The organism is Scandinavium sp. (assembly GCF_051650185.1).
Taxonomy (GTDB): domain Bacteria; phylum Pseudomonadota; class Gammaproteobacteria; order Enterobacterales; family Enterobacteriaceae; genus Scandinavium.
Map to the genome: position 1 here is coordinate 1 of NZ_JBOFIN010000071.1, position 56707 is coordinate 56707.

55 protein-coding genes are annotated in these 56707 nt (G+C 54.0%); 26 read left to right on the forward strand and 29 right to left on the reverse strand.

All coding sequences use genetic code 11. The features are described from left to right. Nucleotides 1-181: 181 nt before the first annotated feature. Together cpxR and cpxA are read left to right on the forward strand one after the other, a co-directional pair. Complete coding sequence (cpxR, locus tag ACRCWW_RS08860) at nucleotides 182-880, forward strand: envelope stress response regulator transcription factor CpxR (RefSeq protein ID WP_404658226.1); 699 nt, start codon at nucleotides 182-184, stop codon at nucleotides 878-880. Then, nucleotides 877-2250 carry an envelope stress sensor histidine kinase CpxA gene (gene cpxA, locus ACRCWW_RS08865; protein WP_438682084.1) on the forward strand — a complete coding sequence of 458 codons (1374 nt, stop codon included), beginning with the start codon at nucleotides 877-879 and terminating at the stop codon, nucleotides 2248-2250. The genes cpxR and cpxA overlap by 4 nt, the downstream gene beginning before the upstream one ends. Nucleotides 2251-2352: 102 nt before the next feature. Here cpxA and yiiM read toward each other — a convergent pair whose 3' ends face one another. Continuing rightward, nucleotides 2353-3027 carry a 6-hydroxyaminopurine reductase gene (yiiM, locus tag ACRCWW_RS08870; protein WP_438682085.1) on the reverse strand — a complete coding sequence of 225 codons (675 nt, stop codon included), beginning with the start codon at nucleotides 3025-3027 and terminating at the stop codon, nucleotides 2353-2355. Nucleotides 3028-3171: 144 nt separating this feature from the next. Here yiiM and ACRCWW_RS08875 point away from each other — a divergent pair, with 144 nt between their 5' ends. Next, nucleotides 3172-4065, forward strand: coding sequence for a dihydrodipicolinate synthase family protein (locus ACRCWW_RS08875; RefSeq protein ID WP_438682086.1), 894 nt, complete (start codon nucleotides 3172-3174; stop codon nucleotides 4063-4065). A 43-nt stretch (nucleotides 4066-4108) separates the two neighbouring features. Here the strand turns inward: ACRCWW_RS08875 and kdgT are convergent, their stop codons facing one another. Both kdgT and sodA read right to left on the reverse strand, forming a co-directional pair. After that, nucleotides 4109-5092, reverse strand: coding sequence for a 2-keto-3-deoxygluconate transporter (gene kdgT, locus ACRCWW_RS08880; protein WP_438682087.1), 984 nt, complete (start codon nucleotides 5090-5092; stop codon nucleotides 4109-4111). A 278-nt stretch (nucleotides 5093-5370) separates the two neighbouring features. After that, nucleotides 5371-5991 (reverse strand): superoxide dismutase [Mn], encoded by a 621-nt coding sequence (sodA, locus tag ACRCWW_RS08885; RefSeq protein WP_438682088.1) that lies wholly within the window; start codon nucleotides 5989-5991, stop codon nucleotides 5371-5373. Between the two features lie 288 nt (nucleotides 5992-6279). Here sodA and rhaT point away from each other — a divergent pair, with 288 nt between their 5' ends. Beyond that, nucleotides 6280-7314: an L-rhamnose/proton symporter RhaT gene (rhaT, locus tag ACRCWW_RS08890; RefSeq protein WP_438682089.1), complete on the forward strand. Its 1035-nt coding sequence runs from the start codon at nucleotides 6280-6282 to the stop codon at nucleotides 7312-7314. Here the strand turns inward: rhaT and rhaR are convergent, their stop codons facing one another. Both rhaR and rhaS (ACRCWW_RS08900) read right to left on the reverse strand, forming a co-directional pair. Continuing rightward, nucleotides 7315-8163 carry an HTH-type transcriptional activator RhaR gene (gene rhaR / locus ACRCWW_RS08895; RefSeq protein ID WP_438682090.1) on the reverse strand — a complete coding sequence of 283 codons (849 nt, stop codon included), beginning with the start codon at nucleotides 8161-8163 and terminating at the stop codon, nucleotides 7315-7317. A 75-nt stretch (nucleotides 8164-8238) separates the two neighbouring features. Next, nucleotides 8239-9075: an HTH-type transcriptional activator RhaS gene (rhaS, locus tag ACRCWW_RS08900; RefSeq protein ID WP_438682091.1), complete on the reverse strand. Its 837-nt coding sequence runs from the start codon at nucleotides 9073-9075 to the stop codon at nucleotides 8239-8241. A gap of 301 nt (nucleotides 9076-9376) precedes the next feature. On the opposite strand from rhaS (ACRCWW_RS08900), the gene rhaB reads away from it, so the two are divergent. The 9 genes from rhaB to rhaM all read left to right on the forward strand — a co-directional run bounded on the left by rhaB (nucleotide 9377) and on the right by rhaM (nucleotide 19386). Then, nucleotides 9377-10843: a rhamnulokinase gene (rhaB, locus tag ACRCWW_RS08905; protein WP_438682092.1), complete on the forward strand. Its 1467-nt coding sequence runs from the start codon at nucleotides 9377-9379 to the stop codon at nucleotides 10841-10843. Further along, complete coding sequence (gene rhaA / locus ACRCWW_RS08910; RefSeq protein WP_438682093.1) at nucleotides 10840-12099, forward strand: L-rhamnose isomerase; 1260 nt, start codon at nucleotides 10840-10842, stop codon at nucleotides 12097-12099. The genes rhaB and rhaA overlap by 4 nt, the downstream gene beginning before the upstream one ends. A gap of 148 nt (nucleotides 12100-12247) precedes the next feature. Next, complete coding sequence (rhaD, locus tag ACRCWW_RS08915; RefSeq protein WP_438682094.1) at nucleotides 12248-13078, forward strand: rhamnulose-1-phosphate aldolase; 831 nt, start codon at nucleotides 12248-12250, stop codon at nucleotides 13076-13078. 80 nt (nucleotides 13079-13158) lie between these two features. Further along, on the forward strand, nucleotides 13159-14145 hold the full coding sequence (gene rhaS / locus ACRCWW_RS08920; protein WP_438682095.1) for a rhamnose ABC transporter substrate-binding protein: 987 nt from the start codon (nucleotides 13159-13161) through the stop codon (nucleotides 14143-14145). Nucleotides 14146-14276: 131 nt separating this feature from the next. Then, nucleotides 14277-15788, forward strand: coding sequence for a sugar ABC transporter ATP-binding protein (locus tag ACRCWW_RS08925; RefSeq protein ID WP_438682096.1), 1512 nt, complete (start codon nucleotides 14277-14279; stop codon nucleotides 15786-15788). Further along, nucleotides 15785-16789, forward strand: a complete 1005-nt coding sequence (locus tag ACRCWW_RS08930) for an ABC transporter permease (RefSeq protein WP_438682097.1) — start codon at nucleotides 15785-15787, stop codon at nucleotides 16787-16789. Before ACRCWW_RS08925 ends, ACRCWW_RS08930 begins: the two co-directional genes overlap by 4 nt. Then, nucleotides 16786-17790, forward strand: coding sequence for an ABC transporter permease (locus ACRCWW_RS08935; RefSeq protein WP_438682098.1), 1005 nt, complete (start codon nucleotides 16786-16788; stop codon nucleotides 17788-17790). The genes ACRCWW_RS08930 and ACRCWW_RS08935 overlap by 4 nt, the downstream gene beginning before the upstream one ends. A 136-nt stretch (nucleotides 17791-17926) precedes the next feature. Continuing rightward, nucleotides 17927-19075 (forward strand): lactaldehyde reductase, encoded by a 1149-nt coding sequence (gene fucO / locus ACRCWW_RS08940; protein ID WP_438682099.1) that lies wholly within the window; start codon nucleotides 17927-17929, stop codon nucleotides 19073-19075. After that, nucleotides 19072-19386 carry an L-rhamnose mutarotase gene (gene rhaM, locus ACRCWW_RS08945; RefSeq protein ID WP_438682100.1) on the forward strand — a complete coding sequence of 105 codons (315 nt, stop codon included), beginning with the start codon at nucleotides 19072-19074 and terminating at the stop codon, nucleotides 19384-19386. The genes fucO and rhaM overlap by 4 nt, the downstream gene beginning before the upstream one ends. A 53-nt stretch (nucleotides 19387-19439) precedes the next feature. Here rhaM and ACRCWW_RS08950 read toward each other — a convergent pair whose 3' ends face one another. Continuing rightward, nucleotides 19440-20807 (reverse strand): carbohydrate porin, encoded by a 1368-nt coding sequence (locus tag ACRCWW_RS08950; RefSeq protein ID WP_438682101.1) that lies wholly within the window; start codon nucleotides 20805-20807, stop codon nucleotides 19440-19442. Nucleotides 20808-21100: 293 nt separating this feature from the next. After that, on the reverse strand, nucleotides 21101-21649 hold the full coding sequence (locus ACRCWW_RS08955; protein ID WP_438682102.1) for a helix-turn-helix domain-containing protein: 549 nt from the start codon (nucleotides 21647-21649) through the stop codon (nucleotides 21101-21103). Between the two features lie 101 nt (nucleotides 21650-21750). Between ACRCWW_RS08955 and ACRCWW_RS08960 the strand changes: the two genes are divergently transcribed. Further along, nucleotides 21751-22413, forward strand: coding sequence for an AzlC family ABC transporter permease (locus ACRCWW_RS08960; protein ID WP_438682103.1), 663 nt, complete (start codon nucleotides 21751-21753; stop codon nucleotides 22411-22413). Continuing rightward, entirely contained in the window at nucleotides 22413-22736 is a 324-nt protein-coding gene (locus ACRCWW_RS08965; RefSeq protein ID WP_438682104.1) for an AzlD domain-containing protein, read from the forward strand. The genes ACRCWW_RS08960 and ACRCWW_RS08965 overlap by 1 nt, the downstream gene beginning before the upstream one ends. 38 nt (nucleotides 22737-22774) lie before the next feature. Here ACRCWW_RS08965 and ACRCWW_RS08970 read toward each other — a convergent pair whose 3' ends face one another. After that, entirely contained in the window at nucleotides 22775-22987 is a 213-nt protein-coding gene (locus ACRCWW_RS08970) for a DUF1471 domain-containing protein (RefSeq protein WP_404658255.1), read from the reverse strand. Nucleotides 22988-23115: 128 nt separating this feature from the next. Next, the gene (gene fdhD, locus ACRCWW_RS08975; RefSeq protein WP_438682138.1) at nucleotides 23116-23901 is read right to left on the reverse strand and encodes a formate dehydrogenase accessory sulfurtransferase FdhD; all 786 of its coding nucleotides are present in this window, start codon (nucleotides 23899-23901) and stop codon (nucleotides 23116-23118) included. A 241-nt stretch (nucleotides 23902-24142) separates the two neighbouring features. Between fdhD and fdnG the strand changes: the two genes are divergently transcribed. The 4 genes from fdnG to fdhE are packed head-to-tail and all read left to right on the forward strand — an operon-like array spanning nucleotide 24143 to nucleotide 29666. Then, nucleotides 24143-27193 carry a formate dehydrogenase-N subunit alpha gene (fdnG, locus tag ACRCWW_RS08980; RefSeq protein ID WP_438682105.1) on the forward strand — a complete coding sequence of 1017 codons (3051 nt, stop codon included), beginning with the start codon at nucleotides 24143-24145 and terminating at the stop codon, nucleotides 27191-27193. 12 nt (nucleotides 27194-27205) lie between these two features. Then, on the forward strand, nucleotides 27206-28108 hold the full coding sequence (fdxH, locus tag ACRCWW_RS08985; protein WP_330984197.1) for a formate dehydrogenase subunit beta: 903 nt from the start codon (nucleotides 27206-27208) through the stop codon (nucleotides 28106-28108). Next, nucleotides 28105-28740, forward strand: a complete 636-nt coding sequence (gene fdoI, locus ACRCWW_RS08990) for a formate dehydrogenase cytochrome b556 subunit (RefSeq protein ID WP_438682106.1) — start codon at nucleotides 28105-28107, stop codon at nucleotides 28738-28740. Before fdxH ends, fdoI begins: the two co-directional genes overlap by 4 nt. Beyond that, complete coding sequence (gene fdhE, locus ACRCWW_RS08995; protein ID WP_438682107.1) at nucleotides 28737-29666, forward strand: formate dehydrogenase accessory protein FdhE; 930 nt, start codon at nucleotides 28737-28739, stop codon at nucleotides 29664-29666. The genes fdoI and fdhE overlap by 4 nt, the downstream gene beginning before the upstream one ends. A 32-nt stretch (nucleotides 29667-29698) precedes the next feature. On the opposite strand, the gene nadS is transcribed toward fdhE, so the two are convergent. Continuing rightward, the gene (gene nadS / locus ACRCWW_RS09000) at nucleotides 29699-29989 is read right to left on the reverse strand and encodes a NadS family protein (protein ID WP_438682108.1); all 291 of its coding nucleotides are present in this window, start codon (nucleotides 29987-29989) and stop codon (nucleotides 29699-29701) included. Beyond that, on the reverse strand, nucleotides 29990-30301 hold the full coding sequence (locus tag ACRCWW_RS09005; protein ID WP_438682109.1) for a type II toxin-antitoxin system RelE/ParE family toxin: 312 nt from the start codon (nucleotides 30299-30301) through the stop codon (nucleotides 29990-29992). It lies immediately after the preceding gene. Nucleotides 30302-30540: 239 nt separating this feature from the next. On the opposite strand from ACRCWW_RS09005, the gene ACRCWW_RS09010 reads away from it, so the two are divergent. Further along, nucleotides 30541-31449, forward strand: coding sequence for an alpha/beta hydrolase (locus ACRCWW_RS09010; protein WP_438682110.1), 909 nt, complete (start codon nucleotides 30541-30543; stop codon nucleotides 31447-31449). A gap of 27 nt (nucleotides 31450-31476) precedes the next feature. Here the strand turns inward: ACRCWW_RS09010 and ACRCWW_RS09015 are convergent, their stop codons facing one another. From ACRCWW_RS09015 to ACRCWW_RS09050, 8 genes are all read right to left on the reverse strand, one after another. Then, nucleotides 31477-31842 carry a type II toxin-antitoxin system VapC family toxin gene (locus ACRCWW_RS09015; protein ID WP_438682111.1) on the reverse strand — a complete coding sequence of 122 codons (366 nt, stop codon included), beginning with the start codon at nucleotides 31840-31842 and terminating at the stop codon, nucleotides 31477-31479. A gap of 3 nt (nucleotides 31843-31845) precedes the next feature. Continuing rightward, the gene (locus tag ACRCWW_RS09020) at nucleotides 31846-32076 is read right to left on the reverse strand and encodes a ribbon-helix-helix protein, CopG family (protein ID WP_438682112.1); all 231 of its coding nucleotides are present in this window, start codon (nucleotides 32074-32076) and stop codon (nucleotides 31846-31848) included. A gap of 196 nt (nucleotides 32077-32272) precedes the next feature. Continuing rightward, nucleotides 32273-33214 carry a fatty acid biosynthesis protein FabY gene (gene fabY / locus ACRCWW_RS09025; RefSeq protein ID WP_330984191.1) on the reverse strand — a complete coding sequence of 314 codons (942 nt, stop codon included), beginning with the start codon at nucleotides 33212-33214 and terminating at the stop codon, nucleotides 32273-32275. Between the two features lie 44 nt (nucleotides 33215-33258). Further along, on the reverse strand, nucleotides 33259-33696 hold the full coding sequence (dtd, locus tag ACRCWW_RS09030; protein ID WP_438682113.1) for a D-aminoacyl-tRNA deacylase: 438 nt from the start codon (nucleotides 33694-33696) through the stop codon (nucleotides 33259-33261). Continuing rightward, a complete protein-coding gene (locus tag ACRCWW_RS09035) occupies nucleotides 33693-34565 on the reverse strand; it encodes a virulence factor BrkB family protein (RefSeq protein WP_438682114.1) in 873 nt (290 codons plus the stop codon). Before ACRCWW_RS09035 ends, dtd begins: the two co-directional genes overlap by 4 nt. Beyond that, entirely contained in the window at nucleotides 34559-35158 is a 600-nt protein-coding gene (gene yihX, locus ACRCWW_RS09040; protein ID WP_438682115.1) for a glucose-1-phosphatase, read from the reverse strand. Before yihX ends, ACRCWW_RS09035 begins: the two co-directional genes overlap by 7 nt. 82 nt (nucleotides 35159-35240) lie before the next feature. Next, nucleotides 35241-35711, reverse strand: a complete 471-nt coding sequence (locus ACRCWW_RS09045; RefSeq protein ID WP_438682116.1) for a hypothetical protein — start codon at nucleotides 35709-35711, stop codon at nucleotides 35241-35243. Then, nucleotides 35711-36451, reverse strand: a complete 741-nt coding sequence (locus ACRCWW_RS09050) for a winged helix-turn-helix domain-containing protein (protein WP_438682117.1) — start codon at nucleotides 36449-36451, stop codon at nucleotides 35711-35713. The genes ACRCWW_RS09045 and ACRCWW_RS09050 overlap by 1 nt, the downstream gene beginning before the upstream one ends. A gap of 545 nt (nucleotides 36452-36996) precedes the next feature. On the opposite strand from ACRCWW_RS09050, the gene ACRCWW_RS09055 reads away from it, so the two are divergent. After that, on the forward strand, nucleotides 36997-37614 hold the full coding sequence (locus ACRCWW_RS09055; RefSeq protein WP_438682118.1) for a helix-turn-helix transcriptional regulator: 618 nt from the start codon (nucleotides 36997-36999) through the stop codon (nucleotides 37612-37614). Between the two features lie 70 nt (nucleotides 37615-37684). Beyond that, nucleotides 37685-40576 (forward strand): autotransporter outer membrane beta-barrel domain-containing protein, encoded by a 2892-nt coding sequence (locus ACRCWW_RS09060; protein WP_438682119.1) that lies wholly within the window; start codon nucleotides 37685-37687, stop codon nucleotides 40574-40576. Nucleotides 40577-40604: 28 nt separating this feature from the next. On the opposite strand, the gene ACRCWW_RS09065 is transcribed toward ACRCWW_RS09060, so the two are convergent. From ACRCWW_RS09065 to typA, 7 genes are all read right to left on the reverse strand, one after another. Then, complete coding sequence (locus ACRCWW_RS09065; protein ID WP_438682120.1) at nucleotides 40605-42734, reverse strand: PRD domain-containing protein; 2130 nt, start codon at nucleotides 42732-42734, stop codon at nucleotides 40605-40607. Nucleotides 42735-42786: 52 nt separating this feature from the next. After that, nucleotides 42787-43854, reverse strand: coding sequence for an L-ascorbate 6-phosphate lactonase (gene ulaG, locus ACRCWW_RS09070; protein WP_438682121.1), 1068 nt, complete (start codon nucleotides 43852-43854; stop codon nucleotides 42787-42789). A 10-nt stretch (nucleotides 43855-43864) separates the two neighbouring features. Then, nucleotides 43865-44503: an orotidine 5'-phosphate decarboxylase / HUMPS family protein gene (locus tag ACRCWW_RS09075; RefSeq protein ID WP_438682122.1), complete on the reverse strand. Its 639-nt coding sequence runs from the start codon at nucleotides 44501-44503 to the stop codon at nucleotides 43865-43867. Nucleotides 44504-44520: 17 nt separating this feature from the next. Next, the gene (locus tag ACRCWW_RS09080) at nucleotides 44521-45822 is read right to left on the reverse strand and encodes a PTS ascorbate transporter subunit IIC (protein WP_438682123.1); all 1302 of its coding nucleotides are present in this window, start codon (nucleotides 45820-45822) and stop codon (nucleotides 44521-44523) included. Nucleotides 45823-45846: 24 nt separating this feature from the next. Beyond that, nucleotides 45847-46125 (reverse strand): PTS sugar transporter subunit IIB, encoded by a 279-nt coding sequence (locus ACRCWW_RS09085; RefSeq protein WP_438682124.1) that lies wholly within the window; start codon nucleotides 46123-46125, stop codon nucleotides 45847-45849. A 2-nt stretch (nucleotides 46126-46127) separates the two neighbouring features. Further along, on the reverse strand, nucleotides 46128-46583 hold the full coding sequence (locus ACRCWW_RS09090) for a PTS sugar transporter subunit IIA (RefSeq protein ID WP_438682125.1): 456 nt from the start codon (nucleotides 46581-46583) through the stop codon (nucleotides 46128-46130). A gap of 298 nt (nucleotides 46584-46881) precedes the next feature. Continuing rightward, nucleotides 46882-48705, reverse strand: a complete 1824-nt coding sequence (typA, locus tag ACRCWW_RS09095) for a ribosome-dependent GTPase TypA (protein ID WP_438682126.1) — start codon at nucleotides 48703-48705, stop codon at nucleotides 46882-46884. Between the two features lie 380 nt (nucleotides 48706-49085). Here typA and glnA point away from each other — a divergent pair, with 380 nt between their 5' ends. From glnA to glnG, 3 genes are all read left to right on the forward strand, one after another. Then, entirely contained in the window at nucleotides 49086-50495 is a 1410-nt protein-coding gene (gene glnA / locus ACRCWW_RS09100) for a glutamate--ammonia ligase (protein ID WP_404658284.1), read from the forward strand. Between the two features lie 185 nt (nucleotides 50496-50680). Further along, the gene (gene glnL, locus ACRCWW_RS09105; protein ID WP_438682127.1) at nucleotides 50681-51730 is read left to right on the forward strand and encodes a nitrogen regulation protein NR(II); all 1050 of its coding nucleotides are present in this window, start codon (nucleotides 50681-50683) and stop codon (nucleotides 51728-51730) included. Nucleotides 51731-51741: 11 nt separating this feature from the next. Then, on the forward strand, nucleotides 51742-53151 hold the full coding sequence (gene glnG / locus ACRCWW_RS09110) for a nitrogen regulation protein NR(I) (RefSeq protein WP_438682128.1): 1410 nt from the start codon (nucleotides 51742-51744) through the stop codon (nucleotides 53149-53151). An 82-nt stretch (nucleotides 53152-53233) separates the two neighbouring features. On the opposite strand, the gene hemN is transcribed toward glnG, so the two are convergent. Both hemN and yihI read right to left on the reverse strand, forming a co-directional pair. Next, a complete protein-coding gene (gene hemN, locus ACRCWW_RS09115; RefSeq protein ID WP_438682129.1) occupies nucleotides 53234-54607 on the reverse strand; it encodes an oxygen-independent coproporphyrinogen III oxidase in 1374 nt (457 codons plus the stop codon). Between the two features lie 185 nt (nucleotides 54608-54792). Continuing rightward, complete coding sequence (gene yihI, locus ACRCWW_RS09120) at nucleotides 54793-55308, reverse strand: Der GTPase-activating protein YihI (protein WP_438682130.1); 516 nt, start codon at nucleotides 55306-55308, stop codon at nucleotides 54793-54795. Between the two features lie 581 nt (nucleotides 55309-55889). Here yihI and yihA point away from each other — a divergent pair. Continuing rightward, nucleotides 55890-56522, forward strand: coding sequence for a ribosome biogenesis GTP-binding protein YihA/YsxC (gene yihA, locus ACRCWW_RS09125; RefSeq protein WP_438682131.1), 633 nt, complete (start codon nucleotides 55890-55892; stop codon nucleotides 56520-56522). 114 nt (nucleotides 56523-56636) lie between these two features. On the opposite strand, the gene ACRCWW_RS09130 is transcribed toward yihA, so the two are convergent. Next, nucleotides 56637-56684 carry a spot 42 RNA, inhibition of DNA synthesis gene (locus tag ACRCWW_RS09130; protein ID WP_071892919.1) on the reverse strand — a complete coding sequence of 16 codons (48 nt, stop codon included), beginning with the start codon at nucleotides 56682-56684 and terminating at the stop codon, nucleotides 56637-56639. Nucleotides 56685-56707: the final 23 nt, after the last annotated feature.

Below are 56707 nucleotides of genomic sequence, written 5' to 3' on the forward strand. Positions count from 1 at the left end.
AGGCCATGACGGCAGCGATAACATTGCGCATCACTTGCTCCCAAAAACTTTTGTTTCGCGATTCAACGAGAGACAGTCTACGATTCAGGCTGCAAACATGCGTCAGGGGGTGTAAAACAACGTAAAGTCATGGATTAGCAAGCCTTGATGACGTAATTTCTGCCTCGGAGGTATTTAATCAATGAATAAAATCCTGTTAGTTGATGATGACCGGGAGCTCACCTCCCTGTTAAAGGAGCTGCTCGACATGGAAGGCTTCAACGTTCTGGTTGCCCATGATGGGGAACAGGCGCTGGCGCTTTTGGATGACAGCATCGACCTGCTTTTGCTCGACGTAATGATGCCGAAGAAAAACGGTATCGATACCCTTAAAGAGCTTCGTCAGACACACCAGACACCGGTCATCATGTTGACCGCACGCGGCAGCGAATTGGATCGCGTACTCGGCCTTGAGCTTGGCGCAGACGACTATCTGCCAAAACCGTTTAACGACCGCGAGCTGGTCGCTCGTATCCGTGCAATTTTGCGCCGCTCCCATTGGAGTGAGCAGCAGCAGAGCACCGACAACAGCTCACCAACATTGGAAGTGGATTCCCTGAGCCTGAACCCAGGTCGTCAGGAAGCGAGCTTCGATGGTTCGACGCTCGAACTGACCGGTACCGAGTTCACCCTGCTTTACCTGCTGGCGCAGCATCTCGGCCAGGTGGTGTCGCGTGAACATCTGAGCCAGGAAGTTCTGGGGAAACGCTTAACGCCGTTCGACCGCGCTATCGACATGCATATTTCCAATCTGCGTCGTAAATTGCCGGAGCGTAAAGACGGCCATCCCTGGTTTAAAACCCTACGTGGACGCGGCTATTTGATGGTGTCCGCTTCATGATAGGAAGTTTGACCGCTCGCATCTTTGCCATTTTCTGGTTAACCCTGGCACTGGTGCTGATGCTGGTACTGATGTTGCCCAAGCTCGATTCGCGCCAGATGACCGAACTGCTGGACAGCGAACAACGCCAGGGCCTGATGATTGAACAGCATGTCGCAGCCGAACTGGCGAACGATCCGCCCAATGATTTGATGTGGTGGCGCCGCCTGTTTCGGGCTATCGACAAATGGGCGCCTCCGGGGCAGCGTCTGCTGTTAGTCACCAGCGAAGGCCGCGTGATCGGCGCTGAACGCAACGAAATGCAGATCATTCGTAACTTTATCGGCCAGTCCGATAACTCCGATCATCCGCAGAAAAAACGCTATGGCCGGCTGGAAATGGTCGGTCCTTTCTCCGTCAGAGACGGAGAGGACAACTACCAGCTCTATCTGCTGCGCCCGGCCAATACGTCACAATCCGATTTCATCAACCTGCTGTTTGACCGTCCGCTGCTGCTGCTGATTGTCACCATGCTGGTGAGCTCGCCGCTGTTGCTGTGGCTGGCATGGAGTCTGGCAAAACCCGCGCGTAAGTTGAAAAATGCCGCCGATGAAGTGGCTCAGGGTAACCTGCGTCAGCATCCTGAACTGGAATCCGGGCCACAAGAGTTTCTGGCGGCAGGCTCCAGTTTTAACCAGATGGTGACCGCGCTGGAAAGGATGATGACCGCCAACCAGCGCCTGCTGTCCGATATCTCCCACGAACTGCGCACGCCACTGACGCGCTTGCAGCTTGGCACAGCTCTGCTGCGCCGTCGCGCCGGGGAAAGCAAGGAACTGGAGCGAATTGAAACGGAAGCGCACCGTCTGGACAGCATGATCAACGACCTGCTGGTCATGTCGCGTAATCAGGCGAAAAACGCGCTGGTCAGTGAAACGCTGAAGGCAAATCAGCTGTGGGGCGAAGTGCTCGATAACGCGGCGTTTGAAGCGGAGCAAGTGGGGAAATCATTCACCGTCGAGTATCCGCCAGGCCCATGGCCGCTGTACGGTAACCCGAATGCGCTTGAGAGTGCGTTCGAGAATATCGTCCGCAACGCCCTGCGCTACTCGCACACGAAGATTTCCGTGAGTTTCTCGGTGGATAAAGACGGCATTACCATCAACGTGGATGATGACGGCCCAGGCGTAAGCCCGGAGGACAGAGAGCAAATTTTCCGTCCGTTCTACCGCACAGATGAAGCGCGCGATCGCGAGTCCGGCGGCACAGGCCTTGGTCTGGCAATTGTCGAAACCGCCATTCAGCAACATCGCGGTTGGGTGAAAGCAGACGACAGCCCGCTGGGTGGATTGCGTTTGACCATGTGGTTGCCGTTGTATAAGCGGGATTGATCGAAGCCCCCCTCTCCCAAAGGGAGAGGGAACTCAATTGGCACTGGTTTCTCCCTCTCCCCGTGGGAGAGGGTCGGGGAGAGGGCATCAGACCGCAGAGGATTACTTCCCCCACAACCGCCGTGAATTATCCTCAATCTGCCCCTTAATCCGCCGTTTCTGCATCGTGCGCGTCCAGCTTACCGACAACCCTGCTGCCGAAAGTAAACGATGATACTGCTCATCATCAAAAGGCAGATGCCACGCAATCGCCGCAGCGTCATACACAGAGACATCGCTCAGACGCGAAACCAGTTCCAGCGGTTGCTCGCTGGAAACCTTCCCTGCACCGATCACCCGATACAGCCAGCCGACTTTGCCGCTGTTCTGCATTTGGGCGGACATATCGCTGATGGCAAAATGGAAGTTGAGCTTGAAGCAGGGCGAACGCGGCTGCGTGATCTGAATCAACGCCTCGCCCCAACGAAAAATATCGCCGATACAGACGTTTTTCTCGGTCAGTCCTTCGGTTGACAGATTCTCGCCAAACGCCGGAGCACAGAACAACTCAGCCTGCTCAGGAAACGCTCTCGCCCACTCGGCGTAATGCTCACGCGGGTAATGACACAGCGCGCGATCCGGGCCACCGTGAATTTTCTTCTCTGCCTGTTCGTCGCCAACCAGGCCCAGCTCTGTCAGCTCAAGCTCGCCCTCAACCTGCAATTTTGCAATCGCACTTGGGCGGCTGCCTTCGTAGTCGCTGACACGGCCCGTAAACACTTCCACTGGATAATGCATCTTCCCTTCTCCTGCCTCATCGCTTTGGCCCCCATTTTTGCACGTTAACTGCGCAAAATGCGACATGCGTAGACCTGTTCATGAAGGATTCATGGTATCCATGGATGAAATTGAAACACCATTTCACTATAAGGAGTCAACGACGTGACCAGCTCTTCCTCTTTCGCGGGCGTTTGGTGCCCCTCGATTACCCCCATGGACAGTGAAGGAAGCCTCGATGTCAACGGACTCGAAACACATCTTGCCCGCCTGACAGACGCCCGGATTGACGTGATACTGCTGATGGGCAGCATTGGTGAATTTGCCTCGTTTTCGCTTGAGGAACGCCTGACGCTGATTAGAAAAGCACGCTTGATGTCGCCCCTGACGATGGTTGCCAACGTCTCTTCTACCTGTCTCAGGGACGTTTACCTGATGGCCCAGGAAGCCCACGACGCCGGTTATGAGGCCGTCATGGTACTGCCACCCTATTACTACGGTCAGACGCCCAATCAGGTGCTCAGCTACTTCCGGGAAATAGGTTCGAAGATGGCAGGCAAATGGTTTGCTTACAACTTTCCGGCCCGAACCGGTTGCGATATCTCACCAGAGATTGCCGCGAAGCTGGCCGCTGAATTTCCGCAGTTTGCGGGGATTAAGGACACCGTGGATTGCCAGTCACACACTCGCAATATGATCCTCGCCACTCAGGCCGTTCGCCCCGATTTCGCCGTGCTTTCGGGCTATGACGAATACTTCATTCCCAACCTGATGGCCGGAGGTGCCGGCGTGATATCGGGCCTGAACAATGTGATGCCCGAGCTGTTCGTGCAGGCGCGTGAGGCATGGAAAAAGGACGATCTTCAGACGCTCATCCACGCTCAGCAAGAAATCGGGCGGTTCATGGCGATTTATGCCATTGGCGACGATTTCGTAACCACGATCAAAACCGTCGTCTCTCGCAAATTTGGCTATTGCACGCCGGTATCACGTAACGCTGGCGGCGTACTCACTGCCGAACAGCTAAGTCAGGTCGATAAGCAGTTTGGCATTCACTAAAGCAAAAGGGCCTCACCCGAGGCCCTTTTTTATCTTAACCGCCTTATTTAACAGCGTGGCGAACATCAATCTCAATCGCCGCCGACTTCACTTTACGTGACCAGATTGAGGTAATGATCGGCACCAGAATCGACGTCACGATGACGGATGTCGCCACCAGTGAAGTGGCTGCCGGTGCCATTGGTTTGAAGGCGGGTACCATTTCGGCTATCAGTACAGGTGTCGCCACTGCGGCACCCGCCGAACTGGAGGCTGCAATCCCTGCCGTGCCATCACCGCCGCCAATCAGCTTATCGGCAATAATCAGCGGAATGCCGGTCACCACAATCACCGCCAGGCCAAGCAGAATCCCCAACACGCCAGTCTGCGCAATGACGCTCAAATCGATAGTATTGCCCAGAGCAAACGCGAAGAACGGGATCAGCGTTTGAACTGCTTTCCCGAAGAAATCCCGAAGTTCCGGGTCGAGGTTGCCCAGCAGGAAGCCCACCAGGAACGGCAACACCGCGCCGACAAAGACATGCGGTTCAAAAGAGGCAATTCCCGCCGTGCCGAGAATAATCATCGTCATCAGCGGGCCTGACTCCAGCGACATCAGCACAAACGCGCCAGCCTCTTCTTTGGTGCCGTACTGTTGCATGATGGAGGCGTACAAACCGCCGTTAGTCATATCCATACAGGCCACCAGCGCCAGCGTGGACAACCCAGCGAAGAAACCGGCTTCCACCCCATATTCAGGAATAATGCGTGATGCGATGGCGGCGACAACCCACGCCACAGCAATTTTGGTCACGACCAGCGTGCCGGATTTGCGCAGCACCGTCCCGGTTGCGCTGAGCTTGATGGAAGCGCCCATGCAGAAGAACCAGACGGCAAGGATCGGGACAGTGCCGGTAATCATCCCATTGGTAAACGAGCCAAAATACTTGCCCGCATCCGGTGAGAAGGTGTGGCACAGCGCGCCCAAAAACAGAGGGACCAGCATCATGCCGCCAGGAATTTTTTCAATTGCACGTTTAATTTGCATGTCCAACACCACCCATTTTGACTTGTTGTAAACGCTAATTTTCACTAGCTTTTTGCACCTGAAACCGCGTCATCAAAGCGTTACGGCACGCCAACAATAGTCCTAACGGAGGGGGAGAACAGTGATCCCGCAAACAAATTAAAACGTCATTTCATATTTAAAGGATCAATGTTTCCGGTTTTGATATTGGTCACATCCTGACGCGCAGGCATAAAAAAACCCCGCTAAGTTCAGCAGGGTTTTGTTTGCCCGAAGGCAACGAAAGGCGTCAGTTCGCCTTATTTTTTAGCCGCGAAACGTGCAGCTGCTTCGTCCCAGTTCACCACGTTCCAGAACTCTTTGATGTAGTCCGGGCGACGGTTCTGGAATTTCAGGTAGTAAGCGTGTTCCCACACGTCCAGGCCCAGGATTGGGAAACCGGAGGTGCCAGAAATGGCTTCACCCATCAGCGGGGAATCCTGGTTAGCGGTAGAAACGACAGCCAGTTTGCCGTCTTTCAGAACCAGCCACGCCCAGCCAGAGCCGAAGCGAGTTGCCGCCGCTTTTTCGAACTCTTCTTTGAATTTCTCAACGGAGCCGAAGGTGCTTTCGATAGCCGCTTTCAGGTCGCCCTGCAGGGTGGTACCGGTTTTCAGGCCTTTCCAGAACAGGCTGTGGTTAGCGTGACCGCCCGCGTTGTTACGCAGTGGGCCTTTTTTGTCTGCTGGCAGCTGATCCAGCTTGGTGATCAGTTCTTCGACCGGCAGGTTAGCGAATTCTGGCAGGCTTTCCAGCGCAGCATTGGCGTTGTTCACATAAGCCTGGTGGTGTTTGCTGTGATGGATTTCCATCGTCTGCTTGTCGAAGTGCGGCTCCAGAGCATCGTACGCGTACGGCAGGGATGGCAGTGTATAACTCATATTCATCTCCATTTATTATCGGGCGGCTGAGTGTTAACGCCGCGTAAGCAGTTGGTTCATTATAGTTATTTAAATGATATTGAAAATGTTTATCAATGCCGTAGTTTTAATAAGGTTATAACAATTGGTTATGTGGCTGATTTTGTGAGCCCGCTCAAGGTGAACACGCGCTTTTTGCCAGGTCCTGGCTTTACACGGCAACGGTCTGAAGGTTAATCCAGTGGCTGATTTTTACACTCATCACCTCAGATGAATGATTCATCGATGTAAAAACGTTGAGGTTTAAAAATGAGTCACGCGATTACGATGGGTATCTTTTGGCATTTGATAGGTGCCGCCAGCGCCGCCTGTTTCTATGCCCCGTTCAAGCAAGTCAAAAACTGGTCCTGGGAAACCATGTGGTCCATTGGCGGTATTGTCTCCTGGCTGATTCTGCCGTGGGCCATCAGCGCCATGCTGCTGCCTGATTTCTGGGCCTATTACGGATCTTTCAGCGCCTCCACTCTGCTGCCGGTCTTCCTGTTCGGCGCAATGTGGGGCATCGGCAACATCAACTATGGCCTGACCATGCGCTATCTCGGCATGTCGATGGGCATCGGCATTGCCATTGGCATCACGCTGATTGTCGGCACCCTGATGACGCCAATCCTGAATGGCGAGTTTCACGTTCTGGTCGGCACCGAAGGCGGGCGTATGACGCTGCTCGGCGTACTGGTTGCCGTCGTTGGCGTGGGCATTGTGACCCGTGCAGGGCAGCTCAAAGAACGCAAAATGGGCATCAAAGCGGAAGAGTTCAACCTGAAGAAAGGCCTGCTGCTGGCCGTGATGTGCGGGATTTTCTCGGCGGGTATGTCTTTTGCGATGAACGCCGCGAAACCCATGCATGAAGCCGCTGCGGCGCTCGGCGTTGATCCGCTGTACGTCGCCCTGCCAAGCTATGTGGTGATCATGGGCGGCGGCGCGGTGATTAACCTCGGCTTCTGCTTTATTCGCCTGGCCACCAGGTCGAACCTGTCCGTAAAAGCCGACTTCTCACTGGCAAAACGCATGATCATCGGCAACATCCTGTTTTCCGCACTGGCGGGCCTGATGTGGTATCTGCAATTCTTCTTCTACGCCTGGGGTCACGCCAGCATTCCGGCGCAGTATGACTACATGAGCTGGATGCTGCACATGAGCTTCTACGTGCTGTGTGGCGGTCTGGTTGGGCTGATTTTGAAAGAGTGGAAGTCAGCAGGTCGTCGTCCGGTTGGGGTGCTGAGCCTCGGCTGTGTGGTAATTATTATCGCCGCCAACATTGTCGGCCTCGGCATGGCGAACTGATTACGCTGCTGTTTTGTTACGATGACGCCACTGGCCTGGCGTCATCCCCACTTCCCGATTAAACACCACCGAAAAGTAGTTACTGTCCTCAAAGCCGCAGTGCATCGCAATTTCCCCGATCATCAATTCTGAATGCTGCAACAGGTACTGCGCATGACAAATGCGAAGCTGGCGCAAATAGTGGTTAATGGTCATCCCGGTTTGCGTCCTGAACTGCTGGCGCAAGGTGCGCTCGCTGCAGGCCTGCTGCTCGCAGAATTTATCCAGCATGAAAGGTTTATTGAGGCTGCCCGCCAGTGCGGTAAGCAATTTATCGAGCAGCGCTTCGCTCTCGGTGGCGGCAAGATTATCGGTAGCGTAACGGTGCCGGCGCAGCATTACCACCAGTTGAGCGAACAGCAGTTCAGCCATTTCATTGGAATGCGGGCAGGTTTTATTGCCCTCCTGCTCAAGCGCGGTGATCACTTGCCGCGCCTGCGTCATACCATTGCTACCTATACGCCAGTGCGGCGCCCAGGTTGTGCCGTTCAGGCCAGGAATATGGGCAGCCCAGTCGAGGTTCAGCTTAAAGCGATCCGGGCAGTAGATAATATTCTGAAGAACCAAATCGTTAACGGACGCATAGGAGTGCTTGTCTTCCGCGCGAATATAAAAAAGATCGCCGCGAGTAATACGATAAGGGCGATCGTTGAGGATATGCAGCCCGTTGCCACGCCACACCAGAACCAGCTCGCAAAACTCGTGCGTGTGCTCCGCGAAGACATTTTGCGGATAGCGATCGGCCACCGCCACCGCCTGCTGCGGCGAGGCAAAGAAATCGGCTTTTCGGAGAATAAGCGAAGCGGACACGGCGAGACCTCAAACAGCGAATAACATGCTCATTATTAGCTGTTTTCTCACTAAAAAACGGTGACTGGTCTCGCGTTACTGAAGCAGGGTATCTCGCCCCTGGCGAATATCGCGCGGTGACCAGTTAAACTCACGGCGAAAAAGCGTCGAAAAGTGGTTACTGTCGCCGAAACCACAGCGAAAAGCGATATCGGTGACACTTTCATCACTGTGGCGCAACAGATGGCGGGCTTTGGTTAAACGGATACGATTCAGATAACGCTGGGGCGTCATGCCAGTGTGCTGCTTAAGCTGGCGATGCAGCGTCCGGAGTGAAAGCGAGAATCTGTCGGCAACGCCCTCCCAACACACATCTTCGGCAAAATGATCTTCCAGCCACGCCATCAGCAGATTCAGGCGGGCATCGTTATTGGTTGCCTCTTCAGCGAGGCTCCCTTTGCGCAGCTGCACCAGAAGCTGCATGAACAGAATCTCCCGGTTGGCGATAGCGTGCATGTCGCTGCTTTCACCCAGATTTTCCATCTGCTGAACAATCAGTCGCACCTGTTGCAGCACAGCCTGATTCACCCGCCAGTGAGACGGATAAACGCCGTCATGCTCCTGCGGCAGCAGTTTTTGCAGGCCGGAGAGAAATTGAAAAGCATCAGGCGAACGATACAGCACATTGGTCAGGCAGAGGTTATCGGTGTGCTCGTACAGATGGCGGTCATGGTCGCGAACAAAGCACACCGTTCCCCCGGTAATAGTGTACGGCTGGCCATTAAAAACGTGAATGCCCGTGCCGTGTTCCACGATCACAATCTCATGAAAATCATGATGATGTTCCGGGAAGGCGGATTGTGGAAGCCGCGGCTCAATCGCCACAGGCGCATGCCCTGTCGGAAAAAAATCCACGCTGTGCAGTACGGTCATAGCAGCCCCACCAAATGAGAAAAGTTATCAGGATAATAATCAGCCCCCGCCAATCTCACCTTGAATTTTTGACACCAAACCGCGCAAACCTTGTCCGTTTTTCAAGAAACGACAGGAAAAATCAGGAAATGCGTTCAGCGTCACACCCGCATGAAACGGCATGATTACTGGAAATTGTGAAGCCTCTCACGTTCACCTTTGCTTTCTTGCCAGCGGCCTTTTACGACTGTCAGTAGTGAGAAGGTAGCCATGACGGTGCTGTCCCAGAATGTCCGTAATTACTATCAGAAGGACCCCTGTCATGAGTTTTCGCCATTGTGTGGCTGTCGATTTAGGCGCATCCAGCGGACGTGTGATGCTTGCCTTATACGACCGTCAGAAGCGCACCCTGACGCTAAGAGAAATTCATCGTTTCGTGAATACATTGCAAAAAATCGATGGAAGCGACTGCTGGGATCTCGACAGCCTGGAAGCTGAAATCCGCTGTGGCCTCAGAAAAGTCTGCGATGAAGGCATTCTGATCGACAGCATCGGCATCGATACCTGGGGCGTGGATTACGTGCTGCTGAACAAAGACGGCAAGCGTGTCGGCTTGCCCATTTCTTATCGCGATAGCCGCACGCAGGGCGTGATGCAACACGCTGAATCACAGCTTGGTCGCGCTGAAATCTATCGCCGCAGCGGTATCCAGTTTTTACCGTTCAACACGCTTTATCAGTTCCGCGCACTGGTTGAACAACAACCGGAAGATGTCGCGCAGGTCGCACACGCTCTGATGATCCCCGATTACTTCAGCTATCGCCTGACCGGCGAGATGAACTGGGAATACACCAACGCCACCACCACCCAGATGGTCAACATCAACACCGACAACTGGGATGAAGAGCTGCTCAACTGGACAGGTGCTTCACGCGATTGGTTTGGTACGCCAACGCATCCAGGCAACGTGATTGGTCACTGGATTTGCCCACAAGGCAATCACATTCCTGTGGTTGCCGTCGCCAGTCACGACACCGCCAGCGCGGTCATTGCCTCACCGCTGGCCGACAAACATGCGGCCTATCTCTCTTCCGGCACCTGGTCGCTGATGGGCTTTGAGAGCAAAACGCCTTGTACCAGCGATATCGCGTTGGCCAACAACATCACCAATGAAGGCGGCGCGGAAGGCCGCTACCGGGTGCTGAAAAATATCATGGGGCTGTGGCTGTTACAGCGCGTGTTGAAAGAACAAAACATCACCGATCTCACAGCGCTGATTGCGCGCACCGAGGCGATTCCTGCCTGCAAATTTATCATCAACCCGAACGATGACCGCTTCATCAATCCGGATGACATGAGCGCGGAGATTCAGGCCGCCTGCCGCGAAAGCCGCCAGCCTGAACCGAAAAACGCAGCGGAACTGGCGCGCTGTATTTTCGACAGCCTCGCGCTGCTGTACGCCCGTGTGCTGCATGAACTTGCCGACCTCCACGGCCAGGCATTCACGCAGTTACACATCGTGGGTGGCGGCTGCCAGAACAAACTGCTCAACCAGCTGTGCGCAGATGCCTGCGGTATCACCGTCGTCGCCGGGCCGATTGAGGCCTCGACGCTCGGCAATATCGGCGTGCAGCTGATGACGCTTGATGAACTGAAAGATGTCGACGATTTCCGTCAGTTAGTGCGTGACAACCACGCCCTGACCACTTTTACCCCGAATCCGAACAGTGAGATTGCCCGGTATGTCGCGCAATCTCAGGCACAACAGACAAAGGAGCTTTGCGCATGACCACTCAACTAGAACAAGCCTGGGAACTGGCGAAACAGCGTTATGCCGCCGTAGGTGTCGACGTCGAGGAGGCGCTGCGTCAGCTCGATCGTCTGCCTGTCTCGATGCACTGCTGGCAAGGTGATGACGTAGCCGGTTTTGAGAATCCAGGCGGCGCGCTGACCGGCGGCATTCAGGCCACGGGCAACTATCCTGGCAAGGCACGTAATGCCACCGAACTGCGTGCCGACCTGGAACAAGCGCTGAGTCTGATCCCTGGGCCAAAACGCCTGAACCTGCACGCCATTTATCTTGAGTCTGACAAACCCGTTGGCCGCGATGAAATCAAACCAGAACACTTCAAAAACTGGGTTGAGTGGGCGAAAGCCAACAAGCTGGGCCTCGATTTCAACCCGTCCTGCTTCTCGCATCCGAACAGCGCAGACGGCTTTACCCTCGCGCATGCCAACGATGAGATTCGCCAGTTCTGGATCGACCACTGCAAAGCCAGCCGTCGCGTATCAGCCTATTTTGGTGAGCAGTTAGGCACGCCGTCAGTCATGAACATCTGGATCCCGGACGGCATGAAAGACCTGACCGTTGACCGTTTTGCCCCACGCCAGCGTCTGATGAACGCGCTGGATGAAATCATCAGCGAGAAGCTGAACCCGGCGCATCACATTGATGCGGTGGAAAGCAAACTGTTCGGTATCGGCGCAGAAAGCTACACCGTGGGTTCTAACGAGTTCTATATGGGTTATGCCACCAGCCGCCAGACCGCACTGTGTCTGGATGCCGGTCACTTCCACCCAACCGAAGTTATCTCCGACAAAATTTCTGCCGCCATGCTGTTTGTGCCTCGCCTGCTGCTGCACGTAAGCCGTCCGGTGCGCTGGGACAGCGACCACGTGGTGCTGCTGGATGACGAAACGCAGGCGATCGCCAGCGAGATCATCCGCCACAACCTGTTCGACCGCGTACACATCGGCCTCGATTTCTTTGACGCTTCAATCAACCGTATCGCCGCGTGGGTCATTGGCACTCGCAATATGAAAAAAGCCCTGCTGCGCGCCCTTCTGGAGCCAACCGCAGAACTGCGCCAGCTTGAGCTGGATGGCGACTACACCGCCCGTCTGGCACTGCTCGAAGAGCAGAAATGCCTGCCGTGGCAGGCCGTCTGGGAAATGTATTGCCAGCGCAACGATACCCCGGCGGGCAGCCAGTGGCTGAACAACGTACGCGCTTATGAGAAAGACGTTTTAGCGAAGCGCGGGTAATTCCACCCTCTCCCTAACCCTCTCCCTGAGGGAGAGGGGACTGTCCGGTTTCTCCCTCTCCCCCGGGGAGAGGGTCGGGGAGAGGGGAATCTTATTAGTAGGCCGGGTTAGCGTAGCGCCACCCGGCAATGTGAAGGAAAGAAAGACTATGCAGACCATTACTGATTCCTGGTTCGTTCAGGGCATGATCAAAGCCACCTCCGACGCCTGGCTGAAAGGCTGGGATGAGCGCAACGGCGGCAACCTGACCCTGCGTCTTGATGAAGCAGACATCGCCTCTTACGAAGCCGATTTTCACAAGCAGCCACGTTACATCGCGCTGAGCCAGCCGATGCCGCTGCTCGCCAATACGCCGTTTATCGTCACCGGTTCCGGCAAATTCTTCCGCAACGTCCAGCTCGACCCAGCCGCCAACTTAGGCGTGGTGAAAGTCGACAGCGACGGCGCGGGCTACCACATTCTTTGGGGGCTGACTGACGAAGCGGTGCCAACCTCTGAGCTGCCAGCACACTTCCTTTCCCATTGTGAGCGCATCAAGGCGACCAACGGCAAAGACCGCGTGATCATGCACTGCCATGCGACCAACCTGATCGCCCTGACCTATGTGCTGGAAAACAACACCGACCTCATCACCCGCAAACTGTGGGAAGGCAGCACCGAGTGTCTGGTGGTGTTCCCGGACGGCGTCGGCATTCTGCCGTGGATGGTGCCGGGCACCGATGAAATCGGCCAGGCAACCGCCATTGAAATGCAGCAACACTCGCTGGTGCTGTGGCCGTTCCATGGCGTATTCGGCAGCGGCCCAACCTTAGATGAAGCGTTTGGCCTGATCGACACCGCAGAAAAATCGGCCGAAGTTTTAGTGAAGATTTACTCGATGGGCGGCATGAAACAGACCATCACCCGGGAAGAACTGGTTGCCCTCGGCAAGCGCTTTGGCGTCACCCCAATGCAGTCAGCATTAGATTTGTACAAATAACAACATCGCGCCCCGCTCACTGAGACGGGGCGAACTCACACCTGCAATCCCTACAACTAACTCTTAGTGGAGTAAAAGCAATGAAAATAAAAGCAAGCTTGATCCTCACCGTTGCCGCATTGGCGTTGTCCGGTTCCGCATTAGCAGAAGTCAAAATAGCCCTGGTGGCAAAATCATTAGGAAATGGTTTTTTTGAGGCAGCGAACGTAGGCGCGCAGGAAGCGGCGAAAGAGTTAGGTGACGTTAAAGTCATTTATACCGGCCCGACCACCACCACTGCGGAAGCACAGATCGAAGTGCTCAATGGCTTGATCGCCCAGGGTGTCGATGCGATCGCCATCTCCGCCAACGATCCGGATGCCTTAGTGCCGGTACTGAAAAAAGCGATGCAGCGTGGCATCAAAGTGGTTTCCTGGGATTCCGGCGTGGCACAAGCGGGTCGGCAGATTCACCTGAATCCTTCGAACAGTCAGTTGGTGGGCGAAACCAACATGTCGCTTGCTGCCGATGCGCTGAAAGCGCTGAACGTTGAGAAAGGCGATGTCGCCATTCTGAGCGCCACCCCAACCTCGACCAACCAGAACACCTGGATTGCAGAGATGAAGAAAGTGCAGTCGCAATATCCGTCCGTCAATCTGGTGACGGTCGCTTATGGCGACGATCTCTCTGATAAAAGCTACCGCGAAGCGGTCGGCCTGCTGAAAACCTATCCTGACCTGAAGGTGATCGTCTCGCCGTCGTCTGTCGGGATTGTGGCGGCAGCGCAGGCAGTGAAGGATCAGGGAAAAATCGGCAAAGTGTATGTCACCGGTCTGGGCCTGCCGTCTGAAATGGCGGGCGCGGTGAAGTCCGGCGCGACCAAAAGTTTTGCTATCTGGAACCCTATCGATCTGGGCTATGCCGCCACTTACTTAGCGGATGACCTGGTGAAAGGCACGGCAACCAAAACCGAAGCGAGCATGGGCAAACTGGGCAAAGTGCAGCTGGATGCTGAAGGCAACGGCGCGATGGCTAAGCCGTTTGTTTACGATGCGAGCAACATTGATAAGTTCTCCAAAATTTTCTGATCTCATCCCCCTCTCCCTAACCCTCTCCCCATGGGAGAGGGAACATGACGGTGCCGTTTGACCTTCCCCCTCTCCCTCAGGGAGAGGGCCGGGGAGAGGGTGATGAGCGAACCAAACTCTGGAGAACCCTCATGACCACATCCACTCCCTTGCTCCAGCTAACGGGCATCAGCAAGTTTTTCCCGGGCGTACGCGCGCTGGAAAACGTGCAGCTCAGCCTTTGGCCTGGCAAAGTCACCGCGCTGATTGGCGAAAACGGGGCAGGAAAATCCACGCTGGTCAAAGTGATGACCGGCATTTATCAGCCTGACGAAGGCGAACTGCTTTATAAAGCGATCCCTATTCAGCTCCCCACACCGGATTCGGCGCACAAAGTGGGGATTACGGCTATTCACCAGGAAACGGTGCTTTTCGATGAGCTGTCCGTCACCGAGAACATTTTTGCCGGGCAGTATTTGTATAAAGGCTGGCTGAAAAAGCTCGACTGGCCGGAAATGCACCGTCGGGCGCAGGCTTTACTGGCGCGTCTGGAAGTGCAGATCGATCCGCGCGCGACGTTAAAAACGCTCAGCATCGCGCAGCGTCACATGGTGGCAATCGCTCGTGCTCTTTCATTTGATGCGCAGGTGGTGATCCTGGACGAACCGACCGCCGCGCTGTCTCAGCATGAAATTCTGGAGTTCTATCAAATTGTTGAACGCCTGAAGCAGGACGGCAAAGCCATTCTGTTCATTTCGCATAAGTTTGATGAGATTTTCGAACTGGCCGATCACTACACCATTCTGCGGGACGGGGTGTTCGTTGGCGAAGGAGATATCCACGACATCACCGAAGAACGGATGGTGGCGATGATGGTGGGCCGCTCCATCACCCAAACCTTCCCAAAAGTAGCCTGCGAGCCGGGCGACACCGTGCTGGAAGTGAAAGATCTGTGCCATCCCACCGAATTTGCCCACATCGATTTCACCCTGCGTAAAGGGGAAATTCTCGGGTTTTATGGCCTGGTCGGCGCAGGACGTACCGAACTGATGCAGGCGCTTTCTGGCGTGACTCGTCCGTCCTCGGGTGAAATCCTGCTGAATGGCAAAGCCATGCAGTTCCACCAGCCTGCCGATGCCATTAACGCCGGTATCGTCTGCGTGCCGGAAGAAAGGCAAAAACAAGGGGCGATTATCCAGCTCCCGATTGCCCAGAACATCAGCCTGCCTCAGTTACGCAAACTGAATCCTAACGGTGTTCTGCACGATGAACGCGAATGGCAACTGGCTGACGATTACGCCAAACGCTTGCAGGTGAAAGCCTTCAGCTGGCGTCAGGCGGTCGAAACGCTGTCCGGTGGCAATCAGCAAAAAGTCGTCATTGGCAAATGGCTCGCCACCCATCCGGAAGTGATCATTCTGGATGAGCCGACCAAAGGCATTGATATCGGTTCGAAAGCCGCTGTGCACCAGTTTATGTCCGAGCTGGTCGGCCAGGGGCTGGCGGTGATCATGGTGTCATCGGAACTGCCGGAAGTGATGGGCATGGCTGACCGCATCATTGTGATGCATGAAGGCCTGATGGTGGCGGAATACCGCGCAGGTGAAGCAACGGCGGAAGTGATTGTCAGTGCCGCCAGCGGTGCCGGGAGGGAAGCCGCATGATGCAGCAACTGCTAAAAAATCGCGAAGCCCTGCTCGCCGCCGTGATTGTGCTTCTGGTGCTGGCGATTGGCAGCCGCACGCCGTCGTTCATCACGCCGGGCAATCTGGTCGAGATGTTCAATGACACCTCGATTCTGATCATCCTCGCGCTTGGGCAGATGATGGTGCTGCTCACCAAAGGTATCGATCTGTCGATGGCGGCCAATCTGGCGCTCACCGGGATGATTGTCGCCCTGCTCAATTTTCATCATCCGGATATTCCGGTCATCGCATTGTTAGCGCTCGCCACGCTGCTCGGTCTGCTGATGGGCATCATCAATGGCCTGCTGGTCTGGAAATTAGGCATCCCGGCGATAGTGGTCACGCTCGGCACGATGAGCATCTACCGCGGAATTATCTTCCTGCTTTCCAATGGCGGCTGGGTGAACTCCAACCAGATGAGCCCTGCGTTTCTCGGCCTGCAACGTACGCCGCTTCTCGGGTTGCCGGTGCTGAGCTGGTTCGCCATCGCCGCACTGTTTATCGTGGGCTATTTCTTGCGCTACAGCCGAACCGGCCGTGCACTTTATACCGCAGGTGGCAACGCGACTGCCGCGTATTACACCGGGATTAACGCCGGAAAAATGCAGTTTGTCAGCTTCTGCCTGTCCGGCGCGCTGGCGGGTTTTTGCGGCTACCTGTGGATTTCCCGCTTTGCCGTGGCCTATGTCGATGTCGCTAACGGCTTCGAATTGCAGGTCGTGGCGGCTTGTGTGATCGGCGGCATCAGCACCATGGGCGGCACTGGCCGCGTGCTCGGCTGCTTGTTTGGCGCTCTGTTTCTCGGCGTGATTAATAACGCCTTGCCAGTCATCGGCGTTTCGCCTTTCTGGCAAATGGCGATTTCCGGCGCGGTCATTGTGATTGCGGTAGTGCTCAATGAGCGCGGCAACAAGCGTAAAGGGCGCCTCATTCTGCGTGATGCGGCGCTGGCCCGACAGAAACAGGCGGTGAAATCATGAGTAAAATGCTGACTTCTGACGACGTACAGACCCCGTCACCGGCCCCTTCCCTGCTCCAGCGCCTGGTGTGCTGGGAAGGTTTTCTACTGTCGGTGACGCTGCTGGTGTTTGTGGCGAACGCCCTCGCTTCGCCTTACTTCCTTAACATCTGGAACCTTTCAGATGCGACGTTCAACTTCACCGAAAAAGCGATCATCGTGCTGCCGATGGCAATGCTGATCATCGCCCGGGAAATTGATCTCTCCGTGGCGGCCATCATTGCGCTGAGTTCAACGGCGATGGGCTTTTGCGCGGCGGCGGGAATGGACACGCCGCTGCTGGTCTGCGTAGGGCTTGGCGTTGGCGTGCTGTGCGGGTTGCTCAATGGCTTGCTGGTCACCCGGCTCAACCTCTCTTCCATCGTGATCACCATCGGCACCATGAGCCTGTTCCGCGGAATTTCTTACATTCTGCTGGGCGATCAGGCGCTGAACCAGTATCCGGCAAGTTTCGCCTGGTTTGGACAAGGCTACGTCTGGGAGGCACTCTCCTTCGAGTTCGCGCTGTTTATCGTGCTTGCCGTGATGTTCACCTTCCTGCTGCACAAAACGAACTTTGGCCGCCGCACGTTTGCCATCGGCAATAACCCGACCGGCGCATGGTATTCCGGAATTAACGTCAAGCGTCACAACCTGATTTTGTTCGTGCTGGTAGGGTTGATGTCGGGTCTCGCGGCCGTACTGCTGACGTCTCGTCTGGGCAGCACGCGCCCCACCATTGCGCTGGGCTGGGAGCTTTCAGTGGTGACCATGGCGGTGCTTGGCGGCGTCAATATCCTTGGGGGTTCAGGCAGTATGCCGGGCGTGATCATCGCCGCCTTCCTGATGGGACTGGTGACCTTCGGCCTTAGCCTGCTCAACGTGCCAGGTATCGTGATGTCGATAATCATTGGCGCGATGCTGATCGTGGTGATTTCACTGCCGATTTTGACTCGCCGGATCATGCAACGAAGACGTATTTGAATCTCCCCCTCACCCCTGCCCTCTCCCCAGAGGGGAGAGGGTGAAAGCGGTTCCGTGGTATTCCCTCTCCCCTCCGGGGAGAGGGTTAGGGTGAGGGGAACGGAATTACCCAAAATCAATGTTAAGGAGAATACGTATGAGCTTTATGTTGGCACTTCCAAAAATCAGCCTGCACGGTGCGGGCGCTATTGGCGATATGGTCAATCTGGTCTCAGGCAAGCAATGGGGTAAAGCCCTGATTGTCACCGACGGTCAGTTGGTCAAAATGGGTCTGCTGGACAGCCTGTTCGCCGCGCTGGACGATCACCAGATGTCGTATCATCTGTTCGACGACGTTTTCCCGAACCCAACGGAAGCACTGGTCCAAAAAGGGTATCAGGCCTTCCGTGATGCAGAATGCGATTACATTATCGCCTTTGGCGGCGGCAGCCCGATTGATACAGCGAAAGCCATTAAAATCCTCACCGCCAACCCTGGCCCGTCAACAAACTATTCTGGCGTGGGTAAAGTGACAAACCCAGGCGTGCATCTGGTGGCGATTAACACCACCGCAGGCACCGCAGCGGAGATGACCAGCAACGCGGTGATTATCGATAGCGAGCGTCAGGTCAAAGAAGTGATTATCGACTCAAACATCATCCCGGATATCGCCGTCGATGATGCCAGCGTCATGCTCGACATCCCGGCATCGGTCACAGCGGCAACGGGCATGGATGCGTTAACGCATGCTATCGAAGCCTATGTCTCTGTCGGCGCACATCCCCTGACTGACGCCAACGCGCTGGAAGCGATTCGCCTGATAAGCCTTTGGCTGCCAAAAGCCGTCGATAACGGCCACAATCTGGAAGCACGCGAGCAAATGGCCTTCGGTCAGTATCTGGCGGGGATGGCCTTTAACAGCGCCGGCCTGGGTTTGGTACATGCGCTGGCGCATCAGCCAGGCGCGACCCACAACCTGCCGCACGGTGTGTGTAACGCCATCCTGCTGCCCATCATCGAAAACTTTAACCGCCCGAATGCCGTAGCGCGTTTTGCTCGCGTGGCGCAAGCCATGGGTGTTGAGACTCGTGGTATGACCGATGAAGCGGCGAGCATGTCGGCGATTCAGGCCATTCGCGAACTGAGCGCCCGCGTGGGTATTCCTTCCGGCTTCAGTAAACTCGGCGTGACCAAAGCGGATATCGAAGGCTGGCTGGACAAAGCCCTTGCTGATCCTTGCGCGCCATGCAACCCCCGCACCGCCAGCCGCGACGAAGTGCGCGAACTCTATCTGGAGGCTTTATGATCCGCAAAGCGTTTGTCATGCAGGTGCATCCGCACACGCACGATGAATATGAGCGCCGCCATAACCCAATCTGGCCGGAGCTGGAATCGGTGCTCAAAGACCATGGCGCGCACCATTACGCCATCTATCTGGATAAAGCACGGAACCTGCTGTTCGCCACGGTAGAAATTGAATCTGAAGAGCGCTGGAATGCCGTCGCCAGCACCGATGTCTGCCAGCGCTGGTGGAAATACATGGGTGAAGTGATGCCGTCTAATCCGGATAACAGCCCGGTGAGTGCGGAGCTGAAAGAAGTGTTCTGGCTGGAGTAAAAGAAGCTGGATTGCTAAAGAGAAACGCCTGAGCGATCAGGCGTTTTTTTTCGTCAGAAGAAATACTTAAAGCGCACGCGGCCACCGTAACGGCTGTCGTCGCTGCCGCCCGTGCCATCCCCTTCCAGCTTCGACCAGTAGGCTCCCAGATAGATGTTGAAGTTCTGCATATTCATCACATTAGGGATTTGGTAAGAAGCATGGACAGTGTGAATGTCGTAAGTGCCAGCATTCCTGAACCAGCAGTCATCGGTACAGGTCGTGGAGACGGCATAGTCGCCAATTCTGTTGTGAGCATAGATATAGCCAAGTTCGAAACGACGCCAAAGGGCGTTAACCCCGGCGCTGAAATCCTCTTCATCTGTAGCATCCAGATACGCGGTATTCAGGTTGAGAACCACGCCATCGACAGGATCGTTTTTCAGGCCATTCCAGGTCATGGTCATGCCGTAGCCAGTGCGTTCAGACTGGTCGATAAAACGCCCGCGCGCATCATAATAGCCGTAGGCATTATTAACGACGTTGCTTTCCATGGCCGCCGCCACGGAAAACGCGCCTTCCGACCAGGCGACGACCGGGCGCAGATAGGCGACATTTTTCTGCTGCTGCACTTCCCGCCCGTGATAATTGTCATCGCTGTACAGCGAGGTGCCATCCTCCAGCAGGGTATTCAGTTCGAAATACCAGTTGTCGAGCTGCTTGCTCATCAGGAAGCTGCCGCCGGAGTCAGAACGCCCGCGCCCTTCTTTCATCATATAAATATAGCCATGGCCGTCGTCATAAAGATCGTTGGCGGTATTTCCGGAGTGTTCAACAAAGGTGTCCTGATTTAACGGGAAAATGTCATAGGCTTCAAAACGGCCGACCTTTATTTTCCAGTCATTTTCCTGACCGAAGAAAAATGCGGCGTCATCGAGATCAACCGAACCGGTCATATCGGCCAGCGGCTGGGCTCTGAATCCGGCAAAGTAACCATTTTGCATTTTCCTTACTCCGTCAAACCCTAACAGGATCCGCCCATTTAAATCCCAACGTTCATTACTGTTGTCCTGGCGTGAAATAAGAGAGCCTTTACGGCTCTCCGCATCTATATTGAATTCAACATCACCATATATTTTTAAATCACCGTAGCCCGATAATGAAAGGGACGGGCTGGAGGCATTTTTAGCAACCTCTTCTTTCGGCGTGATGTTTTGAACTGTTACCCGTTCCTGTACTTCATTGAGATCTTTTCTGTCGGTGGTCTGCTGCGCTTTTAACTGCCGGACTTCTTTTTCTGCCGTCGTCGCCCTGTGCTCCGCTGATTCCAGTCTCTCCTCCAGAATCTGTAATCGTTGTTCAAGCGTAAGCGTTGATTTCGCTGCGGCCGTATTTGCGATCAGCAATAAACCGACTGCAACAGCCATTGTCGTCTTTTTCATATACAACATTCCTTGAGGCAATAATGATAAAACGGAAGACATATCCCGTCATAAATATATATTTGCGATGAATGCAGACGTTTTTTATTATTCATCAGTTAGCGGTAATGAACATTCGCTAACCCATTGTTTGCGTCAGGGGAATTGCAAACTTACGGATAATATTATTAAGAGAAGGGAGGCCATAATAAAAATAATTCACAACGTGAGCCAGATAACAGCTGGAAATTATTTCATAAATTAAGTGAATAATAATCACAAAAAAAAGCCCTCATTATTGAGGGCGGTTATCATTAATTCTGTTCTGCGACGAGAATTGCCAGGGTATCCTCTTCCAGCGCTTTAAAGACATGCTCCCTGTCGGCGGGATAACAAATATAATCCCCTTCGTTTAACTCTTCCGGCGCTTCCGTCAGCCCAACCAACGCCCGGCCCTGCGTCACAATGATATGTTCAATCGACCCCGGTGGATGCGGATGAGAGATACGGTCGGCGCCAGGCTGCGTCATCAGCAGATAGATATCGCGGCGCGCTCCCGGTGGGCAGGTCGCCAGCAAAATGGCCTGATAGTTGGCTTGTTCAGCCACCACTTTGGTGCCTTCACCGCGGCGAATCACCTGCGTTGTCGCCGTCTGCGGTTCAAGCAGGCGAGCAAAAGGAATATCCAGGGCAACGCACAGCGACCACAGCGTTTCCAGACTGGGGTTCCCGTTGCCTGCTTCCAGCTGCGATAGCGTGGATTTGGCGATCCCGGCACGGCGAGCAATTTCCGCCAGTGACAGCCCGGTTCGCTGACGTTCTCTCACCAGACTTTTGGCGATCACGCTAATTGGCTGTGTCATACACGGCGCCTCGTTTTATTAATCGAACGAATCGTTCGTCTTGAAAAACCACTCAACAGTGTTCATTATAATGGATACTCGTTCGATATGGCTAAAATTGTATGCTCAAACATCATCTCTCCTGCCTGAAAGGCGACACCATCAAAGCCATTATTCTGGTCTGCGTGGCCGTGGGTGTGGTGGGCGTTTCCTACGGTTCTCTGGCGATGTCCTGGGGCTTTCCGCTCTGGGTTCCGCTGGCGTTATCCACGCTGGTGCTGGCTGGTGCTTCTGAATTTATGTTCATCGGAATTATTGCCAGCGGCGGTAATCCATTAGCGGCAGCGGCAGCGGGCTTACTGGTCAACGCTCGTCACATTCCGTTTGGCGTCGCGGTGCGCGATCTGGTCGGCAAACGCGCGGCCAGCCTGTTGGGCTGCCACATCATGAATGATGAGAGCGTGGTGTTTGGGATGTCACAACCTACGCCGGAGCAGCGCAAAGTCGCCTATTGGTTATGCGGCAGCGGCGTCGCCATTCTTTGGCCGCTGGGCGTGCTGCTGGGGAGCGGAGTAGGCAAACTGCTTCCCTCCCCGGAAACCATCGGCCTGGATGCCGTGTTCCCGGCAATTTTGCTGGCACTGGTGATCCCGGCCTTTAAAAACCGCACAACGCTGATTCGAGCTATGGCCGGCGCCGTTGTCTCTCTGGCTTCTGTGCCGTTCACGCCAGCGGGCGTGCCGGTGCTGTTATCCCTGCTGGGTCTTTTCGCGAGGAAGAAATAATGAGCGAAACATTATGGATCATCGTGGGGATTGCCGTGTTGTCAGTCGGGACGTACCTGATGCGTTTCGGCGGGGCGAAACTGGGCGGCAAGCTGGCCTTATCAGAACGCTCGCAGGCCATGCTCAATGATGCGGCCACCACCTTACTGTTTGCCGTGGCCTTAGCGGCAACGTTCTTTGAAGGCAGCCATTTTGCCGGCAGCGCCAGGGTGACTGGCGTCGCTGTCGCCGTGTTCCTGGCCTGGCGAAAAGTGCCGCTGATTGTGGTGATCATCGCCGCCGCGGTGGTTACGGCGTTATTAAGGCTGGCGGGTATAAACTAAAAAAGCGCCCGAAGGCGCTCTTTCTGCAGGGGGTCGGCTTATTTATTCAGTTCTGCAGTCATGTGGACCTGGTTACCGTTGAAAGCCTGGGTAATTTTGTAAGAAGACGCGCCCGCTTCCTGAGCCTGAGCGGCAATTTTCGCTTCAGCACCGTCGATAGTGGTGGCGGTTGCGGTCACTGTCTGTGCAGCGAAAGAACCGAAAGAAGTAGCCAGAGCGATAACTGCAACAAAAGTTTTGATGCTTTTCATGATATAAACCCTTCAATTAAGTTGTCTTTGTAAGGCATCGTGCCTTGATGTGATAAATAATAGGCCCGGAGAGCGACAATTGATAGCGGAAGGTTTTGCTTACATCATTCAAATTTACTGATTGAAAATCATACCCCAATTAACCGCTGCGGGTGGGTATAAATCGTGGCCCTGCCCGGCTTGCAAAAACCCACCAGCGTCAGGTTGCAGCGTTCAGCCACTTCTACCGCCAGCGTGGTCGCTGCGGAGACAGCAAACAGAATTTCCACCCCGCACATCGCCGCTTTCTGCACCATTTCATAACTGGCGCGGCTCGACACCAATACTGCGCCCTGATCCCACGCCTTATCTTCTGCGGCGCGTTTGCCCAGGAGTTTATCGAGGGCGACATGGCGGCCAACATCTTCAAGCCCGCCCGCCAGTTTGCCGTCAGGCATCACCCATGCCGCGGCGTGAGTACAGCCCGTCATGCGGCCCACAGGTTGCACATCATTGAGGTGTTCCAGCGCGAGATCGAGATATTTCAGGTTAAAGGTTTGGGTAAACGGCAACGGCGTAATCGGGCGGCCCACATCATTGAGTTGTTCAACGCCGCAAACGCCACAGCCTGTCCGCCCGGCCAGCGCGCGGCGGCGCTCTTTCAGGGCCATGAAACGGCGGCTGGACAGCTCAATCTGAACCTCAAGCCCATTGCAGGCTTGCACCACATCCATGCCGTAAATGTCAGAACGGTTCTCTATAACCCCTTCGGATAATGAAAAACCGATAGCGAACCATTCAAGGTCTTTTGGCGACGCCATCATCACAACATGAGAAATCCCGTTGTAAACCAGCGCCACAGGCACTTCTTCAGCCAGTTCGTCCTGCTGCGTGTGGTGGAGATCTTGCCGTTTCCACAGACTCACCTGGCGCATTCCAGTGATTTCAATCACATTACTGACCTGTTTTGATGGGTTTTCGTTCACTTTGTATTAACCGTATTGGAACACACATACACACAATGTGGTATTCTGAGCATATCCCTCCAGGAATGAGGGAAATTACCCTAATTCTGAACCTTTGCGGCATCGACCGCAAAGGTTAATAACAATCCATCCCCTTAGCGGTTTAGATATTGAAGGCGACGGGGAGCAATGTCGAAACAAGGAGCGACCCATGCAGGTCAGCAGAAGACAGTTCTTTAAGATCTGTGCTGGCGGTATGGCAGGAACCACGGCAGCGGCACTGGGCTTTGCCCCCAGCATCGCGTTGGCGGAGACAAGGCAGTACAAACTGCTACGGACCCGTGAAACCCGTAATACCTGCACTTATTGTTCTGTCGGTTGTGGGCTGTTGATGTACAGCCTCGGCGATGGAGCAAAAAACGCCAAAGCCTCTATTTTCCATATTGAAGGGGACCCGGACCATCCGGTCAACCGTGGTGCGCTCTGCCCTAAAGGCGCAGGACTGGTGGATTTCATCCATTCCGAAAGCCGCCTGAAATTCCCTGAATACCGTGCGCCAGGCTCCGATAAATGGCAGCAAATCAGCTGGGACGACGCGTTCGATCGCATCGCGAAACTGATGAAAGCTGACCGAGACGCCAACTTCATCGCACAGAACGCCGAAGGCACCACCGTCAACCGCTGGCTCTCCACCGGGATGCTTTGTGCTTCTGCTTCCAGTAACGAAACCGGCTATTTAACCCAGAAATTCTCCCGCGCGCTCGGCATGCTCGCGGTGGACAACCAGGCACGCGTCTGACACGGACCAACGGTAGCAAGTCTTGCTCCAACATTTGGTCGCGGTGCGATGACCAACCACTGGGTGGATATTAAGAACGCCAACCTGATTGTGGTGATGGGCGGTAACGCCGCTGAAGCGCATCCGGTAGGGTTCCGCTGGGCGATGGAAGCCAAAATCCACAACGGTGCGAAACTTATCGTTATCGATCCGCGCTTTACGCGTACGGCATCGGTGGCGGATTTCTACACCCCGATTCGTTCCGGCACTGATATCACCTTCCTGTCAGGGGTGATCCTCTATCTGCTGAACAACGAAAAAATTAACCGCGAATACACTGAGGCGTATACCAACGCCAGCCTGATCGTGCGTGAAGATTATGCGTTCGAAGATGGTCTGTTCTCCGGTTACGACGCCGACAAGCGCAAGTACGACAAAACCAGCTGGAACTATGAGCTGGATGAAAACGGTCATGCGAAGCGCGATACCACCCTCACCCATCCACGCTGCGTGTGGAACCTGCTGAAGGAGCACGTTTCCCGCTATACGCCGGAGATGGTCGAGAACATCTGTGGTACGCCGAAAGCGGACTTCCTGAAAGTCTGTGAGTACATCGCCGAAACCAGCGCCCACGATAAAACCGCGTCGTTCCTGTATGCATTGGGCTGGACACAGCACTCCGTTGGTGCGCAGAACATCCGTACCATGGCGATGATCCAGCTGCTGCTCGGTAACATGGGGATGGCAGGCGGCGGAGTTAACGCCCTGCGTGGTCACTCCAACATTCAGGGTCTGACTGACCTTGGTCTGCTGTCACAAAGCCTGCCGGGCTACATGACGCTGCCGAGTGAAAAACAGACCGACCTGCAAAGTTATCTGACCGCCAACACGCCAAAACCGCTGCTGGAAGGCCAGGTAAACTACTGGGGCAACTACCCGAAATTCTTCGTCTCAATGATGAAAGCGTTCTTCGGGGATAAAGCCACCGCAGAAAACAACTGGGGCTTTGACTGGCTGCCGAAGTGGGACAAAGGTTACGACGTCCTGCAGTACTTCGACATGATGTACAAAGGCCAGGTGAACGGCTACATCTGTCAGGGCTTCAACCCTGTCGCGTCGTTCCCGAACAAAAACAAGATTGTGGCTTCGCTTTCTAAACTGAAGTTCCTGGTCACTATCGATCCACTCAACACCGAGACCTCGACGTTCTGGCAAAACCACGGCGAGTCTAACGATGTTGACTCCTCGAAGATCCAGACTGAAGTCTTCCGTCTGCCCTCCACCTGCTTCGCCGAAGAGAACGGGTCTATCGTGAACTCCGGCCGCTGGTTGCAGTGGCACTGGAAAGGCGCCGACGCCCCGGGGATTGCGAAAACCGACGGCGAAATTCTGGCGGGTATCTTCATGCGCATGCGTGAGATGTATGCCAAAGATGGCGGCCCGGCACCAGAGCCTGTACTCAACATGACGTGGAACTACTCCACGCCGGATGAGCCTGCGTCTGAAGAAGTGGCGATGGAAAGCAACGGTAAAGCGCTGGCGGATATCACCGACCCGGCAACTGGCGCCGTTATCGTTAAAAAAGGCCAGCAGCTGACGTCGTTCGCGCAGCTGCGTGATGACGGCACCACCTCAAGTGGCTGCTGGATTTTCGCAGGCAGCTGGACGCCAGACGGCAACCAGATGGCGCGCCGCGATAACGCCGACCCGTCGGGCCTCGGCAACACGCTCGGCTGGGCATGGGCGTGGCCGCTTAACCGCCGCATTCTGTATAACCGTGCTTCCGCTGACCCGCAGGGTAAACCGTGGGATCCGAAGCGTCAGCTCCTGAAATGGGACGGCGCGAAATGGGGCGGCGTGGACATTCCAGACTACAGTGCCGCCGCACCGGGCACCGACGTTGGGCCGTTCATCATGCAGCCGGAAGGGATGGGACGCCTGTTCGCTATCGATAAGATGGCAGAAGGGCCGTTCCCGGAACACTACGAGCCGTTTGAAACGCCGCTCGGCACCAACCCATTGCACCCGAACGTTATCTCAAACCCGGCCGCACGCGTGTTCAAAGATGATATGGAAGCGATGGGCAAAGCCGATAAGTTCCCGTACGTGGGCACCACTTATCGTCTGACCGAGCACTTCCACTACTGGACCAAGCACGCGCTGCTGAACGCTATCGCGCAGCCGGAACAGTTTGTGGAAATCGGCGAGAAGCTCGCGGGTAAACTCGGCATCAGCCATGGCGATACGGTGAAAGTCTCCTCCAACCGCGGCTACATCAAAGCCAAGGCGGTGGTGACCAAACGTATCCGCACGCTGACGGTTGACGGAAAAGCCATTGATACCATTGGCATTCCAATCCACTGGGGGTATGAAGGCGTGGCGAAGAAAGGCTTTATCGCCAACACGCTGACGCCGTTCGTTGGCGACGCCAACACCCAGACGCCGGAGTTTAAATCCTTCCTCGTGAACGTGGAAAAGGTGTAACGGAGACGACTTATGGCTTATCAATCGCAAGATATCATCCGTCGTTCCGCGACTAACGGTTTCACCCCCGCGCCTCAGGCGCGGGATCACCAACAGGAAGTGGCGAAGCTTATCGACGTGACCACCTGTATCGGCTGTAAAGCCTGTCAGGTGGCCTGTTCGGAGTGGAACGACATTCGCGACGAAATCGGCAGTAACGTCGGCGTGTACGACAACCCGGCCGATTTAACCGCGAAGTCCTGGACGGTGATGCGTTTCTCCGAAGTGGAGCAAAACGACAAACTGGAGTGGCTGATCCGTAAAGATGGCTGCATGCACTGCGCCGACCCGGGCTGCCTGAAGGCATGTCCGTCAGAAGGGGCTATCATTCAATATGCCAACGGTATTGTCGACTTCCAGTCTGAGCAGTGCATCGGCTGTGGCTACTGCATCGCAGGCTGTCCGTTTGACGTACCGCGCCTGAACCCGGAAGACAACCGCGTCTACAAATGTACGCTGTGCGTCGACCGTGTGACGGTGGGCCAGGAACCGGCCTGTGTGAAAACGTGCCCAACTGGCGCGATCCACTTCGGCTCGAAAGAGGACATGAAAACCCTCGCGGGCGAACGTGTGGCAGAGCTTAAAACGCGCGGTTACGACAACGCTGGTCTGTACGATCCGGCGGGCGTTGGCGGCACTCACGTGATGTATGTTCTGCATCATGCCGACAAACCGACGCTCTATCACGGCTTGCCGGAGAACCCGGAAATCAGCCAGACCGTTAAGTTCTGGAAAGGCATCTGGAAACCGCTCGCCGCGGTCGGCTTTGCGGCGACGTTTGCCGCCAGCATCTTCCACTATGTCGGTGTGGGTCCAAACCGCGCTGAAGAGGAAGAGGACAATCTGCATGAAGAGAAAGACGAGGTGCGCAAATGAAACGTCGTGACACCATCGTGCGCTACACCGCACCGGAACGCATCAACCACTGGGTCACCGCCTTCTGCTTCATTCTGGCGGCGGTGAGCGGGCTGGGCTTTTTCTTCCCGTCCTTTAACTGGCTGATGCACATTCTCGGAACACCGCAGCTGGCGCGCATTCTGCACCCGTTCGTCGGGGTGGTGATGTTTGCTTCCTTCATCATCATGTTCTTCCGCTACTGGCACCACAACCTAATCAATCGGGATGATATCTTTTGGGCGAAGAATATTCGTAAGATCGTCGTCAACGAGGAAGTAGGAGACACCGGGCGCTATAATTTCGGCCAGAAGTGCGTGTTCTGGGCGGCAATTATCTTCCTGGTGTTACTGCTGGTGAGCGGCGTCATTATCTGGCGGCCGTACTTCGCGCCAGCGTTCTCCATTCCGGTTATCCGCTTCGCGCTGATGCTGCATTCATTTGCCGCGGTAGCGTTAATTGTGGTTATTATGGTGCATATCTACGCCGCCCTTTGGGTTAAAGGCACCATTACCGCGATGGTGGAAGGATGGGTCACCCGCAGTTGGGCGAAGAAACATCACCCGCGCTGGTACCGTGAAGTCCGCCAGAAACAGGAAAAATCGACCGAATGAGTATTCGCATAATCCCTCAGGATGAACTGGGGAGTAGCGAGAAACGTACGGCGGAAGCAATTCCGCCGTTATTATTCCCGCGACTAAAGAACCTCTACCACCGCCGGGCGGAACGCCTGCTGCAGCTGGCGCAGGAAAATCCACTGGGCGACTATCTGCGTTTTGCCGCGCTGATTGCCCACGCGCAGGAAGTGGTGCTGTACGACCATCCTCTGCAAATGGACTTGACCGCGCGCATCAAAGAAGCTGCCGCCCAGGGCAAACCGCCGCTGGATATCCACACGCTGCCACGCGACAAACACTGGCAAAAGCTGCTGCAATCAATGATTGCCGAGCTGAAACCCGAGATGAGCGGCCCTGCGTTATCGGTTATCGAGAATCTGGAGAAAGCGTCGGATCAGGAACTGGAAGCGATGGCCACTGCGCTGTTTGCTTCAGAATTTGCTTCCGTCAGCAGCGACAAAGCGCCGTTTATCTGGGCTGCCCTGTCGCTCTATTGGGCGCAAATGGCGAACCTGATCCCAGGCAAGGCCCGCGCTGAGTATGGCGAGCATCGCCAGTTCTGTCCGGTGTGCGGCTCAATGCCGGTGTCCAGCGTCGTGCAGATTGGTACGACGCAAGGGCTGCGCTATCTGCATTGCAACCTGTGTGAATCCGAGTGGCATGTGGTGCGCGTGAAGTGCAGCAACTGCGAGCAAAGCCGTGATTTGCATTACTGGTCGCTGGATAACGAACAGGCTTCCGTCAAAGCGGAAAGCTGTGGCGATTGCGGCACTTACCTGAAGATCCTGTATCAGGAAAAAGACCCGAACGTCGAGCCTGTGGCCGACGATCTCGCCTCGCTGGTGCTGGACGCGCGCATGGAGCAAGAGGGCTTTGCCCGCAGTTCCATCAACCCGTTCCTGTTCCCGGGCGAAGGGGAATAATTGTGTGAAAGCCGGGTGCGACTGCACCCGGTTTATTGTGCCAAAGCGGCAATCACATTGACCGGATCGTTCGCAATGGCGCGCAATAATGCTTTTGCAGGCCCGGTAGGAGAACGCCGACCTTGTTCCCAGTTCCTCAGCGTATCGACGCTGACAGAAATCAGACTGGCAAAACGCGTTTGAGAAAGCCCCGAAGCGTGGCGAATTTCTTTGATTTTCATGGCATCGACTTCGAAAACACGAGAAGGCTCACGAGTGCCGTCCACAATGTCGTTCATCTCTTCCATGCTTTTCGTTAAGCGTTCAAAAAGTGCCTTATCCATTTACCACCTCTCATTGAGTTTGCGCAGGATGGCTTTATCTTGCGCTGAAAAATCATCCTTCAGGCCTTTACGGTAGATCAGCAACAACCGAATCTCTTCCGCACGAGAGCGGTAGTAGTAAATCACCCGCACCCCGCCGCTTTTCCCTTTCCCGTTTGCGGCCCAGCGAACCTTTCTTAGCCCACCCGTTCCCGGGATCACCTCCCCGCCTTCCGGATGAATCGTGAGAAAACATTGGAACTGCCTGTACTCCTCTTCGGCAAGCAATTGCTCCACGTCTTCCGTAAACATGCTTGTTTCAATAAAGATCATAACAGTACGCCATTGGCTTAGAGTAGCATAATTAAACAGTACGTCAATGACGTACCCCACGTTTAAATACGCTACCGCTAATTGACTTAAAATTCGCGTAATTCAGGATGAAATCACTTAGGTTTTTCGATTTTTGCGTACAGCTTTCCAGATCCTGACATTGCCTGGTTTTGGTTATTTTCATCACTACAAATCCAGGCTATAACACTGGATATCCAAACAGCAAAAAGGAATTGATGATGGCGCTGGAACAAGGTATTGCGGAACTGGTGAAGGACTTTATTGCCGCTGGCCGTCCCTCCCCAAGGGAACAAAGTATTGATGATCGGAGAAAGGGTTATGTGGCAAGTACGGTGCTTGCCGGTGAAATTGAAACCCGCGTGCAGGTTAACGATGTTGAGCTTGAGGGCATGCGTTTTCGTGTTGTGTCCCCAAAAAATGTGACGAGTCCTCTGCCTGCGGTTATCTACTATCACGGCGGCTGTTTTGTTAGCGGTGGGTTCGCCACACACGACAACCAGCTGCGACAGATGGCTTATCTGGGTCACTGTCATGTCATCGCCGTTCAATACCGACTGGCACCTGAACACGGTTATCCCGCAGCGCACGACGATGCTGAAACGGGTGCAAACATAGTCTGGCGAAATGCCCGTCAGTTTGGTATCGATGCTGCCCGTATTACCCTCGCTGGCGATAGCGCTGGCGGCCATCTGGCGCTGGTGACCGCCCTTCGCCTTAAAATCGAAGCACAATGGCAGCCTGCAAAACTCATTCTTATCTACCCCATGCTCGATGCAACGGCGAGTTTTGCGAGCTATACCCGTAATGGTGAAGATTACGTGATTACCCGCGATACGCTTTTGAGCGGGTATGAACTCTATCTCGGCACGCTTGGGCGTATGCATCCTGAAGCCAGCCCTTTATGGCGTGAAGACTTATGTGGCCTGCCGCCAGTCCACATCATCACCGCAGAGTACGACCCGCTCTGTGACGAAGGGATGGAATTGCAGCAACGTATTCAGGCGCAAGGCGGCGAGTGTTCCAATGCACACTACCCCGGCGTGATACACGGCTTCTTTCAGTTAGGGGGGATCAGCGAGTCGGCGCGGGAAGCAATGAAGGACGTGGCCCGTGAAATAGTGCGCTGATAACCGGGTGCGACTGCGCCCAGCTTGTTAATACGGCGTTTTCACGCCGATGATGCCAGCAAAATCTTTGGTATTTCGGGTGATGAGGGAACAATTTCGTACCTGAGCACTGGCAAGAATAATGGCATCGGGGAGTTTCATCCCGTACTCCGCCCGAAGCAGTACACTCCTTTCAGCGACCACCTTCGAAATATCGATGATTTCAAACGCTCCCAATACCGCAGCCGTTTTCGCTTCCTGACCGTATTTTTTAGCCCCCACCATCACCTCCATCCAGGATATCAGGCTGATCGCACGATGTGCTGCCCCCTGCTCGATGGCTTCCGCTGCGCAAGTGCGATTGTTCAGGAGATCGATGAGGATATTGGTATCAAAAACTGCCATACGTTCCATGAACTACCACTCCTCACGCAGCTTACGTTCATATTCAAGTCCTTCTTCAATGCGATCTCCCCATAGGCCCAACCCTTCGCGAATGGCCGATAAGCTTTGTGTATCCAGATACTGCTCTACCGCTTCACGCAATAACTCTGCACGTGGTTGGTTACGCAGCTGTTTGAGGCTATCCAGTCGTTGCAAAACATCATCTGAAAGATCGAGCAATATTCTTCCCATCGTTAATTCCATTAGTGCGCCCACATATCACCTCAGTATATCAGAATCGGTTAGTTTTCACGCACAATACACAGACAAAAAGAAAGGGTAAAGGTGATTTTTGCAGCAGAGATCAATTTTGCGAGGCGCTTTCCAGCAAATTGAAAATGAAAATGTTTTTGCAGAATTGGACATAGCCCACCGCATCGACGCAGTGGGCTGAGGGGCGTTACTCTTCTTCGTTCCCGCCCTCTTCCAGCGGCCCGAAAGGTTTTGCCGGCAGCACAATGTAGATGCCTTCGAAAATCGCGCCAGAGGTTTCATCGCCAAACAGCTCAACCTGCAATTGAACGCGTGCTTTGCGGCCACGAGCCAACCTGTCGAGGTCACCGCTTAATGAGCCAAGGTCGGCAATCGCGCTGGGTTTTCCACTGATTGGATTGCTGTAGCGAATATGCGCGTCCGCCAGGATGATGGTGCCGCCCAGATGGCGCTCGCGCAGCATCAGCCAGATGAGGCCCCAGCCTGTCAGTGTGGCGAGCGAAAACAGGCTGCCCGCGAACAGCGTATTGTGTGGGTTCTGGTTACCGATTTCCGGCATGGTGGTGATAAATTTCTGCCCGGTGTATTGCTGAATGCGAACGCCCATTTTTTCGCTCAGGGGAATGTGTTCATACCAGGCTTGTTGCAGCTGCCCACACCAGTCGCCGCGATGCAGAATATCGTCCAGCGTGGCGACAGGTTTAATCATCAGGAAATGGCGCACGGGTGTGGTTTGCGGAGTAGTAATTTCGCCCTGATTCACAAAGCCCAGCTTGGCAAAAAACTCGACGGCGTCTTCACGCGCGCTACAGGTGACGCGTTTTACGCCTTCCTGACGCGCCACTGATTCGAGCGTCATCGCCATCAGCGTACCCAGGCCTTTATCCTGCACGGCGGGGTCTACGGCCATAAAGCGAATGGACGCTTCGTAATCCGCGTTAATGTACAACCGCCCGACAGCGACCAGATTGCCCGCTTCGTCGACCACCATTTGATGATGCGCCATGGCATCCCAGGCATCGCGCTCGGAGCCTTTAGGCTGATGCAAGGGTTTGCGCAGCATCTCCCAGCGAAACTGGTAATAACGCTCTAACTCTTCTTCCGTTTGCGGTACTCGAAGGTGATACATAGCGGAACTCTCTTTTGCGGCCCGCGCCCAACCGGCATGAAGACTCATACCTGTAACCAGAAGGTCACGGGGCCATCGTTAACCAGTGACACCTGCATATCGGCAGCGAAACGCCCGGTTTGGGTGTGCATTTCCTGCTGACGGCAACGTTCAACAAAGTAGTCGTATAGCGCTTCTGCTTTCTCGGGTGTCGCACCGCGTGAAAACCCCGGGCGCATGCCGCGTTCGGTATCTGCCGCCAGAGTAAACTGAGAAACCACCAGCACGCTGCCACCCGCCTGCTGAACATTCAGGTTCATTTTGCCGTCGGCATCGCTGAAAATTCGGTAGCCCAGCACGCGCTCACAGAGGCGATTTGCTTTTTGCTCGTCGTCTTCTTTTTCGACACCCAATAGCACCAAAAGTCCCTGGTCAATTTCTCCCGTCACCTCTCCCTCCACGGTGACGCTGGCACGGGTTACGCGCTGAATTAATGCGATCATGGTTGCTCGTCTTGTTCCTCGCGTGCAGCGAGTTTGAGTTTTCGGTATTCCCCGAGAGTGACAGTTATTTCCGCGCCAAGCAAGACGATGCACCACGTCCAGTAGACCCAAACAAACAAAATGGGAATGACCGAAAGCACGCCATAAATCAGCTGATACGACGGAAAGGTGGTGATGTAGAGGGCAAAGCCTTTCTTGCCAAGCTCGAACAACAATGCGGCGACCAGCGCCCCGACGACGGCATCACGGTTCAACACTCGCGTTGTCGGCACAATGCTGTAAAGCAGCCAGAACGACATCCACGAAAGCAGCAACGGAAAGATTCGCAGCACATTATCGATGACACCATTAAGCTCGCTGGCCCAGCGCAGAGAGAGCAAATAGGAGCTTATCGCCAGGCTCGCGCCCGCCAGTAACGGCCCAAGCGTGAGGATCATCCAGTAGACCGCAAAAGAGTACACTTTCGGCCGCACCCGCTTGCTCCGCCATATCGTATTGAGCGCACTATCAATGGCATACATCAGCAACAGCGCGGTGACGATAAGCCCACAGGCACCGACGGCGGTCATTTTGTTGGAGTTAGCCACGAACTGTTCGATGTAACGCTGGATGACATCGCCAGTGGCGGGCAGAAAGTTGGCAAACACGAAATGACGTAACGTCACGCTGACGTCAGAAAACATGGGAAAAGCGGCGAACAGGGCGAAGATCACCGCGATTAACGGGACTAATGAAAGCAACGACACATAGGCCAGGTTTCCGGCCAGTGTCGTCATATGGTCTTCATCAATCCGCCGCCAGAGTAACTTACACCAGGCCATCAGGGGCCCAGGATATCGGCTGGCTTTTTGATGAACGGTTTTTAACATAGCTGCTTCGCGAAATAGTCCGGGATCGTTTCTTTACCGCTCACCAGAATGCTGGTGATCCCCAGCTGGTTAGCCCTTTCTATATTATCGGCGTTGTCATCGAAAAAGACCGTATCGCTGGCTGAAAATCCTTCTTTCTCCAGCACCTGTTGATAAATACGCGTTTCGGGTTTACGCATTCCCATCTCTTGCGACAGATAAATATGATCGGCCGCAGCGCGAACTTCCGGATATTCATCAGGCCAGAAAGTGGTATGCAGCCGGTTGGTGTTCGAAAGCACCACCACGCGATGACCCTGTTCACGCAATTTGTGCATGATGGCGATCGCTTCCGGGCGCAGACCAACAAATATCGCCTGCCAGCCATGGGCAAACTGTTCGTAGCTCAGGGGCAAATCCATTTCATGGCAAAGCGCTTGTGCGAAGGCTTCGTCGCTGATTTCACCACGCTCATGCTGATGGAAAGCTTCGCCCATGACAAAATTCTGTTTCAGCGTCGCCAGCGGCACACGGCTGAAATCACTCCATGCGCCAAACACCCGGTTGAAGTCGATGTCGACAATCACATTACCTAAATCAAAGATATAGAGCATGATCCTCTCCTTTTGCGTCATGGAAAAATAACTGTAGCGGGAAAGGAGCGGTTTGACTACGTCTCTCTTGCAGAACCCCGGTTCACCGCTTATGGCAGTAAAGCGAGGGGACATTGGAGGTCGCAAATATCCAGGCTTCGGTATAGTCATCAATCAGCAGGCTAAGTTGTCGGCCTGGCTTATCGTAAAATGCTGGCAGTGTGCCGCTAAGGTCATCTGCGCTTGCGGTATCGGCGAACGTCTTCACGACTCGTGTATTTTGCAGAATATGAGCGCGGTTTTGCTGCTCATAGCTGAAGTAAACATTGCGGCTGATTCGGGAAACGGTGTCCCCCTCACCCTGCAACTTACCATTAATGGTTACCACCCCCTTATGTTGCTCCATCCGCCAGGACAGGGTTCCGGCAAAACGTTTGTTAGCAATCTCCCACACCACATTGCCCACGCAGTCGAGACGCTGCGGCGCAAGCCAGGCGTGCCACAACCAAAGTGCGGAGAATGCCGCCATCATCAGTGTGACAGCCAAAAATGGCACCTTGAGTTTATTCTTCATCACTCTTCCGTCCAGTAATAATGAGAGGCACAAACAGCCGTCGCTTCTTTTCTGGCATCTTTATTACAGACGAAAGCGGCAACACGCTCTGCGTGGCGATGCCCGGAAATAAACACATGGCTACCAGCGACACAGAGTTCAGGGTGGCTGTCCAACATTTTCAGGCTGCGCGTAGATAAGATTTCATTGGCGGCATGATAAATTTCACACCGTTCTTCAAGACGTAAGTGTAAGGAAGAAGGGATAAAATTTTGGAATGGTAGCTCCGGTTGTAAAAAATAGCCTGCCAGCCACATCGATATAATCGCAGCCCATAACAAGGAGGCGCCATAAAGCCCCCAACGGGATTTTATTTTCCGCAGGGGTAAGGGCTTCTTTTCCTGAGAAATTTGCTCCTGTTTTTTTACCCGCGGAATTTTCTCTACGGTCGTCCTGTCATCCAGAATCAAACCACGCCGAGAAATAGTTTTTACCGTCTCACGGGACAACCCAACGTCAGCCAATGCGTTACGTAACGTTAAAATAGACTGATAAAACGTATTCGGTGTCGTCACTTCATTTCTCGCCCCCCACCCCACTTTCAATAAAGTATTTTGAGAAGCAATTTCATTTCTGTTAGCGATTAAATAGAGAAGGCAAAGTGATGCAGGCAGTTGCAGATGGACATCTTTGCCTGTCTGTCGATTCGTCATCCTTTTGAGATCGGGATCGAACTCGACCTGTTGATTAATGAGATACATTCTCACCTCCTGAATAATGCACGTCCTTTGCAGCTACGCTAAAAATGAAGGTTCCGGCGTCATATTTAAATACGTAATTAAGACTAATATTTAAGGCTCAGAATAATGACTCTGAAATAAGAAAAATAAGTTCATGCAATACAATCAGTTATGAAACGTTAGTCTTAGGTGACGATCAGGTGTGTTTAGCTAAAAAGATATCAGTACCTTTCCATTCCCGAACTCACTACATTTTAAGGCATGCCAGAGACCCACATGGCGTGCAGGCAGAGCCCGCACTCAGGGCTCAAAATCTTTAACCATTCGTGCTATTTGCCCGAATTAAACAATCTCGCGTATTGGTAATATTGTCCTGGATGAGAGCAACAACATCCCAAATCATTCTGTTAGCACATGACCGGTAGCGTGGGGGTTTCAGGAGTAGATCAGAATTTATTGCGCCATTAGTTCCCTATAGAAATTAGGTATTCAGCAACTATTTATTCGTGAATTGACACAGTAATCGACCAATGAAATATTGCAGCGGACCCATGACAGGAGCCAGGATGATGATAAAGCCATCACAACATGACATTCATTGTATTGGCTGCGAACACTCATGTCAGATTTATCCAGAGGCGGTCCTTCGCTCGCAATACTGCGGACAATCCTCTTTTGCGATCTGGCCTGAGGGAAATCTTTTTTTACAACAGGGGATACTTACAAAATTAAGGAAGGAAAATAACAGGTTGTCATGTGGGTTTATCTTTGTCGACTTTTCCCTCCCCTGGCTACGCGATTTTACCGATGCTAAATGGATCGATGATTTAATTAAAACAGGCATGCGTATTGTCATTATCACTGATAATCACTTGCGGCCACTGGCAAATTACTGGATATCCCGAAGCAATAAAATCCATGGCATTCTTTATGCCAGTGATGACGATGATATACAGCGAATGAAAATAAGACGTTTATTCACTGGGCGATTGGCACTCGATCGCCAGGGAAGAATGCTTAATTATTCGGAAGTGATGCTCCTCAGCCGTTTTATGTCTGGAATATGCACGCAAGGGATTATTAGCATAGATAAGATTGAAACGAAGAAAGTTTACGTCCGCAAATACCGACTGGAGAAAAAACTCGGGTTCACCGTTCAACAACTCATATCACGCGTTTTATAAGCCAATACATTCATTTTCTTCGCGTTTATTTCTGCGCGGGTGACGCTACGCCTGAAGGAAGGAGGCTGGTATGCATTATTCTAATCAATACTCTCGTATCGCTATTGCGGTTTCAACCGCACTCGCCTCAATGGTGTTTTCTGCTCATGCAGGTAACGGCATTGATTTTGATAACTTGCCGAACAGTGGCCTGGTATCGAGTTTACCGCCTGAGCTGCAGGCGTTAATTCCCGGCACCGCCAATACGACGTATCAGAAAGTCAGTTCAGCGCCGAATTATGTGTATGCCTGGGACGGCGGCACGCTGAATATTTACGGTGATAATGTGACGCTCAATGGCCCCGGCCAGGAAGCATTCGAGCACACCATCACCGTGATTCGCAACTCAACATCCGGCAGCCCTGGGGTGATTTTCGGCGACGGCCTGACCATCAACACCGCCTCAAAGGTAGCAGCCAACGCGGGTAAAGACGTCGACGGCATTCGAACCCACGGTACCAACACCCCCGACAACCCGGTGTTTATTATTACCGGCGATCGCACCTCTATTTTGGTGAACGGCTACAGCGGAGATGGCATTAACGCCGGGTACAGTTCATTCAGCCAGGGGTCTCTTGGCTCTGCCAGCATTTATACCGGGAATGAACTCTATATCGAAACGACGGGCGATCAAGGCCGAGGGATTTCCGTTTATGCCCTGAAAGACGCCACTCAGGCGAAAAACAGTGTGATTACCGGCGACGCCGCGCACATCATCACCCGGGGCAGCAGTGCTGAAGGCATTCGAACCGGCCAAAGCGGCTCCTGGGTTCGCCTGGGCGAGCGGTCTGTTATTGAAACTTACGGCTCATCCTCGTACGGGCTTTATGCAACGTCTTCATCCCTGATTGAATTAGGCAAAGGCGCGACCATTTCGACCGACAACAAAACGGCCCATGCCGTTTATGCCTATAACAAGGGCGTTATCTCGCTGGACGATAACGCAAGCATCACCACCCATGGCGATTCCGCTCATGGGGTATATGCCTATTCCTCTGGCATCGCGAATCTTGGTGATGGAGCCCGGGTCGATATCAACAGTACCGGCAAAACCAGCGCAAGCGCCAAAGCGCCGATGGGCCTGTATGCCTACTCCCGCGGTGCGATCAATCTTGCAGGCGGGGCAACCATCACCATGGCAGGAACCGCCGCAGACGAGAGCTATGCCCTGTTCGCCAGCAACGGCGGGTTGATTGATGCTTCTTCTGGCGGCCAGTTCACTATCAAGGGAGATATTCTCTCTTCGGGAAGCGCGACGGCTTCCAGCTCCAACCCGCTCCAGTACAGCACCATTGCGCTGAATATGACGGATAACTCACTGTGGAACGGCGCGTCTGCGGTGGATGGTGGAGCCACGCTTGATCTGACCATGAGCAACACCACATGGAACATGACCAACAGCTCAACGCTAACGTCGTTGACGTTAAACGCGGGCAGTACCGTGAATTTCCAGCACGCAGACGATAACTGGCAAACCCTGACCATCAACCAGGATTATGTCGGCAACGGCGGCAAGCTGGTCTTCAATACTGTCCTGTTTGACGATGACTCTGACACCGACAAACTCATCGTTAACGGCAGTACGTCGGGCAATACGCTTGTCGCAATGAACAACATCGGTGGCACGGGCGCACAGACCGTTGAAGGCATTGAGATAATCGAGGTCAATGGCAGTTCGGACGGTGCTTTCGAAAAATCAGGGCGTATCGTGGCCGGTGGCTTCGACTACAACCTGGAGAAAAAAGCGGGGAACTGGTATCTGACAAGCCTTGTAGAGCCCGAAGATCCGATTGAGCCGCCAGATCCCATCGACCCACCCGATCCGGTCGATCCTGTAGACCCACCAGCGCCTGTCGATCCCGTTGATCCCCCTGCGCCTGTGGACCCGGTTGAACCTGAAACACCCGTTCCCCCTACGCCACCAGCACCGGAACCAACCCCTGCGGGTGAGCATCAGTATCGCCCGGAGTTCGGCAGCTATCTGGCGAACAACTATGCCGCCAATACGCTGTTCCTGACGCGTCTGCACGATCGCCTGGGCGAAACGCAGTATACCGATATGCTCACTGGCGAACAGAAAGTCACCAGCATGTGGATGCGTAACGTCGGCGGTCACACTCGCTTTAAGGACGGCAGCGGCCAGCTTAAAACTCAGAGCAACCGTTATGTTCTGCAACTGGGCGGCGATCTGGCGCAATGGAGCAATGATGGCCTCGACCGATGGCACCTGGGCGTGATGGCCGGTTATGCAAACAGCCAAAGCAGAACCCACTCCAGCCTGACGGGTTATCACTCACGTGGCCAGATCACCGGCTACAGCGCCGGGGTCTACGCCACCTGGTATGCCAACGATGCCGATAAGACTGGCACTTATGTTGATAGCTGGGCGCTCTACAACTGGTTTGATAACAAAGTGATGGGCCAGGATTTAGCGACCGAGAAATACAAATCCAAAGGGGTAACCGCCTCGGTAGAAGCGGGCTACAGCTTAAAACTGGGGGGATCAGGGCGTGACAGCTACTGGCTCCAGCCTAAAGCACAGCTGGTGTGGATGGATGTGCAAGCCGACGATCATCGTGAAGAAAATGGCTCAAGGGTCAAAGACGACACGGACGGTAATCTGCTCACTCGTCTGGGCGTGAAGGCTTACATCAAAGGGCACAACGCCCTCGACGATGATAAAGCCCGTGAGTTCCAGCCTTTCGTGGAAGCCAACTGGATCCACAACACCCGGAATGTCAGCGTAAAAATGGACGATATTCGCAACGAGATGCGAGGCACCAAAAATATCGGCGAGCTGAAGCTGGGTGTGGAAGGGCAACTCACGCCACGCCTGAACGTCTGGGGCAACGTCGCTCAGCAGATGGGCGACAAAGGCTACAGCGACACGCAGGGCATGCTCGGTGTGAAATATAACTTCTGATGTTTTACTCACAAAAAAGCCGCTGGTTTCAGCGGCTTTTTTCTTTTGTGCCCGACAAGCTATGGCTCAAAACGGCGGACTGTACCGCTTTAAGCGAAGAGGCTTGCAGAAGCGCGTTAAGCACCTCGTCATCGCTTATCAGCGCGTTCAACGTCTCCAGCAGCGGAATATGCGAAAGGTTCGTTGTGGGCACAAGAATGACAATCACGCGCGGCGTTAACGTCACGCCGGGCAGGCCAAATTCCAGCGGATGTTTAAGTTTCAGCAGAGAAAGTGCTCCTTCAGTGGCACCTTGCGGTGGCGCATCATGCAGCAGCAGGATATCGGGCGTGAGGTAGGTTGTAATGCCCCGCTGTTCAATCTGGCGGATAATCGCGCGCGCATATTCGACACCCACACAGCCTTTATCAACCAGGGGTTGAGCTGCTTTACGGATAAGCTGTCGCCAGCCCGACTGTCGGCCAGTAAACGCGATATCCGGTAGCAACGAAGTTGAAGGCGTTGTCGAACTGAACGAACGCCGCTGCTGTTTCTGAATGAACTGGCTAATGATAGTGCTGAACTCCTGACGCAGCGGCTCTTTCTGCTGAGGCGCCAGACGAGAGGCAGTTGCCACCAACATGTTCACCAGCTCGGCAATTCCCACCGCCTCAATATTGTGTTCAAGCAGCAACCGAAGCTGCTGTTTTTCGCTGTCGGTAAGCATGTGCTGAGTCTGAATAAACCCCACATGGGAAGGAATGGGGCAGCGAAGGCCGATGGTACTCACCACCAGCCGGATGTGCGGGCCGATACCCTGCTGTTGCAGCTGGCTTGCCGAGAGATGCTCAATGAGCAAGGGTAACACCGTGAGGTTTCGGAGCTGATTTTCGAGGATGGCTGTGGAAGACATGCCTCCCTCCGTGACCAGCAAGATATGCTGTTCACCCGTTTCCGGTCGCCGGTCAAGCCAGGCCGCAAAGCTGATAACGATGTAGCTCAGCTCATCATCACAAAACGCCACCTGATACTCCTGCTCCAGGCTGACGATGATCTGCCGGCAGAGGCGAAAGATGAGCGGGTAGCGCTGAAGGATCTCCTCTTTCAGCACATTTTTACTGTGCATGCCAAACAGACAGCGATGAATGGCGGGCCCGAGATGCGAGAACAGGCGAGATTCCAGTTGCTCCACGTCCAGCAGATACACACCCGAAAGCGCCTGAAATTGCATAATCAGCTGCTTCACTGCCGCCATCAGGCGGCTATCAGCCTGCTCCAGGCCTTGTAGCGGCGTCACTTTTTTACTCGCTGAAAACAGGAGTGAGAAAAACAGCGTGTTGCCAGAAATCTCGGGAAAACCCAAATCGCGCGCCAGCGACGTATTCAGGGCTGCGGCAATTTCGCATTCAGTCTGTTCACGTAAAAAGCGTGTCTGCACGGGCGTAAACTGCGGATAGTGACCTTTGAGCGTATCCAGCACGCTAAACATCATCATGTACTTCAGGGCCCTACGGTCTTTATCGCTAAATGTACGGTTCAGCTGCTGCTCAGTCTGCTTGAGCCGTGACTCTATCCTCTGTTGAACCTCTGTCGGATTTTTCCCTCTCTTCTCCAGCGGCTGCAAAAAAATCTGCGCAGTGCGGCTTTCGGCCTGATTATCTGAATATTTCAGCACATGCTGAAGTGTCTGCTGCACAGCCAGACGGCGTGCAAGATCACTCCCTTCGATCCGATAACCCTGCTTCTTATCAACGGCCAGCGTCAATTGCTGGTGCTGTAAATGCTGCTTCAGCAGGCTGAGATCTTCAAGCGTGGTATTTCGGCTGACGAGGTTAAGTTCACTGAGGTGATGAGTAAAAGCAGGTTCGGGATGACAGGCGAGGTGGAGCAATAGGTTATCGCGCCGTTCTTCTGCGCTGAGTTTGTACTGCTGACCATGAAGCACGCTGAGTTTGCTCAGGACTTCACGAGCGTCTTCTTCCACAAGCCGCACGCCGTGGCGAGGATCGCAAAGCAGGGGACTGAAACCTTCTGCCATCAGCCAGTCGTTAATCTTAGCTCGCCGGTAATAGAAATTACGTTGTGGCAAACCAATTCGCTCGCAGAGCATTTTGATGGTCATCCCAGGCTCGGCGGCAATCTTTTTCAGGATGTCTACGGCCAGGTGATCGAGCTGCATGTCGTCTCCTGAAATAACTGGCACACAAGTGCCAGTTTTCGCGGTCAGTGACTTACAGGAAGGACGGGAAAGGCAGATCCGTTTCCGCTTCGAAAATATCCGGGAAGCCACGCGGGTGCTGGTAAACGCGACGATTGCGATCCTGCGGATAGGTAAACTTACCGCCGGGTTGCCAGATGAACGGCACAAACTGGTACTGCAGGCGATGACGACGCATTTCGAACAGCGTCAGGATTTCGTTGGTGTCCGCCAGCATGTTGCACCAGATGTCATGGTGGAACGGGATCATCACATCCGTACGCAGCGCTTCGCCCATTCGCAGAATATCAACAGCCGTCATTTTGTCGGTAATGCCGATCGGGTTTTCGCCAAACGAGCCCAGCGCTACGTCAATATTATGCTGTTTGCCATGCTGAGCGTACATGTTGGAGTAGTGAGAATCGCCTGAATGATAGATGTTGCCGCCCGGTGTTTTCAGCAGATAATTCACCGAGCGCAGATCCATATCCGGCACCGCTGCGCCGTCATCTGCCAGCGGTTTTGGCGGCTCGGTGATGAGGATCGTACGGTCGGAGGACTCGAGCACCACAATTTCCATATCCTTGATTTTAACAACGTCGCCCGGCTTCACCACGCGACAACGTTTCGCAGGAACGCCCCACTGCATCCACAGATCCACACACGCCTGCGGGCCGATGAAAGGCACATCCGGAGCGCAGTTTTTCAGCACCGCCGCAGCCACGTTGATGTCGATATGGTCGGCGTGGTAGTGCGTCGACAGCACCGCATCAATCTCTTTAATCGAGAACGGATCGAGCACAAACGTGGTGCTGCGCAGGTTTGGCTGAGCGATACGCGCACCGCTCATACGCGCCATCTGATGACTCGGTTTCATATCCGGCAGGTTCTTTTTACGCTTGCCGGTGCCGCACCAGAAATCAATGCTGACGTTGGCGTTGCCCGGAGTTTTCACCCACAGACCCACACAGCCCAGCCACCACATTGCCACAGAATTGGGCGCGACTTTTTCGGCGCTGATTTCATCATTCAGCCAGGTGCCCCACTCAGGAAAAGTATTCTGCACCCAGGATTCGCGGGTTATTTCGTTTACATGACTCATGATTCTCTCCTTAAACGTCGCTGGAACGGGCAATTTTCTGGAAGGCGATAGCGGTTTCACGGCAGTCAGGCGCATTCAGGATCGCCCCGCCAACGATGGCGACAGCCGGGTTCAGCTGTTTTTTGATGATCGGAAGGGTGTTGAGGTTAATGCCGCCCGCCAGTGAAATGGGCAGGCCAGTGACCTCACGTACATCGAGAAACTCGCGGAAGGCTTCTTCGGGGTTATCGCCGCAGTCAGCATTTTTATGGACGCAAAGCTGAGTCACACCAAGCGCCTTCAGCTCTTTGGCACGCTGCACCGGGTTCGGTACGGACTGCAAATCGAACACCACTTCCGCCTTGTTCTCTTTTGCAATCGCCAGCACTTTCTTCACTGCCGTGTCGCTGGCCACCGCCAGCATCGAATAATTCTCGGGTTGGCATTTAGACATCAGCGTGGCTTCACGCTCAGGGCCATCGATGATTTTCATATCCAGAAACAGCGGCTTATCCGGGCAGATTTCACGAATATCCGCGGCAATCTGAATACCACACAGCTTCAGCAGTGAGGTGCCCACTTCGATAATGTCGACGTGCGGGCCTGCCGCGCGCACCACATCAAGAGCCTGATTACGGTCGAGTAAATCGAGCGCCAGTTGAATTTTCATTGCCACCTCCATGACAGTTACAGCACCAGACCAAACGCGGCGCCAACAAGTTTCAGCAGATACAACACCGGTAACCAGACGAGGGTGAAGTCGATGTTGGAGAACATCAGCCCGGAACCGAACAGAGAGCCCATCAGTGGGTAGAGCAGAATGATGCCCGCATGAGCGATGACGCTGGTGACAAAGCCCGCAGCCAGCGCGCCTTTGTAGCCCCCGTATTTGTTGCCAAATACGCCCATGGTGCAGCCATCGAAGAACATGATGATTGGGCTTGGGAAGACAATAATGGGGCAGTTAAAGGCGATAGTTGCGCCCATCACCACCAGCGCACCAGCCACCGAGGCGATAAAGCCGAGCATTGCGCCGGTTGGCGAGTACGGGAACAGCGCCGGGCAGTCGAGAGCGGGAACCGCATCCGGTAGCAGGCGGTCGGAAATCCCTTTAAACGCAGGCACAATCGAGCCGATAAACATGCGTACGCCCACCAGCAAAATCACCACGCCTGCGGTAAAGGTCAGCCCTTCCATAATGAGCCAGACCACCCAGTTGGTATTGCCGCTCAGTTGACCAATGCCATCCGCGCCTACCGCCAGGCCAATGCCGAGGAAAATCAGCGGCATCAGGAAGGAGAGCGAAATGGTGTTATCGCGGAACATCGCCAGAAAGCCGGGCAGCTTCATCTCTTCGGCATCCTGATCCGGGTTGCCGCATACCTTCGCGATTCGGCTTGCCACCCACGCCCCCACCTGCTGGTTATGACCGAGAGTCAGGTCGTCTCCAATAAAGTGCTGAGCGAGCGCACGGGTAATCGCCGGTGTAAGCGTCCAGTACAGCGCACAGAGCACTGCGCCGGTGATGATCAGCGGGAAGCCTGATAACCCCAGCGCGCCCGGCAGTGACACCACCATAAACGTCGCCAGAAACAGCTGAATATGGACCGTCAGATAGACGTTTTTGCAGCGCTTAAACGGGATCATCCAGACGAACAGCAGATGGATCAGGAAGCCGAGAATGAACGTCAGGGTGACGTCATTAGCAAAGTGCAGCATCGCCACACCGAACGCGGCTTCGTTGGCAGGCAGCACGCCCTGAATGCCCAGCGTGCTGTTCAGTTTTCCCATAATCGGCGTCAGGGATTTCAGTAACGTGCCAGAGCCAATGGTGATCACCAGCAGCCCAATAATGGTCTTAATGGTGCCGTCGATCACCTCGTTGGCTTTTTTTCCCTGAAGCATCAACCCAATCAGCGCGATAAAGCCGAGAAATAACGGGGCCTTATCGAGCAACTGGAAAATAATAAAACCGACAATCTCTTTCATAGTCGTTACCTTCTATGGCAGGTCTTACGCCAGATTTTTGAGGTAGTCGCCGATGCTGCTTTCAATTTCGACTTTGCGAACAAAGTTAGTCAGCACGATGGTTTTGCTCTGGATTTCCTCTGGCATGCTGACTGCCAGTTCGCGCGTAGTGACATACAAATCGGCATGCACGCTGCGCACACTGCCCAAATCACAGGTATCGACCGTTGCCGAGAGATCCATTTTTTTAAGCACCTGTTCGATGTTCATTTTGGCAATCACGCTGGACCCTAAGCCCATGCCGCAAACGCAGACAATTTTCATCTTCAGACTCCTTCTTCAACGCGGTTAATGGCGAGATAAACGTCGCGACGGTCCGTGCAACGCTTGATAAATGCGATGTTTTCTTCGCTGTCCAGGAACTCCACCAGCCGGGAAATAATCTGGATGTGGTTGTTGCTGTCGGTGGCGCAGAGGCCAAAAACAATCTCCACCGGATCGTTTTCCTCGCTGCCGAAGTTGATAGGCTCCACAAGCGTCGTCAGACTTAGACCGGTTTTCATGACGCTGGGAGCCGGTCTTGAATGGGCCAGCGCGATACCCGGCGCGACCACGATATAAGGGCCGAGGGTTTCCACCGCCAGGATCATCTCCTGGGTGTACTCGTCGGTGGTGTGACCGCCGCGAGTCAGTAAATCGCCGGCCAGTTGAATAGCATGACGCCAGTCGTTTGCCCTGACTTTTAACTCAATATTCGCTTCAGAAATAATGTCGTTCGCCATCGCAAGACTCCTTTGCATGTGTCTGAGCAAAGGCTATTACGGATAAACGGTGATAAAAAAACCAATTTGCGCGCAGAGGGATGACAAAAAATTGGGCTCAGTCAGCGGCAAGAGACAGATTTTGACGAGGTGAATCACAAACAGGCGAGATAACTCCGACAACGACAGGGCGATAAGAGGCAAAACGGGAAGTCAGACGGTGTGCAAAAGTTTGAAGTACGTCAAAGCGCGCGGTATCTGTTTTTCGTCAATAAAAAAGCCGCTGAAATCAGCGGCTTTTTTCATTCAGATTAAAAAATTAATCTTCTTTAGGACCACGAGAAGCGCGTTTACGGTCGTTCTCAGTCAGGTGACGTTTACGGATACGGACAGAAGTCGGGGTCACTTCTACCAGTTCGTCGTCATCGATGAACTCCAGAGCTTGCTCCAGGGTCATCTTCACTGGTGGAACCAGAACCGTTGCTTCGTCAGTACCTGACGCACGCATGTTGGTCAGTTTCTTACCGGTCAGGCAGTTTACAGTCAGGTCGTTAGAACGGCTGTGAATACCGATGATCTGGCCTTCGTAAACTTCTGCACCGTGACCCAGGAACAGCTTACCGCGGTCCTGCAGGCTGAACAGAGCGAACGCTACTGCTTTACCCTGGCCGTTGGAGATCAGTACGCCGTTCTGACGCTGGCCCACTTCGCCCGGACGAACGTCGTCGTAGTGGCTGAAGGTGGAGTACAGCAGGCCAGTACCGGAAGTCATGGTCATGAATTCGTTACGGAAGCCGATCAGGCCACGGCTTGGGATCACGTAGTCGAGACGTACGCGGCCTTTGCCATCTGGATTCATGTTTTTCAGGTCGCCTTTACGCTCACCCAGAGCCTGCATCACGGAACCCTGATGCTGCTCTTCAACGTCCAGCGTCACGTTTTCGAATGGCTCTTGCTTACGGCCTTCATGCTCGCGGAAGATTACTTTCGGACGGGAAACCGCCATTTCGAAACCTTCACGACGCATGTTTTCGATAAGAACAGACAGGTGCAGCTCACCACGACCGGAAACACGGAACGCATCCGCATCTTCCGTTTCTTCAACGCGCAGCGCAACGTTGTGCACCAGCTCTTTGTTCAGGCGGTCAAGGATCTGACGGGAGGTAACGTATTTACCTTCTTTACCACAGAACGGAGAGGTGTTGACGTTGAAGAACATGGTCACGGTTGGTTCATCAACAGACAGCGCTGGCAGCGCTTCAACCGCCTGCGGGTCGCAGATGGTGTCAGAGATGTTCAGCTCGCCCAGACCGGTGATGGCGATGATGTCGCCCGCTTCAGCCACGTCGCTCTCGATACGCTCAAGACCCAGGTGAGTCAGGACTTTACCGACTTTACCATTACGGGTTTTGCCTTCGCTATCGATGATAGTGACCTGCTGGTTCGGCTTCACTTTACCGCGCTTGATACGACCAATGCCGATTACGCCAACGTAGTTGTTGTAATCAAGCTGGGAGATCTGCATCTGCAGGGTGCCTTCCAGGTCAACGTTTGGCGCAGGAACGCGGTCAACGATGGTCTGATACAGCGGGGTCATGTCTTCCGCCATATCTTCGTGATCCAGACCGGCGATACCGTTCAGCGCAGAAGCGTAAACGATAGGGAAGTCGAGCTGCTCGTCAGTCGCGTCGAGGTTAACGAACAGGTCGAAGACCTGATCAACAACCCAGTCAGGACGCGCGCCTGGACGGTCAACTTTGTTAATAACAACAATCGGCTTCAGACCGTGGGCAAATGCCTTTTTGGTCACGAAGCGAGTCTGCGGCATTGGGCCATCCATTGCGTCAACGACCAGCAGCACGGAATCTACCATGGACATAACACGTTCAACTTCACCACCGAAGTCGGCGTGGCCTGGGGTATCAACGATGTTGATACGGTAGTCATTCCATTTGATAGCGGTGTTTTTAGCGAGGATGGTAATCCCACGCTCTTTCTCCAAATCGTTGGAGTCCATCACACGTTCTTGTGCTTCAGTACGCGCATCGAACGTACCGGATTGCTGCAGCAGCTTATCAACCAGGGTAGTTTTACCATGGTCAACGTGCGCGATGATGGCGATATTACGCAGATTTTCGATCACAACTTTGCCTCAGGCATTTAGAAATAGCGCGTTATTGTACACGGATTAATCGCGCTACAAAACAGGATCACAAACATCCCCCGCAAACAAGTATTGCAGAGTTGCTCTGTGATCGCTTTCACGGAGAGTAAAAAGAGCGCCATAACTCAAATCGCACCAAAACAGTGCCCAATATTTACATGAGAGCACTATTTTGGTGCAAGATATCCATCATGGTGCAGCACTTTTGCACTATGGTGCGCATCATACCGCCTTTTGGGGGGCATTTAAAAGTTGGCACAGTTTTCGCTTTATCTTTTTTACGGCAACAACGCCACATTAGCAGTGCCAAGAATAGTTCGTTACCACGACGACAATGACAAATCCGGGAGAGTTTAAGTATGTCCGCTGAACACGTTTTGACGATGCTGAACGAGCACGAAGTGAAGTTTGTTGATCTGCGCTTCACCGATACCAAAGGTAAAGAACAGCACGTCACTATCCCTGCTCATCAGGTAAATGCCGAATTCTTCGAAGAAGGCAAAATGTTTGACGGCTCCTCTATCGGTGGCTGGAAAGGCATTAACGAATCCGACATGGTGCTGATGCCAGACGCCTCTACCGCTGTCATTGACCCGTTCTTCGAAGAGTCTACGCTGATCATCCGCTGTGACATCCTGGAACCCGGCACGCTGCAAGGCTATGACCGTGACCCGCGCTCCATCGCGAAACGCGCTGAAGAGTACCTGCGCTCTACGGGCATCGCGGACACCGTTCTGTTCGGGCCAGAACCAGAATTCTTCCTGTTTGATGACGTTCGCTTCGGCAGCGCCATCAACGGTTCCCACGTGGCTATCGACGATATCGAAGGCGCATGGAACACCTCCACCAAATACGAAGGTGGCAACAAAGGTCACCGTCCAGCAGTAAAAGGCGGTTACTTCCCGGTTCCTCCAGTCGATTCTGCTCAGGATCTGCGTTCCACCATGTGTCTGGTGATGGAAGAGATGGGCCTGGTGGTTGAAGCTCACCACCACGAAGTGGCCACCGCTGGTCAGAACGAAGTGGCAACCCGCTTCAACACCATGACCAAAAAAGCCGACGAAATTCAGATCTACAAATACGTTGTGCACAACGTGGCGCACCGTTTCGGTAAAACCGCGACCTTCATGCCAAAACCAATGTTTGGCGACAACGGTTCCGGTATGCACTGCCACATGTCTCTGTCCAAGAACGGCACTAACCTGTTCTCTGGCGACAAGTACGCAGGTCTGTCTGAGCAGGCGCTGTACTACATTGGCGGCGTGATCAAACACGCTAAAGCGATCAACGCCCTGGCGAACCCAACCACCAACTCCTACAAGCGTCTGGTCCCGGGTTACGAAGCACCAGTGATGCTGGCTTACTCTGCCCGTAACCGTTCTGCGTCCATCCGTATTCCAGTGGTAGCTTCTCCTAAAGCGCGTCGTATCGAAGTGCGCTTCCCGGACCCAGCGGCTAACCCGTACCTGTGCTTTGCTGCGCTGCTGATGGCCGGTCTTGATGGTATCAAGAACAAGATCCACCCAGGCGAAGCGATGGACAAAAACCTGTACGACCTGCCGCCGGAAGAAGCGAAAGAGATCCCACAGGTTGCAGGCTCTCTGGAAGAAGCGCTCAACGCACTGGATCAGGACCGTGAGTTCCTGACGGCTGGCGGCGTGTTCACTAACGACGCGATCGATGCTTACATCGCTCTGCGTGTTGAAGAAAACGACCGCGTGCGCATGACTCCGCACCCAGTCGAGTTCGAACTGTACTACAGCGTTTAATTAGCAGTACTCCTGTGGCCTTTATGACTTTCGCCGGGGCCCAGGACATTTTTTGTTGCCGTGGAAACTTTCAGCCCATCTTCGGATGGGCTTTTTTCTCCAGCAACAGTCTGATTTCAGGCGCTTAACGGCTGAAAACCGCTATAATGCACTAAAATGGTGCACACCTTTCAGGAGACTGCTGAATGGCAACAGGCGTGCTGCCCGATGCTGGGCAGATCCTCAATTCTTTAATCAACAGTATTTTACTGGTCGATGACGAGCTGGCGGTGCATTACGCCAACCCGGCGGCGCAGCAGTTGCTGGCGCAAAGCTCTCGTAAATTATTCGGGACACCGTTACCGGAACTGTTGAGTTATTTTTCGCTGAACATTGGCCTGATGCATGAAAGCCTGCAGGCAGGCCAGGGCTTCACTGACAACGAAGTGACGCTGGTGATTGACGGTCGCTCGCACATTCTCTCGGTGACCGCTCAGAGGCTGCCAGACGGCCTGATACTGCTTGAGATGGCGCCGATGGACAACCAGCGACGCCTGAGCCAGGAACAGCTCCAGCACGCTCAGCAGGTCGCTGCTCGCGATTTAGTGCGAGGGCTTGCCCATGAGATTAAAAACCCGCTGGGTGGCCTGCGTGGCGCCGCACAGCTGCTCAGCAAGGCGCTGCCTGATCCATCGCTGCTGGAATACACCAAAGTGATCATTGAGCAGGCCGACAGGCTGCGCAATCTGGTTGACCGTCTGCTTGGGCCACAGCAGCCAGGGATGCACGTCACCGAAAGCATTCACAAAGTGGCTGAGCGGGTGGTGAAACTGGTGTCGATGGAGTTGCCGGACAACGTACGTCTGACGCGTGATTACGACCCAAGTTTACCTGAATTACCGCACGATCCAGACCAGGTTGAGCAAGTTTTGCTGAATATCGTGCGTAATGCCCTCCAGGCATTGGGGCCTGAAGGTGGCGAAATTATTCTTCGCACCCGAACCGCGTTCCAGCTCACGCTGCATGGTGTGCGCTATCGCCTGGCGGCTCGTATTGATGTGGAAGATAACGGGCCGGGTATTCCTTCGCACCTGCAGGATACGCTGTTTTATCCCATGGTCAGTGGTCGCGAAGGCGGCACCGGGCTGGGGTTATCCATCGCCCGTAATTTGATCGACCAACACTCCGGTAAAATTGAATTCACCAGTTGGCCGGGCCATACCGAATTTTCGGTTTACCTGCCCATTCGGAAATAGAGGTGCATTGTATGCAACGCGGGATAGTCTGGATTGTTGATGACGATAGCTCCATCCGTTGGGTGCTTGAACGTGCACTCACCGGGGCAGGATTGACCTGTACTACCTTTGAAAGCGGCAGCGAAGTGCTGGATGCTCTGGCGAGCAAAACGCCGGACGTTTTACTGTCTGATATTCGTATGCCGGGCATGGATGGGTTGGCGTTGCTAAAGCAAATCAAACAGCGCCATCCGATGCTGCCGGTCATCATAATGACTGCCCATTCCGATCTGGATGCCGCCGTCAGCGCCTATCAGCAAGGGGCTTTTGACTATCTGCCAAAACCGTTTGATATCGATGAAGCGGTGGCGCTGGTTGAGCGTGCTATCAGCCATTATCAGGAACAGCAGCAGCCGCGCAACGCGCCGGTATTCGGCCCAACAACCGACATCATTGGTGAAGCGCCAGCGATGCAGGACGTGTTTCGCATTATCGGCCGTCTTTCGCGTTCTTCCATTAGCGTTCTGATTAACGGTGAGTCCGGGACGGGTAAAGAGCTGGTCGCTCACGCCCTGCATCGCCACAGCCCACGTGTGAAAGCGCCGTTTATCGCGCTCAACATGGCGGCGATCCCGAAAGATTTAATTGAGTCTGAGTTGTTCGGTCATGAAAAAGGCGCGTTCACCGGCGCAAATACGATTCGCCAGGGTCGCTTTGAACAGGCCGATGGCGGCACGCTGTTCCTCGATGAAATCGGCGATATGCCGCTGGATGTCCAGACTCGCCTGTTGCGCGTTCTGGCGGACGGGCAGTTTTATCGTGTTGGCGGTTATGCACCGGTAAAAGTGGACGTGCGTATTATTGCCGCAACTCACCAGAACCTGGAGCTGCGCGTTCAGGAAGGGAAATTCCGTGAGGATTTATTCCACCGCCTGAACGTCATCCGTGTGCACCTGCCACCGCTGCGCGAGCGCCGTGAAGACATTCCGCGTCTGGCGCGTCACTTCCTGCAAGTGGCGGCTCGGGAACTTGGCGTAGAAGCCAAACTGCTGCATGCCGAAACCGAAGCGGCGTTAACACGTGTGGCCTGGCCGGGGAACGTGCGTCAGCTGGAAAACACCTGTCGCTGGCTGACGGTGATGGCCGCAGGCCAGGAAGTGTTGATCCAGGATTTACCCGCTGAGCTGTTTGAAAGCACGGTGCCCGACAGCCCTTCCCATTCGCTGCCTGATAACTGGGCCACGCTGTTGGCACAGTGGGCCGATCGGGCGCTGCGTTCCGGTCATCAAAACCTGCTGTCTGAAGCTCAACCGGAAATGGAGCGTACGTTGCTCACCACCGCGCTGCGTCATACTCAGGGGCACAAACAGGAAGCGGCGCGTTTGCTGGGCTGGGGGCGAAACACCCTGACCCGCAAGCTGAAAGAGCTGGGAATGGAGTAATGATATTGCCGGGTGGCGCTGTCGCTGACCCGGCCTACGAAAACGGTAGCCCCGGTAAGCGGCAGCGCCACCGGGGGATCATTTAAATAACGCGAGAGAACTGCTGTAAGCGCGCCTTCTGACGCAAATACGTGTCGAAGCACATGCAGATATTGCGGATCAGCAAGCGCCCTTTCCCTGTCACCTGAATGCCCTTTTCTTTGACGTCCACCAGCCCATCTTTGGCCAGTGGCGCTAACAGCGCCAAATCTTCAGCAAAGTAGTTCTGGAAGTTCAGATCCCACGCCTTTTCAACGTCGGCAAAATCGAGACGGAAATTACAGATAAGTGACTTAATGACGTCGCGACGAATGCAATCGTCTTGCGTCAGTGCAATCCCACGCCACAGCGCGTTACCGCTTTCATCAACCTGCTGATAGTAGCTTTTGAGCTCTTTCTGGTTCTGCGCGTAGCAGTCGCCCAGCATGCTGATGGCCGACACACCAAGCCCCAGCAGATCGCTGTCACCCTGAGTGGTGTAGCCCTGGAAGTTCCGATGTAGCACGCCTTCACGCTGCGCCACGGCCAGTTCATCGTCCGGGCGAGCAAAGTGATCCATCCCAATAAACTGGTAGCCTGCATCCGTCAGCGAGGTGATGGTTTCCTGCAAAATATCGAGCTTTTGCTGTGCCGACGGCAAATCCGCATCTTTGATCTTACGCTGGGCGGCAAAGAGCGTTGGCAGGTGCGCGTAGTTGAAGACGCTGAGACGATCGGGATTGAGTTCCGCCACCCGGCTCAACGTGAACGCAAAACTCTCCGGCGTCTGCTTTGGCAGGCCATAAATCAGATCGATGTTAGTTGAGGTAAAGCCAATCTCACGCGCATGATTGAGCAGTGCGAAGATAAAGTCTTCATCCTGCTCACGGTTAACCAGACGCTGCACTTCTTTGTTGAAGTCCTGCACGCCCATGCTCAGGCGATTGAAGCCTTCGCTACGCATATGGTCGAGCACATCGAGTTCGATTTCACGGGGGTCGACTTCAATGGAGATCTCCGCCTCAGGCTGAAAATCAAAATGCCCACGCAGGAGCTGCATCAGGCGGCTAATCTGCGCCTTATTCAGATAAGTTGGCGTTCCGCCGCCCCAGTGCAGTTGGCTGACTTTACGCCCGGCAAATAACGGAGCGCGATGCAGGATTTCCTGCTCAAGCGCATCCAGATACTGATCGGCTTTGTGTTGCTGGCGGGTAACGATTTTATTGCAGCCACAGAAATAGCAGAGCTTGTGGCAAAACGGGATATGGACGTACAGCGAAAGCGGGCGCTCAGGGTAGCGGGCAACCGCTTGTTGGAAATCTGCCTCGCCGAAGCTCTCTGAAAACTCCAGCGCGGTGGGGTATGAGGTATAACGTGGCCCGGAATAGTTGTACTTCTGGATCAGGGCCAAATCCCAGTCGATTAACTGCTCAGACATGCTTACTCCTTCCGGTGGTATCGCGAACGGCGGCGTGCCGGCTTGCCCGGAGATCGGACAATAAGCCGGTTGCGCAGCCACTGTTGACGCCGCGACAACCGCCGTAGTTTAACGAATAACCACCCCAGATAACATACAACCAAAAGGGTTATAAGCAGGACGGGGAGCCCGAGTGGGTGCAAACGTTAGTTTCCGCCTCGCAGCAGACGCATCATGTCTTCTTTGCCTTCTTCTTCCTCTTCGTCTTCATCGTCGTCGTAGGAAAGGCCCAGTTGTTGCATCAGTTCATCAATGCGATCCAGTTTGGCATCAACCCAGGATTGCTCGTCTGCGCTAAGGGCCTCGCCCTCTTCCAGACGTTCCAGCAGCGCATCCAGGCGCTCATCATTTTCCAGTAAATCCAGCTCGGCCTGCGGTGAAAGCATAGGTTTCTCGCTCTTCGGTTTGTGCTGCCTGGTCACCGGACGCTCGGTTGCGCCCAATGGGATTGGGGTTTTACTGCCAATACGCGGATCTTTTTGCTGGCCCTGTTTTTTGCCAGCCGCGTTTGCCTCACCGCCGTTCGCGCGGCTGCCTGCAGCGTGACCACGATGCTTCTTATCGCGTTTACGGTCGCGCGCTTCCTGATTCAGCTCTTCGCGCGTCTTACGACGGGCTTTACCAGGTGCTTTGCTGCGCGGTGCGGATGTTGGTTTTTTCATGATGAGGTGTCTTACGTTGTTTTCTTCAGTATAGAATTGAGCCGGAATCTAGCAGAAAGCAGACAAAGAAAAAAGGCGACAGAGTAATCTGCCGCCTTTTTCTTGACTCACAACCCTTAACGGGTCACACATTCCGTGTCTGCCAACAACGCACCCTGTTTTTCCCTTGGCACTGAACACTCCGTGTCGTAATCCTTATCCCTTTACAACGTCTCCGGACGTTTGCCTCCTGGCAGTTCCTTCGTCTTCGCCTCCTGGCGCTCCTGACCCTCGTCCTGAGTCTTTATCCTTTCCGGCATCCCCGCCTGATGACCGCTACTTTACCTTGTTATGATATTCAGACAAGCAACTCACCGGTAAAAAGATCAATTTTCAGATTAGTCCAAACACATAACGTATTGATTTAAATAAAATCGATAAAAATTTCATCTGCAACTTCTCCTAAATCTCCCATAGCGACAATGGCAAATGTCTCACAAAGCCCAGGGTTAATACTTACACCGCACCCACAGGACAAACGCCGCCTTTTGCTGTTGTTCAGGTATACTCCCCCGCATAGCCCGATTTTATGGAGACGACCCTTGATCAACCTGAACTATCAACAGACGCATTTTGTTCTCAGTGCGCCTGATATTCGCCACTTACCTTCCGATACCGGAATTGAAGTGGCATTTGCTGGCCGCTCCAATGCAGGTAAATCGAGCGCCCTGAATACCCTGACCAATCAAAAGAGCCTTGCGCGTACCTCTAAAACGCCTGGCCGTACTCAGCTCATCAACCTGTTTGAAGTGACTGAAGGCAAACGCGTGGTCGACTTACCGGGTTACGGCTATGCCGAAGTTCCGGAAGAGATGAAGCTGAAATGGCAGCGCGCACTGGGCGAATATCTGGAAAAACGCCTGTGCCTGAAAGGTCTGGTGGTGCTGATGGATATTCGTCATCCGCTGAAAGATCTCGACCGGCAGATGATTGAATGGGCCGTCGACAGCAATATTGAAGTACTGGTTCTGCTGACCAAAGCAGATAAGCTGGCGAGCGGCGCGCGTAAAGCGCAGCTGAACATGGTGCGTGAAGCCGTGAAGGACTTTAACGGCGACATTCAGGTCGAAGCATTCTCTTCACTGAAGAAGCTGGGCGTGGATAAACTGCGTCAGAAGCTGGATACCTGGTATAGCGAGATTGCCCCACAGCAGGAAGAAGAGAGCGAAGCGTAATTCGTTTTTTATCCCAGCAGAAAATTAGACAGAGCGCGGTAATTTCCGCGCTTTTTCTTTTCTTTCGCGCAATAAAAAACGCCCCAGTCATTACTGACTGGGGCGGCTAAATATTCAGCCAAATCCGATTACGTGAAGTAAAAGGTCTGAAAGATAGAACATCTTACCTCTGTACCCTACGCGAA

What these genes read in the sequence shown, in the direction of transcription:
- ulaG (WP_438682121.1), bottom strand. Translation starts at nt 43,854, where the DNA reads ATGAGTCATGTAAACGAAATAACCCGCGAATCCTGGGTGCAGAATACT.
- ACRCWW_RS08965 (WP_438682104.1), top strand. Translation starts at nt 22,413, where the DNA reads ATGAGCGAAACATTATGGATCATCGTGGGGATTGCCGTGTTGTCAGTC.
- nadS (WP_438682108.1), bottom strand. Translation starts at nt 29,989, where the DNA reads ATGGATAAGGCACTTTTTGAACGCTTAACGAAAAGCATGGAAGAGATG.
- ACRCWW_RS08960 (WP_438682103.1), top strand. Translation starts at nt 21,751, where the DNA reads ATGCTCAAACATCATCTCTCCTGCCTGAAAGGCGACACCATCAAAGCC.
- rhaD (WP_438682094.1), top strand. Translation starts at nt 12,248, where the DNA reads ATGCAGACCATTACTGATTCCTGGTTCGTTCAGGGCATGATCAAAGCC.
- rhaB (WP_438682092.1), top strand. Translation starts at nt 9,377, where the DNA reads ATGAGTTTTCGCCATTGTGTGGCTGTCGATTTAGGCGCATCCAGCGGA.
- ACRCWW_RS09015 (WP_438682111.1), bottom strand. Translation starts at nt 31,842, where the DNA reads ATGGAACGTATGGCAGTTTTTGATACCAATATCCTCATCGATCTCCTG.
- yihI (WP_438682130.1), bottom strand. Translation starts at nt 55,308, where the DNA reads ATGAAAAAACCAACATCCGCACCGCGCAGCAAAGCACCTGGTAAAGCC.
- rhaS (WP_438682091.1), bottom strand. Translation starts at nt 9,075, where the DNA reads ATGACCGTACTGCACAGCGTGGATTTTTTTCCGACAGGGCATGCGCCT.
- ACRCWW_RS08970 (WP_404658255.1), bottom strand. Translation starts at nt 22,987, where the DNA reads ATGAAAAGCATCAAAACTTTTGTTGCAGTTATCGCTCTGGCTACTTCT.
- sodA (WP_438682088.1), bottom strand. Translation starts at nt 5,991, where the DNA reads ATGAGTTATACACTGCCATCCCTGCCGTACGCGTACGATGCTCTGGAG.
- glnL (WP_438682127.1), top strand. Translation starts at nt 50,681, where the DNA reads ATGGCAACAGGCGTGCTGCCCGATGCTGGGCAGATCCTCAATTCTTTA.
- ACRCWW_RS08925 (WP_438682096.1), top strand. Translation starts at nt 14,277, where the DNA reads ATGACCACATCCACTCCCTTGCTCCAGCTAACGGGCATCAGCAAGTTT.
- fucO (WP_438682099.1), top strand. Translation starts at nt 17,927, where the DNA reads ATGAGCTTTATGTTGGCACTTCCAAAAATCAGCCTGCACGGTGCGGGC.
- cpxR (WP_404658226.1), top strand. Translation starts at nt 182, where the DNA reads ATGAATAAAATCCTGTTAGTTGATGATGACCGGGAGCTCACCTCCCTG.
- ACRCWW_RS09065 (WP_438682120.1), bottom strand. Translation starts at nt 42,734, where the DNA reads ATGCAGCTCGATCACCTGGCCGTAGACATCCTGAAAAAGATTGCCGCC.
- ACRCWW_RS09035 (WP_438682114.1), bottom strand. Translation starts at nt 34,565, where the DNA reads ATGTTAAAAACCGTTCATCAAAAAGCCAGCCGATATCCTGGGCCCCTG.
- cpxA (WP_438682084.1), top strand. Translation starts at nt 877, where the DNA reads ATGATAGGAAGTTTGACCGCTCGCATCTTTGCCATTTTCTGGTTAACC.
- dtd (WP_438682113.1), bottom strand. Translation starts at nt 33,696, where the DNA reads ATGATCGCATTAATTCAGCGCGTAACCCGTGCCAGCGTCACCGTGGAG.
- glnG (WP_438682128.1), top strand. Translation starts at nt 51,742, where the DNA reads ATGCAACGCGGGATAGTCTGGATTGTTGATGACGATAGCTCCATCCGT.
- ACRCWW_RS09050 (WP_438682117.1), bottom strand. Translation starts at nt 36,451, where the DNA reads ATGTATCTCATTAATCAACAGGTCGAGTTCGATCCCGATCTCAAAAGG.
- fdhE (WP_438682107.1), top strand. Translation starts at nt 28,737, where the DNA reads ATGAGTATTCGCATAATCCCTCAGGATGAACTGGGGAGTAGCGAGAAA.
- fdhD (WP_438682138.1), bottom strand. Translation starts at nt 23,901, where the DNA reads ATGCGCCAGGTGAGTCTGTGGAAACGGCAAGATCTCCACCACACGCAG.
- ACRCWW_RS09020 (WP_438682112.1), bottom strand. Translation starts at nt 32,076, where the DNA reads ATGGAATTAACGATGGGAAGAATATTGCTCGATCTTTCAGATGATGTT.
- kdgT (WP_438682087.1), bottom strand. Translation starts at nt 5,092, where the DNA reads ATGCAAATTAAACGTGCAATTGAAAAAATTCCTGGCGGCATGATGCTG.
- fabY (WP_330984191.1), bottom strand. Translation starts at nt 33,214, where the DNA reads ATGTATCACCTTCGAGTACCGCAAACGGAAGAAGAGTTAGAGCGTTAT.
- ACRCWW_RS08930 (WP_438682097.1), top strand. Translation starts at nt 15,785, where the DNA reads ATGATGCAGCAACTGCTAAAAAATCGCGAAGCCCTGCTCGCCGCCGTG.
- rhaT (WP_438682089.1), top strand. Translation starts at nt 6,280, where the DNA reads ATGAGTCACGCGATTACGATGGGTATCTTTTGGCATTTGATAGGTGCC.
- fdxH (WP_330984197.1), top strand. Translation starts at nt 27,206, where the DNA reads ATGGCTTATCAATCGCAAGATATCATCCGTCGTTCCGCGACTAACGGT.
- rhaA (WP_438682093.1), top strand. Translation starts at nt 10,840, where the DNA reads ATGACCACTCAACTAGAACAAGCCTGGGAACTGGCGAAACAGCGTTAT.
- yihX (WP_438682115.1), bottom strand. Translation starts at nt 35,158, where the DNA reads ATGCTCTATATCTTTGATTTAGGTAATGTGATTGTCGACATCGACTTC.
- ACRCWW_RS09010 (WP_438682110.1), top strand. Translation starts at nt 30,541, where the DNA reads ATGGCGCTGGAACAAGGTATTGCGGAACTGGTGAAGGACTTTATTGCC.
- ACRCWW_RS08935 (WP_438682098.1), top strand. Translation starts at nt 16,786, where the DNA reads ATGAGTAAAATGCTGACTTCTGACGACGTACAGACCCCGTCACCGGCC.
- hemN (WP_438682129.1), bottom strand. Translation starts at nt 54,607, where the DNA reads ATGTCTGAGCAGTTAATCGACTGGGATTTGGCCCTGATCCAGAAGTAC.
- ACRCWW_RS09075 (WP_438682122.1), bottom strand. Translation starts at nt 44,503, where the DNA reads ATGAAAATTCAACTGGCGCTCGATTTACTCGACCGTAATCAGGCTCTT.
- ACRCWW_RS09085 (WP_438682124.1), bottom strand. Translation starts at nt 46,125, where the DNA reads ATGAAAATTGTCTGCGTTTGCGGCATGGGCTTAGGGTCCAGCGTGATT.
- glnA (WP_404658284.1), top strand. Translation starts at nt 49,086, where the DNA reads ATGTCCGCTGAACACGTTTTGACGATGCTGAACGAGCACGAAGTGAAG.
- ACRCWW_RS09045 (WP_438682116.1), bottom strand. Translation starts at nt 35,711, where the DNA reads ATGAAGAATAAACTCAAGGTGCCATTTTTGGCTGTCACACTGATGATG.
- ACRCWW_RS08955 (WP_438682102.1), bottom strand. Translation starts at nt 21,649, where the DNA reads ATGACACAGCCAATTAGCGTGATCGCCAAAAGTCTGGTGAGAGAACGT.
- ACRCWW_RS09090 (WP_438682125.1), bottom strand. Translation starts at nt 46,583, where the DNA reads ATGGCGAACGACATTATTTCTGAAGCGAATATTGAGTTAAAAGTCAGG.
- ACRCWW_RS09005 (WP_438682109.1), bottom strand. Translation starts at nt 30,301, where the DNA reads ATGATCTTTATTGAAACAAGCATGTTTACGGAAGACGTGGAGCAATTG.
- ACRCWW_RS09080 (WP_438682123.1), bottom strand. Translation starts at nt 45,822, where the DNA reads ATGAAAGAGATTGTCGGTTTTATTATTTTCCAGTTGCTCGATAAGGCC.
- yiiM (WP_438682085.1), bottom strand. Translation starts at nt 3,027, where the DNA reads ATGCATTATCCAGTGGAAGTGTTTACGGGCCGTGTCAGCGACTACGAA.
- ACRCWW_RS08950 (WP_438682101.1), bottom strand. Translation starts at nt 20,807, where the DNA reads ATGAAAAAGACGACAATGGCTGTTGCAGTCGGTTTATTGCTGATCGCA.
- ACRCWW_RS09060 (WP_438682119.1), top strand. Translation starts at nt 37,685, where the DNA reads ATGCATTATTCTAATCAATACTCTCGTATCGCTATTGCGGTTTCAACC.
- ACRCWW_RS09055 (WP_438682118.1), top strand. Translation starts at nt 36,997, where the DNA reads ATGATGATAAAGCCATCACAACATGACATTCATTGTATTGGCTGCGAA.
- rhaS (WP_438682095.1), top strand. Translation starts at nt 13,159, where the DNA reads ATGAAAATAAAAGCAAGCTTGATCCTCACCGTTGCCGCATTGGCGTTG.
- fdoI (WP_438682106.1), top strand. Translation starts at nt 28,105, where the DNA reads ATGAAACGTCGTGACACCATCGTGCGCTACACCGCACCGGAACGCATC.
- rhaM (WP_438682100.1), top strand. Translation starts at nt 19,072, where the DNA reads ATGATCCGCAAAGCGTTTGTCATGCAGGTGCATCCGCACACGCACGAT.